General features: G+C 65.7%; 56 protein-coding genes and 1 other RNA gene. 31 read left to right on the top strand and 26 right to left on the bottom strand.

Annotation, left to right across the window (positions count from 1 at the left end; all coding sequences use genetic code 11):
• Positions 1–242 precede the first annotated feature (242 nt).
• From glyQ to AC1DQR_RS31450, 8 genes are all read left to right on the top strand, one after another.
• Positions 243–1,193, top strand: coding sequence for a glycine--tRNA ligase subunit alpha (gene glyQ / locus AC1DQR_RS31485; protein WP_183034467.1), 951 nt, complete (start codon positions 243–245; stop codon positions 1,191–1,193).
• Positions 1,190–1,846 carry a hypothetical protein gene (locus AC1DQR_RS31480; RefSeq protein WP_416047622.1) on the top strand — a complete coding sequence of 219 codons (657 nt, stop codon included), beginning with the start codon at positions 1,190–1,192 and terminating at the stop codon, positions 1,844–1,846. The genes glyQ and AC1DQR_RS31480 overlap by 4 nt, the downstream gene beginning before the upstream one ends.
• A 36-nt stretch (positions 1,847–1,882) precedes the next feature.
• Positions 1,883–4,015 carry a glycine--tRNA ligase subunit beta gene (glyS, locus tag AC1DQR_RS31475; protein WP_477134406.1) on the top strand — a complete coding sequence of 711 codons (2,133 nt, stop codon included), beginning with the start codon at positions 1,883–1,885 and terminating at the stop codon, positions 4,013–4,015.
• 29 nt (positions 4,016–4,044) lie between these two features.
• Complete coding sequence (gene gmhB, locus AC1DQR_RS31470) at positions 4,045–4,623, top strand: D-glycero-beta-D-manno-heptose 1,7-bisphosphate 7-phosphatase (RefSeq protein WP_416047620.1); 579 nt, start codon at positions 4,045–4,047, stop codon at positions 4,621–4,623.
• A gap of 17 nt (positions 4,624–4,640) precedes the next feature.
• Positions 4,641–5,393: a lysophospholipid acyltransferase family protein gene (locus AC1DQR_RS31465; protein WP_043343766.1), complete on the top strand. Its 753-nt coding sequence runs from the start codon at positions 4,641–4,643 to the stop codon at positions 5,391–5,393.
• Positions 5,390–6,274, top strand: coding sequence for a M48 family metallopeptidase (locus tag AC1DQR_RS31460; protein ID WP_416047619.1), 885 nt, complete (start codon positions 5,390–5,392; stop codon positions 6,272–6,274). Before AC1DQR_RS31465 ends, AC1DQR_RS31460 begins: the two co-directional genes overlap by 4 nt.
• A gap of 116 nt (positions 6,275–6,390) precedes the next feature.
• The gene (gene gloA, locus AC1DQR_RS31455; protein ID WP_006162781.1) at positions 6,391–6,798 is read left to right on the top strand and encodes a lactoylglutathione lyase; all 408 of its coding nucleotides are present in this window, start codon (positions 6,391–6,393) and stop codon (positions 6,796–6,798) included.
• A 55-nt stretch (positions 6,799–6,853) separates the two neighbouring features.
• A complete protein-coding gene (locus tag AC1DQR_RS31450) occupies positions 6,854–7,708 on the top strand; it encodes a DMT family transporter (RefSeq protein WP_416050431.1) in 855 nt (284 codons plus the stop codon).
• A 177-nt stretch (positions 7,709–7,885) separates the two neighbouring features.
• Here AC1DQR_RS31450 and trpS read toward each other — a convergent pair whose 3' ends face one another.
• The 5 genes from trpS to AC1DQR_RS31425 all read right to left on the bottom strand — a co-directional run bounded on the left by trpS (position 7,886) and on the right by AC1DQR_RS31425 (position 14,882).
• Complete coding sequence (gene trpS, locus AC1DQR_RS31445; protein WP_416047618.1) at positions 7,886–8,908, bottom strand: tryptophan--tRNA ligase; 1,023 nt, start codon at positions 8,906–8,908, stop codon at positions 7,886–7,888.
• A gap of 155 nt (positions 8,909–9,063) precedes the next feature.
• Positions 9,064–9,885 (bottom strand): 16S rRNA (adenine(1518)-N(6)/adenine(1519)-N(6))-dimethyltransferase RsmA, encoded by an 822-nt coding sequence (gene rsmA / locus AC1DQR_RS31440; protein WP_174427471.1) that lies wholly within the window; start codon positions 9,883–9,885, stop codon positions 9,064–9,066.
• A gap of 20 nt (positions 9,886–9,905) precedes the next feature.
• Entirely contained in the window at positions 9,906–10,955 is a 1,050-nt protein-coding gene (gene pdxA / locus AC1DQR_RS31435) for a 4-hydroxythreonine-4-phosphate dehydrogenase PdxA (protein ID WP_416047617.1), read from the bottom strand.
• 18 nt (positions 10,956–10,973) lie between these two features.
• Positions 10,974–12,464 (bottom strand): peptidylprolyl isomerase, encoded by a 1,491-nt coding sequence (locus AC1DQR_RS31430; protein WP_477134410.1) that lies wholly within the window; start codon positions 12,462–12,464, stop codon positions 10,974–10,976.
• A gap of 9 nt (positions 12,465–12,473) precedes the next feature.
• A complete protein-coding gene (locus tag AC1DQR_RS31425) occupies positions 12,474–14,882 on the bottom strand; it encodes an LPS-assembly protein LptD (RefSeq protein ID WP_477134405.1) in 2,409 nt (802 codons plus the stop codon).
• Between the two features lie 156 nt (positions 14,883–15,038).
• On the opposite strand from AC1DQR_RS31425, the gene AC1DQR_RS31420 reads away from it, so the two are divergent.
• The 16 genes from AC1DQR_RS31420 (at position 15,039) to AC1DQR_RS31345 (ending at position 30,038) form a co-directional block, all read left to right on the top strand.
• The gene (locus AC1DQR_RS31420; protein ID WP_416047616.1) at positions 15,039–16,073 is read left to right on the top strand and encodes an aminoglycoside phosphotransferase family protein; all 1,035 of its coding nucleotides are present in this window, start codon (positions 15,039–15,041) and stop codon (positions 16,071–16,073) included.
• 31 nt (positions 16,074–16,104) lie between these two features.
• Positions 16,105–16,857, top strand: coding sequence for an AzlC family ABC transporter permease (locus AC1DQR_RS31415; protein WP_477134404.1), 753 nt, complete (start codon positions 16,105–16,107; stop codon positions 16,855–16,857).
• The gene (locus AC1DQR_RS31410; RefSeq protein WP_043343742.1) at positions 16,854–17,192 is read left to right on the top strand and encodes an AzlD domain-containing protein; all 339 of its coding nucleotides are present in this window, start codon (positions 16,854–16,856) and stop codon (positions 17,190–17,192) included. Before AC1DQR_RS31415 ends, AC1DQR_RS31410 begins: the two co-directional genes overlap by 4 nt.
• Positions 17,193–17,209: 17 nt before the next feature.
• The gene (murU, locus tag AC1DQR_RS31405) at positions 17,210–17,950 is read left to right on the top strand and encodes an N-acetylmuramate alpha-1-phosphate uridylyltransferase MurU (RefSeq protein ID WP_477134403.1); all 741 of its coding nucleotides are present in this window, start codon (positions 17,210–17,212) and stop codon (positions 17,948–17,950) included.
• Between the two features lie 81 nt (positions 17,951–18,031).
• Entirely contained in the window at positions 18,032–19,414 is a 1,383-nt protein-coding gene (locus tag AC1DQR_RS31400) for an aminopeptidase P N-terminal domain-containing protein (RefSeq protein WP_416047612.1), read from the top strand.
• Complete coding sequence (locus AC1DQR_RS31395; protein ID WP_416047611.1) at positions 19,411–19,920, top strand: hypothetical protein; 510 nt, start codon at positions 19,411–19,413, stop codon at positions 19,918–19,920. The genes AC1DQR_RS31400 and AC1DQR_RS31395 overlap by 4 nt, the downstream gene beginning before the upstream one ends.
• Positions 19,901–21,148, top strand: coding sequence for a UbiH/UbiF/VisC/COQ6 family ubiquinone biosynthesis hydroxylase (locus AC1DQR_RS31390; RefSeq protein WP_416047610.1), 1,248 nt, complete (start codon positions 19,901–19,903; stop codon positions 21,146–21,148). Before AC1DQR_RS31395 ends, AC1DQR_RS31390 begins: the two co-directional genes overlap by 20 nt.
• 228 nt (positions 21,149–21,376) lie before the next feature.
• Positions 21,377–22,471: a tRNA dihydrouridine synthase DusB gene (gene dusB / locus AC1DQR_RS31385; protein ID WP_477134402.1), complete on the top strand. Its 1,095-nt coding sequence runs from the start codon at positions 21,377–21,379 to the stop codon at positions 22,469–22,471.
• The gene (locus AC1DQR_RS31380; protein ID WP_006156396.1) at positions 22,468–22,701 is read left to right on the top strand and encodes a Fis family transcriptional regulator; all 234 of its coding nucleotides are present in this window, start codon (positions 22,468–22,470) and stop codon (positions 22,699–22,701) included. The genes dusB and AC1DQR_RS31380 overlap by 4 nt, the downstream gene beginning before the upstream one ends.
• 17 nt (positions 22,702–22,718) lie before the next feature.
• Positions 22,719–24,293 (top strand): bifunctional phosphoribosylaminoimidazolecarboxamide formyltransferase/IMP cyclohydrolase, encoded by a 1,575-nt coding sequence (gene purH / locus AC1DQR_RS31375; protein ID WP_043343721.1) that lies wholly within the window; start codon positions 22,719–22,721, stop codon positions 24,291–24,293.
• 361 nt (positions 24,294–24,654) lie between these two features.
• On the top strand, positions 24,655–25,200 hold the full coding sequence (gene ruvC / locus AC1DQR_RS31370) for a crossover junction endodeoxyribonuclease RuvC (RefSeq protein ID WP_174427462.1): 546 nt from the start codon (positions 24,655–24,657) through the stop codon (positions 25,198–25,200).
• Between the two features lie 78 nt (positions 25,201–25,278).
• Complete coding sequence (locus AC1DQR_RS31365; RefSeq protein ID WP_416047608.1) at positions 25,279–26,478, top strand: glycerophosphodiester phosphodiesterase; 1,200 nt, start codon at positions 25,279–25,281, stop codon at positions 26,476–26,478.
• A 166-nt stretch (positions 26,479–26,644) separates the two neighbouring features.
• On the top strand, positions 26,645–27,226 hold the full coding sequence (gene ruvA, locus AC1DQR_RS31360; RefSeq protein WP_150988018.1) for a Holliday junction branch migration protein RuvA: 582 nt from the start codon (positions 26,645–26,647) through the stop codon (positions 27,224–27,226).
• 127 nt (positions 27,227–27,353) lie between these two features.
• Positions 27,354–28,409 (top strand): Holliday junction branch migration DNA helicase RuvB, encoded by a 1,056-nt coding sequence (gene ruvB, locus AC1DQR_RS31355; protein WP_416047607.1) that lies wholly within the window; start codon positions 27,354–27,356, stop codon positions 28,407–28,409.
• A gap of 189 nt (positions 28,410–28,598) precedes the next feature.
• On the top strand, positions 28,599–29,183 hold the full coding sequence (locus tag AC1DQR_RS31350; protein ID WP_416047606.1) for a BPSL1445 family SYLF domain-containing lipoprotein: 585 nt from the start codon (positions 28,599–28,601) through the stop codon (positions 29,181–29,183).
• Between the two features lie 129 nt (positions 29,184–29,312).
• Positions 29,313–30,038, top strand: coding sequence for a queuosine precursor transporter (locus AC1DQR_RS31345; RefSeq protein WP_416047605.1), 726 nt, complete (start codon positions 29,313–29,315; stop codon positions 30,036–30,038).
• A 26-nt stretch (positions 30,039–30,064) separates the two neighbouring features.
• Here AC1DQR_RS31345 and AC1DQR_RS31340 read toward each other — a convergent pair whose 3' ends face one another.
• The 4 genes from AC1DQR_RS31340 to tyrS all read right to left on the bottom strand — a co-directional run bounded on the left by AC1DQR_RS31340 (position 30,065) and on the right by tyrS (position 33,421).
• Positions 30,065–30,739, bottom strand: coding sequence for a histidine phosphatase family protein (locus AC1DQR_RS31340; RefSeq protein ID WP_416047604.1), 675 nt, complete (start codon positions 30,737–30,739; stop codon positions 30,065–30,067).
• Positions 30,740–30,828: 89 nt separating this feature from the next.
• A complete protein-coding gene (locus tag AC1DQR_RS31335; RefSeq protein ID WP_174427455.1) occupies positions 30,829–31,488 on the bottom strand; it encodes a YbhB/YbcL family Raf kinase inhibitor-like protein in 660 nt (219 codons plus the stop codon).
• Between the two features lie 171 nt (positions 31,489–31,659).
• Positions 31,660–32,160, bottom strand: a complete 501-nt coding sequence (gene dtd / locus AC1DQR_RS31330) for a D-aminoacyl-tRNA deacylase (protein ID WP_416047603.1) — start codon at positions 32,158–32,160, stop codon at positions 31,660–31,662.
• A gap of 19 nt (positions 32,161–32,179) precedes the next feature.
• Positions 32,180–33,421 (bottom strand): tyrosine--tRNA ligase, encoded by a 1,242-nt coding sequence (gene tyrS / locus AC1DQR_RS31325; protein ID WP_416047602.1) that lies wholly within the window; start codon positions 33,419–33,421, stop codon positions 32,180–32,182.
• A 228-nt stretch (positions 33,422–33,649) separates the two neighbouring features.
• Here tyrS and AC1DQR_RS31320 point away from each other — a divergent pair, with 228 nt between their 5' ends.
• Both AC1DQR_RS31320 and AC1DQR_RS31315 read left to right on the top strand, forming a co-directional pair.
• On the top strand, positions 33,650–35,032 hold the full coding sequence (locus tag AC1DQR_RS31320; RefSeq protein ID WP_416047601.1) for a M23 family metallopeptidase: 1,383 nt from the start codon (positions 33,650–33,652) through the stop codon (positions 35,030–35,032).
• A gap of 19 nt (positions 35,033–35,051) precedes the next feature.
• Positions 35,052–36,194: an anhydro-N-acetylmuramic acid kinase gene (locus AC1DQR_RS31315; protein WP_416047600.1), complete on the top strand. Its 1,143-nt coding sequence runs from the start codon at positions 35,052–35,054 to the stop codon at positions 36,192–36,194.
• A gap of 16 nt (positions 36,195–36,210) precedes the next feature.
• On the opposite strand, the gene AC1DQR_RS31310 is transcribed toward AC1DQR_RS31315, so the two are convergent.
• Entirely contained in the window at positions 36,211–37,125 is a 915-nt protein-coding gene (locus AC1DQR_RS31310) for a LysR substrate-binding domain-containing protein (protein WP_416047599.1), read from the bottom strand.
• A 92-nt stretch (positions 37,126–37,217) separates the two neighbouring features.
• On the opposite strand from AC1DQR_RS31310, the gene AC1DQR_RS31305 reads away from it, so the two are divergent.
• The gene (locus AC1DQR_RS31305) at positions 37,218–38,015 is read left to right on the top strand and encodes a phytanoyl-CoA dioxygenase family protein (protein ID WP_416047598.1); all 798 of its coding nucleotides are present in this window, start codon (positions 37,218–37,220) and stop codon (positions 38,013–38,015) included.
• Between the two features lie 73 nt (positions 38,016–38,088).
• On the opposite strand, the gene erpA is transcribed toward AC1DQR_RS31305, so the two are convergent.
• The 5 genes from erpA to rplM form a co-directional block, all read right to left on the bottom strand.
• Positions 38,089–38,457 (bottom strand): iron-sulfur cluster insertion protein ErpA, encoded by a 369-nt coding sequence (erpA, locus tag AC1DQR_RS31300; protein WP_017225530.1) that lies wholly within the window; start codon positions 38,455–38,457, stop codon positions 38,089–38,091.
• A gap of 110 nt (positions 38,458–38,567) precedes the next feature.
• Complete coding sequence (locus AC1DQR_RS31295; RefSeq protein WP_174427448.1) at positions 38,568–38,981, bottom strand: bactofilin family protein; 414 nt, start codon at positions 38,979–38,981, stop codon at positions 38,568–38,570.
• A 34-nt stretch (positions 38,982–39,015) separates the two neighbouring features.
• Positions 39,016–39,765, bottom strand: coding sequence for a DUF6776 family protein (locus AC1DQR_RS31290; RefSeq protein WP_416047597.1), 750 nt, complete (start codon positions 39,763–39,765; stop codon positions 39,016–39,018).
• 270 nt (positions 39,766–40,035) lie between these two features.
• Complete coding sequence (gene rpsI, locus AC1DQR_RS31285; RefSeq protein ID WP_006156414.1) at positions 40,036–40,428, bottom strand: 30S ribosomal protein S9; 393 nt, start codon at positions 40,426–40,428, stop codon at positions 40,036–40,038.
• 11 nt (positions 40,429–40,439) lie between these two features.
• A complete protein-coding gene (gene rplM, locus AC1DQR_RS31280) occupies positions 40,440–40,868 on the bottom strand; it encodes a 50S ribosomal protein L13 (protein ID WP_006156415.1) in 429 nt (142 codons plus the stop codon).
• Positions 40,869–41,634: 766 nt separating this feature from the next.
• On the opposite strand from rplM, the gene AC1DQR_RS31275 reads away from it, so the two are divergent.
• Entirely contained in the window at positions 41,635–42,057 is a 423-nt protein-coding gene (locus tag AC1DQR_RS31275) for an OsmC family protein (RefSeq protein WP_150987978.1), read from the top strand.
• An 81-nt stretch (positions 42,058–42,138) separates the two neighbouring features.
• Here the strand turns inward: AC1DQR_RS31275 and rnpB are convergent.
• The 5 genes from rnpB to AC1DQR_RS31250 all read right to left on the bottom strand — a co-directional run bounded on the left by rnpB (position 42,139) and on the right by AC1DQR_RS31250 (position 46,911).
• Positions 42,139–42,480: RNase P RNA component class A (rnpB, locus tag AC1DQR_RS31270), an RNA gene on the bottom strand.
• Positions 42,481–42,523: 43 nt separating this feature from the next.
• Positions 42,524–43,384 carry a DUF3025 domain-containing protein gene (locus tag AC1DQR_RS31265; protein ID WP_416047596.1) on the bottom strand — a complete coding sequence of 287 codons (861 nt, stop codon included), beginning with the start codon at positions 43,382–43,384 and terminating at the stop codon, positions 42,524–42,526.
• A gap of 20 nt (positions 43,385–43,404) precedes the next feature.
• Positions 43,405–44,439: a dihydroorotase gene (gene pyrC, locus AC1DQR_RS31260; RefSeq protein WP_477134401.1), complete on the bottom strand. Its 1,035-nt coding sequence runs from the start codon at positions 44,437–44,439 to the stop codon at positions 43,405–43,407.
• A 46-nt stretch (positions 44,440–44,485) separates the two neighbouring features.
• Entirely contained in the window at positions 44,486–45,826 is a 1,341-nt protein-coding gene (locus AC1DQR_RS31255) for a glycerate kinase type-2 family protein (RefSeq protein ID WP_477134400.1), read from the bottom strand.
• Positions 45,823–46,911, bottom strand: coding sequence for a tartrate dehydrogenase (locus AC1DQR_RS31250; RefSeq protein WP_183032604.1), 1,089 nt, complete (start codon positions 46,909–46,911; stop codon positions 45,823–45,825). The genes AC1DQR_RS31255 and AC1DQR_RS31250 overlap by 4 nt, the downstream gene beginning before the upstream one ends.
• 130 nt (positions 46,912–47,041) lie before the next feature.
• Here AC1DQR_RS31250 and AC1DQR_RS31245 point away from each other — a divergent pair, with 130 nt between their 5' ends.
• A complete protein-coding gene (locus AC1DQR_RS31245) occupies positions 47,042–47,872 on the top strand; it encodes a class II glutamine amidotransferase (RefSeq protein ID WP_043343649.1) in 831 nt (276 codons plus the stop codon).
• A gap of 96 nt (positions 47,873–47,968) precedes the next feature.
• On the opposite strand, the gene AC1DQR_RS31240 is transcribed toward AC1DQR_RS31245, so the two are convergent.
• The 6 genes from AC1DQR_RS31240 to AC1DQR_RS31215 all read right to left on the bottom strand — a co-directional run bounded on the left by AC1DQR_RS31240 (position 47,969) and on the right by AC1DQR_RS31215 (position 53,908).
• Complete coding sequence (locus AC1DQR_RS31240) at positions 47,969–48,703, bottom strand: amino acid ABC transporter ATP-binding protein (protein ID WP_174427443.1); 735 nt, start codon at positions 48,701–48,703, stop codon at positions 47,969–47,971.
• The gene (gene gltK / locus AC1DQR_RS31235; RefSeq protein ID WP_416047593.1) at positions 48,700–49,383 is read right to left on the bottom strand and encodes a glutamate/aspartate ABC transporter permease GltK; all 684 of its coding nucleotides are present in this window, start codon (positions 49,381–49,383) and stop codon (positions 48,700–48,702) included. Before gltK ends, AC1DQR_RS31240 begins: the two co-directional genes overlap by 4 nt.
• Before the next feature lie 11 nt (positions 49,384–49,394).
• A complete protein-coding gene (locus AC1DQR_RS31230; RefSeq protein WP_150987960.1) occupies positions 49,395–50,123 on the bottom strand; it encodes an amino acid ABC transporter permease in 729 nt (242 codons plus the stop codon).
• A 63-nt stretch (positions 50,124–50,186) separates the two neighbouring features.
• Positions 50,187–51,086 carry a glutamate/aspartate ABC transporter substrate-binding protein gene (locus AC1DQR_RS31225; protein ID WP_150987958.1) on the bottom strand — a complete coding sequence of 300 codons (900 nt, stop codon included), beginning with the start codon at positions 51,084–51,086 and terminating at the stop codon, positions 50,187–50,189.
• Positions 51,087–51,451: 365 nt separating this feature from the next.
• The gene (locus tag AC1DQR_RS31220) at positions 51,452–52,759 is read right to left on the bottom strand and encodes a Glu/Leu/Phe/Val family dehydrogenase (protein ID WP_043343639.1); all 1,308 of its coding nucleotides are present in this window, start codon (positions 52,757–52,759) and stop codon (positions 51,452–51,454) included.
• Between the two features lie 177 nt (positions 52,760–52,936).
• Positions 52,937–53,908, bottom strand: coding sequence for a LysR family transcriptional regulator (locus tag AC1DQR_RS31215; protein WP_174427441.1), 972 nt, complete (start codon positions 53,906–53,908; stop codon positions 52,937–52,939).
• Positions 53,909–54,082: 174 nt separating this feature from the next.
• On the opposite strand from AC1DQR_RS31215, the gene AC1DQR_RS31210 reads away from it, so the two are divergent.
• Both AC1DQR_RS31210 and AC1DQR_RS31205 read left to right on the top strand, forming a co-directional pair.
• Positions 54,083–54,679: a cysteine dioxygenase family protein gene (locus AC1DQR_RS31210; RefSeq protein ID WP_416047591.1), complete on the top strand. Its 597-nt coding sequence runs from the start codon at positions 54,083–54,085 to the stop codon at positions 54,677–54,679.
• Positions 54,680–54,739: 60 nt separating this feature from the next.
• A complete protein-coding gene (locus tag AC1DQR_RS31205; protein WP_043343633.1) occupies positions 54,740–55,198 on the top strand; it encodes an Lrp/AsnC family transcriptional regulator in 459 nt (152 codons plus the stop codon).
• Positions 55,199–56,044: the final 846 nt, after the last annotated feature.

The following is a 56,044-nucleotide window of genomic DNA, read 5'->3' as shown; positions in this document are numbered from 1 at the left end:
GCCTTTAGCACCCTTCGGTGTTTACCCGATTCGTTGCAAAACGCCGACACCACATGCCAGCCCCGCGGGCGGGATTGGACGCCCTGACGCATGCAAGGGCCGTGCCGATGGCTGGCGGCGGCAAAAAAACCGATAGAATTCAGGGTTTGGCACGATCTTCGTGAGGCGCCGCGGCAACTTTGCCGCCACGCCGTCCGCCCTTGCTTGCTGGCCTGCGTGCAGGCCCTTACTAGTCTTCGCCTATGCTGACCTTCCAACAAATGATCCTCACCCTGCAGGCCTACTGGGACCGGCAGGGTTGTGCACTCTTGCAACCTATCGATCTGGAGGTCGGCGCCGGCACCTCGCACGTGCACACCTTCCTGCGCGCGATCGGCCCGGAACCGTGGCGAGCCGCCTATGTGCAGCCGTCGCGCCGCCCCAAGGACGGGCGCTATGGCGAGAACCCCAACCGCCTGCAGCACTACTACCAGTACCAGGTGGTGCTCAAGCCGGCACCCGAGAACATCCTGGAGCTGTACCTCGGCTCGCTGGAAGCGCTGGGCCTGGACCTGAAGCAAAACGACATCCGCTTCGTCGAAGACGACTGGGAGAACCCCACCCTCGGCGCCTGGGGCCTGGGCTGGGAAGTCTGGCTCAACGGCATGGAAGTCACTCAATTCACCTACTTCCAGCAGGTTGGCGGCATCGACTGCAAGCCCATTACCGGCGAGATCACCTACGGCATCGAGCGCCTGGCGATGTACCTGCAGAAGGTCGAGAACATCTATGACCTGGTGTGGACCGAGTGGGAAGAAAACGGCAAGACGCGCCGCCTGACCTATGGCGACGTCTATCACCAGAACGAAGTGGAGCAATCCACCTACAACTTCGAGCAGAGCAACACCGAGATCCTGTTCCGCCACTTCGCCGAGTACGAGTCCGAGGCCAAGCGCTTGATGGGTGCCGCCGAAGCCACGCAGCAGGACGCACCGGCCGAAGTCGCCAAGCGCCTGGCGCTGCCGGCCTACGAGCAACTGCTCAAGGCCGCACACACATTCAACCTGCTGGATGCGCGCGGCGCGATCTCGGTCACCGAGCGCGCGGCCTACATCGGCCGCATCCGCAACCTGTCGCGGCTGGTGGCCCAGGCCTACTACGACTCGCGCGAGTCGCTCGGCTTCCCGATGTGCGAGCGCGAGGCCACCGCATGACCCGCGCAGCGCGCAGCGCGCTATGCCGAGGCGCTGCCCTGGCACTGCTGGCCTTGGGGGCGCATGGCGCCGCCCAGGCCACCGCGCCGATGCCGAGCCCACAGGTGCTGTACCTGCCGGCCGACCTGTCCAATGTGTGCGAGGCCAATCCGCAGGCCCTGCAGCAGGCGATCGACCGGCACTGGCATGGCGCTTTCGGCCCGAACAACTCGCTGGACCAATGGACCCAGCTGGTGCGCACGTTCTCGTGCGATCTCTCGGGCTCCAAGGACCTGGGCTGGCACCGCGTGCCCCTGCGCGCCTATGAAAGCGCGATCCGCTACCCGCTCTCGTGGATTGAGACCGAGACGGTCAACGGGCGGGTGCGCAGGCAGATCAAGACGTACTACTCGGCCGCGCAGCTGCCGCCCAGGATCGACTTCTGGGTGAGCGGCCGCATCGACGAGATCCGCTACGACAAGCGGCTGCGCCGCCTCGATGCCCGCTTCTTCGCGCCCCGTCCCGCCCCCGGCGGCCGTGGCAGCAGCGCAAGCAGCGGCACCAATGGCACCAGCGCAGACACGCAGTGCGTAGCAACCACGCTGCAATTCCGCCAGCAAAACGGCCTGTGGCTGTTGTCCGGCGTAGAACCTACTATTGCACCGCGCTGCTAAAGCGCAGCGCGTGCCACAACTTGTTGGAAACGATTCATGTCGCAACTCCTGACCGATTCGAACGATACGCTGCTGATCGAACTGCTCACCGAAGAGCTGCCGCCCAAGGCGCTGGCACGCTTGGGCGACGCCTTCGCGCAGGGCCTCTTCGCCGGCCTCTCCGAGCGTGGCCTGGTAGGTGACGGCGCCGCCGTGACCGCGTTCGCCACGCCGCGCCGGCTGGCTGCGCTGGTCACCAAAGTGCGCCGTAACGCGCCCGACCGCGAGCAGCGCGAGAAAGTGCTGCCACTGACCGTGGCGCTGGACGCCACCGGCCAGCCCACCGCCCCGCTGGCCAAGAAACTGGCCGCCCTGGCTAAATCGGTAGGCGTCGAGGCGATCGACTGGCAAACCCTGGAGCGCGCCTCCGACGGCAAGGCCGACGCCCTCTTCTACCGCTACACCGCGCGCGGCGCCGAACTGGGCGCCGGGCTGCAGGCAGCGCTGGACGACACCATCGCCAAGCTGCCCATCCCCAAGGTGATGAGCTACCAGCGCCCGGACGGCAGCACGGTGCATTTCGTGCGCCCCGCGCACGGTTTAATCGCACTGCTTGGCACCGAGGTGGTGCCGCTCAGCGTGCTGGGGCTGCAGGCTGGCCGAACCACGCGCGGCCACCGCTTCCTCTCCAGCGGCGAGATCGAGATCGCGCATGCAGGCGAATACGCCGCCGTGCTGGCGTCGCGAGGCCACGTGCTGGCCAGCTACGCGGATCGCCGCGAACGCATCCGCACCGCGCTGCTCGAGCAGGCGGGCGCCGACCAGGTCGTGATGCCCGATGCGCTGCTCGACGAAGTCAACTCGCTGGTGGAATGGCCGGTGGTCTATCCTTGCCACTTCGAGGAGGTCTTCCTCGAGGTGCCGCAGGAATGCCTGATCCTGACCATGCAGACCAACCAGAAGTACTTCGCGCTGACCGACGCCGCCGGCCACCTGCGCAACCGCTTCCTGGTGGTTTCCAACCTGGCCACCGATACGCCGGAGTCCATCATCAGCGGCAACGAGCGCGTGGTGCGCCCGCGCCTGGCGGACGCCAAGTTCTTCTTCGACCAGGACCGCAAGAAGACCCTTGCCTCGCGCGTGCCCCAACTGGCCAACGTGGTCTATCACAACAAGATCGGCACGCAGCTCGACCGCGTGCAGCGCCTGCAGCAGATCGCCGGCCACATCGCCGACGCGCTGGGCGCAGCCGGCATTGCCGTGGAAAAGGCGGCCGCCATGCGCGGCGCCGAACTCGCCAAGGCCGACCTGCTGACCGACATGGTGGGCGAATTCCCGGAACTGCAAGGCACCATGGGCACGTACTACGCGCGCCACGACGACGAAGCGCAGAGCGTGGCGCTGGCCTGCTCAGAGCACTACCGCCCGCGCTTTGCCGGCGACGCCCTGCCGGGCAGCCCGGTGAGCCTGGCCGTGGCGCTGGCCGACAAGCTGGAAACGCTGGTCGGCATCTGGGGCATCGGCCTGTCGCCCACCGGCGAGAAGGACCCGTTCGCGCTGCGCCGCCACGCGCTGGGCATCCTGCGCATGCTGGTCGAAACCCCGCTGCCGCTGTCGATCGACGCGCTGCTGGAACTCACCCAGCAAGCCTTCGCCGGCATTGCCGCGGTCAAGCCCGCGCAAGCCGCGATTGCCGATTTCCTCTACGACCGACTGCGCGGCTACCTGAAGGACAAGGGCTACACCACCCATGAGGTCGAAGCCGTGGTGAGCCTGCGCCCGCAGCGCCTGGACGATATCCTGGCCCGCCTGGAAGCGGTGCGCACCTTTGCCGCCCTGCCCCAGGCCGAGGCGCTGGCCGCGGCCAACAAGCGCATCATCAACATCCTGCGCAAGAACACCGAGCCCGTGGGGACGGTGCAGCCGGCCCTGCTCCAGGAAGCCGCCGAAAGCGCGCTGCACAAGGCGGTGGAAAGCGTGCGTCCGCAAGTGGATGCCGCCTTCGCCAATGGCGACTTCGCCACCGCGCTGCGCGACCTGGCGCAGCTGCGCGAAGCGGTCGACCAGTTCTTCAACGATGTCATGGTGATGGCCGAAGACCCGCAACTGCGCGCCAACCGGCTCGCGCTGCTGGCCTCGCTGCACGTGCTGGCCAATCGCGTGGCCGACATCTCCAAGCTGGCCGCGTAAGCGGCCCGGCACCACAACGGGAAGCCATCATGCCGCAGACACCGCCCAAGCTTGTCGTGCTCGATCGCGACGGGGTCGTCAACCTCGACAGCGACCAGTTCATCAAGACGCCGGACGAATGGATCCCCATCGATGGCAGCCTGGAAGCGATCGCAGCGCTCAACCAGGCCGGCTATCGCGTGGTGATCGTCAGCAACCAGTCCGGTATCGGCCGCGGCCTGTTCGAGATGAGCGCGCTCAACGCCATGCACGAGAAGATGCACAAGGCGCTGGCCAACCTGGGCGGGCGCGTCGACGCGGTCTTCTTCTGCCCGCATACGGCGGCGGACGGCTGCGATTGCCGCAAACCCAAGCCTGGCATGCTTGAGCAGCTGGCGGAGCGCTTCGGCGTCGAGCTCAAGGGCGTGCCGCTGGTGGGCGACTCCCTGCGCGACCTCGAAGCCGGGCTGGCGGTAGGCTGCACCCCGCACCTGGTGCTGACCGGCAAAGGCCCCAAGACCGAGAAAAAGGGCGGCCTGCCGACCGGCACGCTGATCCACGACGACCTGCGCGCCTTTGCGCGCTGGCTGCTCACCGGCGATGGCGCCCCGCGCCAGGCCGGCTCCTGAACCCAACTCCCGTACCGATGATTTTTCTCCGCTCCTTGCTGTTCGCGTTGTTCCTCCTGGTACTGACGCCGCCCTATGCCTGCGCGTGCTTCATCGTCTTTCCGTTCATGAACGCCGACCGCCGCTACCGCTTCGTGCGCGGCTGGCCGCGGCTGGTGACCGGTGCGGCCGCGCTGATCTGCGGTATCCGCTACCGCTATGAAGGCCGTGAGCATTTCGATGCCATGCTCGACAAGCCGGTGGTGGTGCTGTCCAAGCACCAGTCGGCGTGGGAAACCGTGGCCTACCTGGCCACCATGCCCAAGCCGATGTGCTTCGTGTTCAAGCGCGAACTGCTGATGGTGCCCTTCTTTGGCTGGGCGCTGGGCATGCTCAAGATGGTGCACATCAACCGCAAGGAAGGTACCCGTGCCTTCGCCTCGGCGGTGCGCCAGGGCCGCGAGCGGCTAGCCGAAGGCGCCTGGATCATCATGTTCCCGGAAGGCACGCGCACCCCGTCGGGCCTGGAGAAAACGCGCTACAAGAGCGGCGGCGCCCGCCTTGCGGTGGAGACCGGCGCATGGGTGATCCCGATGGCGGTCAACTCCGGCCGCCTGTGGCCGCGCAACTCGTTCCTCAAGTACCCGGGCCTGATCACGGTCTCCGTCGGCGCGCCGATTTCGTCGGCCAACAAGACGGCCGACCAGGTCAATCAAGAGGTTGAGGCGTGGATCGAACAAGATATGCGTAGAATCGACGCCGAGAGCTACCGGAGCAGAACGCCCGCATGAAATTGCTGCGCCCGACCCCCGACTCCCCCGGTTCCCAGATGGAGCTGCCGCTGTCCGACGCCCTCGCAGGCGAAGACAGGGCGCCCGGCATGGTGCCAGGCGGGTTGGCGCCGGCGCAGCCCAACTCCCCGACGGCGCAGCCCTGGCCCCAGCCGCAGCCCAATGCACGACGGCTGCTGGTGGGCGAGCGCGCCGTGCACTACACGCTCAAGCGCTCGTCGCGCCGTACCATCGGCTTCACCGTGGACGACCGCGGCCTGTCCATCACGGCGCCGCGCTGGGTCACGCTGGCCGACATCGAGTCGGCCATTCTGGAAAAACAGCGCTGGATCTTCAACAAGCTGGGGGAATGGCAGCACCGCGAAGCCCGCCGCGTGCTGCCCACCGTGCAATGGCGCGACGGCGCCAGCCTGCCCTTCCTGGGCAAGCCGATCACGCTGCAGCTGGAGTCTCCGGCCGGCGCGCTGCTGTTCGATGCCCAGACCTGCATCCTTCATCTCGCGCTGCCCGTGCATGCCGACGAGCAGCAGATCAAGGATCGCGTGCAAGGCTGGCTGCAACACCAGGCACGACGCCTGCTGGCACAGCGGCTCGATATCTACGCGGAAAAGCTCGGCGTGCGGCATAGCGCGTTTGCGCTGACCTCCGCCGCCACGCGCTGGGGCAGTTGCACCGCCGACGGCAAGATCCGCCTGAACTGGCGTTTGATGCATTTTCCGCTGTCGATGATCGACTACGTGGCCGCCCATGAGCTGGCGCATCTCAAGGAGATGAACCACAGCCCGAGGTTCTGGGATACGGTGGCATCGATCTTTCCGGAGTTCCGTGATGCCCGCGCGCAATTGCGGGCCCACCCGCCCGAGTTGCTGCCCACGTTCTAGGCTGGGCCTTTGATTTAAAACGGGGAAATGGCACACCTTGGCCAAGGCAAACCTATTGCTTCCATCCCGTTTAAAATATTCGACCTATCCCAAAACAAGATCAGGCCTCTCCCAAAATGCGACTCCTCCACACCATGCTCCGCGTCGGCGACCTGCAACGCTCGATCGACTTCTACACCCGCATCCTCGGCATGCAGCTGCTGCGCGAGAGCGACAACACCGAATACAAATACCGCCTCGCCTTCGTCGGCTACGGCCCGGAATCCGAAACCGCCGTGCTCGAGCTGACCTATAACTACGGCGTGGAAAAGTACGAGATGGGCACCGCCTACGGCCATATCGCGCTGGAAACCGATAACGCGGCAGCCACCTGCGAGCGCATCCGCGCCGCCGGCGGCAACGTCGTGCGCGAGGCCGGCCCGGTCAAGGGCGGCACCACGGTGATCGCTTTCGTCGAAGACCCGGACGGCTACAAGATCGAGCTGATCGAGCGCAATTCCACGCGCGACGCCAGCCGTCCTTGAGGTGAGCGCGTCGCTGCCAAGCCGGCGCCCGCTCGACAGCACAGCCGTCACGCTGATGGTGGTCCTGTGCGTGGCCTGGGGACTGCAGCAAGTGGTCATCAAGGCGACGGCGCCACTGATGGGCGCCGTGCTCCAGGCTGGCGTGCGCTCGGCGGTGGCAGCCGTGCTTGTGTTCGGCTTTGCCGCCTGGCGCCGCACGCCGCTGTGGCAACACGATGGCACGCTGGGCCCCGGGCTGCTGGCTGGCCTGCTGTTCGGCGCCGAGTTCTTCTGCATCTTCGTTGGGCTCGGCCACACCACGGCTTCGCGCATGGCGGTGTTCCTCTACACCGCGCCCATCTTTACCGCACTCGGCCTGCATCTGAGCGTCGCCGGCGAACGCCTGCGGCGCGGGCAATGGCTGGGCGTCGGGCTGGCCTTCTGCGGCATGGCGCTGGCCTTTGCCGATGGCATCGCCACGCCGGCCGCGCATGGCGGCAGCACGTTGCTGGGCGATGCGCTGGGGATCCTGGCCGGCTTCCTCTGGGCCGCTACCACGGTGGTGGTGCGCGCCAGCCGGCTGGCTTCGGCAGCGCCCAGCAAGACGCTGCTCTATCAACTTGCGGTGTCTGCGGTGATGCTGCTGTCCATGGCGCTTGCGGCCGGGCAGCATCTGCATGCGCGCGTCGACGGCTTGGTGGTGGCCAGCCTGTTCTACCAGTCGGTGCTGATTGCGTTCGCCAGCTACCTGACGTGGTTCTGGCTACTGCGGCAGTATCTGGCTTCGCGTTTGTCGGTGTTTTCGTTTTTGACGCCGCTGTTCGGGGTGGCGTTTGGCGTGGTGCTGATGCATGACGCCGTAGGCATGCGGTTTGCGATTGCCGCGGTGCTGGTGTTGGGGGGGATTGTGTTGGTGAATCGGCGGGAGTAAATGGAGATGGTTGGGGCTGCAACTGCAAAATCAATTTCATAATCAAGAACTTAACTGAAAAATCAACTGCAATTTCACCACCCCTGCGGGGAGGTGAAACTGCAGTTGAAGTTGCCCTTGACGTTAAGCCGTTGCAGTTGCAGTTGCCATTAACCTACAACCCCCAACAATTCAACCTCAAAACCTAAAAGTCCCCAACGCCTCGCGCACTTCATCCAACGTAGCCTGCGTCACCAACCGTGCCTGCTCCGTCCCCTGCTTCAAAATATCAAACACAGAGGCCGGATCCTTGGCCAGCTCCTCGCGCCGCTCGCGAATCGGCGCCAGCAGCCCTTGCAGCACGCCATCGAGCCTGCGCTTGAGCACCATGTCACCCAAGCCGCCGCGCCGATAGTGCTCCTTCAACTCGGCCACTTCATCGACCGCCTCGTCGAACGCGTCGAGGTAGGTAAACACCACATTGCCCTCCACCTGACCCGGATCGGACACCTTGAGGTGGTTGGCGTCGGTGTACATGCGCATGACCGCTTCCTTGACCTGCTCAGGCGAGGCCGCCAGCGAGATCGCGTTGCCTTGCGACTTGCTCATCTTGGCCTTGCCGTCGACGCCGGGCAGCCGGCCAAAGCGCGGGATCAGCGCGGCGGCTTCCGGTAGCACTTCGCGGCCAACCTGGTGGTTGATTCGGCGCGCGATCTCGTTGGTCTGCTCGATCAGGGGGGCTTGGTCCTCGCCGACCGGCACCACGGTGGCCTTGAAGCCGGTGATGTCGGCAGCTTGCGAAGCCGGGTAGCACAGGAAGCCCGCCGGGATATCGCGGCCGAAGCCGCGCGCCTGGATCTCTTCCTTGATGGTCGGGTTGCGCTCGAGCCGGGCGACCGTGACAAAGTTCAGGTACATCAGGGTCAGCTCGGCCAGCGCGGGCAGGTGCGACTGCACCGTGATGGTGGTCTTGGCCGGATCGATGCCGACCGCGAGGTAGTCGAGCGCCACTTCCAGCACGTTGCGCCGCACCTTGTCCGGATCGTGCGCGTTGTCAGTCATGGCCTGGGTGTCGGCCAGCAGCAGATATTGCTTGTGGGTATCCTGCAGCGCCACGCGGCTCTTGAGCGAGCCAACATAGTGGCCCAGGTGAAGCTGGCCGGTGGGACGGTCGCCGGTGAGGATGACCTTGCGCTGGGGCGCCTGCGTTTCGCTAGTCATGGCATTTCCTTGGGTAAGAGAAGCGCCGCGGTGCCGGTCAGCGCAGGCAGAGTGCTGCCAACCGGGCTGCGGCGGCTGGAGTCGGGATCAGGGGATGACGACGTGCCGCTGCGTTCAGCAGCGCCACCAATGGGAACGAGAGCCGGTCGCGCGCATCATGTAGCCGGGGTTTCAAGCTGGCGCGCCAGGCCGACGTACTCGGCCACGGGGACTTCCTCGGCGCGCCGCGCCAGGTCGAAGCCAAGCGCTTCAAAATCGACCTGGTCGCGCAGCATCGACAGTGTATTGCGCAGGACCTTGCGCCGCTGCGAGAACGCCGCGGCCACCACGTCGCCCAGCACCGTCAGGTTGCACGCGGGATACGGCGAGCGCAACTGGCCATCGGGCTGGCGCGGCCAGGGGATCATGCGCACCACGGCGGAGTCAACCTTGGGCGGCGGGTTGAACGAGGCCGGCGGCACGTCGAGCACATGCTCCATGTGATAGCGCACCTGCAGCATGATCGACAGCCGCCCGAAGGCTTTGCTGCCTGGCTCGGCCACCATGCGCTCGACCACTTCCTTTTGCAGCATGAAGTGCTGGTCGCGCACCTGGTCGGCAAACTCGGCCAGGTGGAACAGCAGCGGGCTGGAGATGTTGTAGGGCAGGTTGCCGACGATGCGCAGCGGCTTGCCGGCTTCGCACAGCTTGCCGAAATCGAAGGCCAGCGCGTCGCCGGCGTGGATCACCAGCCGTTCGCCGTAGCGGCGGCGCAGGCGCTCCACCAGGTCGCGGTCAAGCTCGACTACCTGCATCTGCGGCAAGCGCTCCAGCAGCGGCTGGGTCAGCGCGCCAAGGCCGGGGCCGATTTCGACCAGGGTGTCGCCGTGCTGCGGGTCGATGGCACTGACGATGCCGTGGATGATGCCGTCATCGACCAGGAAGTTCTGTCCGAATCGTTTGCGGGCCACATGGCCCTGGTGTACGTTGGAACGCATAGTTAGGTCTCGCTCGGGCGTCAGCGTGTTGCCACCAGCGGCGCGGCGCGCGGCCGGCCATTGGCGTGGCCGGCCATGGCGATGGCGTTGCGGATCGCCTCGATCATGCTGCCGTGCTCGGCCTGGCCACTTGCGGCCAGGTCGAGCGCAGTGCCATGGTCGACCGAGGTGCGGATAAAAGGCAGCCCCAGCGTGATGTTCACGCCGTGGCCAAATGTGCCGTACTTGAGCGGGGCCAGGCCCTGGTCGTGGTACATCGCCAGCACGCAGTCAGCCCCATCTAGATGGCGGGGCTGGAACAGCGTGTCGGCCGGGTACGGGCCGCGGGCATCGATGCCCGCGTCCACGGCATGGGCCAGCGCGGGAATGATCACATCGATCTCCTCGCGGCCCATATGGCCGCTTTCGCCGGCATGCGGGTTCAGGCCGGTCACCAGGATACGCGGCCGGGCGATGCCGAAATGCCGGCGCAGGTCGTGGTCGACGATGGCCAGCGTTTCTTCCAGCATGGACACGGTCAGCGCGTCGGGCACCGCGCGCAATGGCAGGTGGGTGGTGGCCAGCGCCACGCGCAGCATGGCGTTGCCATGCGCGGGCTGCGGGCCGGCCAGCATCATCACGACGCGCGGCACGCCGGCGCGCTCGGCCAGGTATTCGGTGTGCCCGGTGAAGGGCACGCCGGCATCGTTGATGGTGCTCTTCTGCACGGGCGCGGTCACCATGCCGGCAAAACGCCGCGTGCCGCTGGTCCCGCCCATGCAGCCATCGATGGCGGCATCGAGCAAGGCGAGCACATAGCCGCCGTTGCGCGCATCCAGCCGGCCAGCATCGCAAGGCACGGCTAGAGGGATGTCGTCGCACACCACGCTGCCATCTGCAAGCCGGTGCGCCCAGGCTTGCGCGACACCCAGCGCGGCGGCGCGCGCCGCCAGCAGGCCCGCGTCGCCAAGCACGTGAAAACGCACCTGCGGATGCTCGCCGGCAAGTTGCAGCAAGGCGCCGACGGTAATGTCGGGGCCAATGCCGGCGGGTTCCCCGGTGGTGATGGCTAGCGCGAGCGGCTCGGACATGGTGGCGATACGTTCTGGTTAGCGCTGGCGGTTGACGCGGTATTCCACGTAGGCGGCCTGGCGCAACTGGCGCTGCCAGTCTTCATACGCCGCGCGCACCTTCTGCTCGCGAAGCTCCGCGCGGGCAAAGTCGCGCTGCTTCTCCGGCGTGATCTCGGTCTCGCGGCGATTGAGCACCTGGATCAGATGCACGCCGAACTGCGTGACGATGGGCTCGGACACCTCGCCCGGGCGCAGGCGGCTCATGGCCTGCTCGAACTCTGGCACCAGCTCGCCCGGCGATACCCAGCCAAGATCGCCGCCGTTCTGCGCCGACCCATCCTGGGAGAAGCGCTTGGCCGCGTCGGCAAAGTCGCCGCCGTGGGTGATCCGGTCGCGCAGCGTGGCCAGCTGGCGGCGTGCCTCGGCCTCCGGCATGTTGGGGCCGGTGCGGATCAGGATATGGCGCACCTGGGTCTGCGTGATGCGATCGCTGGCCGCCGGGTTCGACGCTGCCGGCGGCGCGGTACGCTTGGCCACCAGCTTGAGCACATGGAAACCGTTGGCGCTCTCGATGACCTGGGGCGCCACGCCACCAGGCTGCAGGTCAAGCACGGCATTGGCAAACAGCGCCGGCAGCCGGCCGATTTCACGGAAGCCGAGCGAGCCTCCCTGAGCGGCCTCGGGGCCGTCGGAGCCCTGCGCCAGCTGGGCGAAATCCGCGCCGCCCTGGGCCTGCTTGAGCAGGCCTTCGGCCTTGGCGCGCAAGGTGGCCTTCTGCGCTTCGGAGGCATCCTCAGGCACGCGCACCAGTATCTGGGCCACGTTGTATTCGGTGGGGCCGCTTCCGGCGGCGCCCTGCCCGCCACGGGCGGCGAGATAGTTGTCGATCTCGCCGTCATAGACCTGGATCTTGGAGTCGACTTCGCGCTCGCGCAGGCGGATCACCTGGACCTGCTTGCGCAGCTCGTCACGGTACTTGGTCCAGGTCATGCCGCTGCGCTCGACCTGGCTGCGCAGGTCGGTCGCATTGATGTGGTTTTGCTGCGCGACCGACTCAATGGCGCGATCGACTTCCTGGTCGGTCACCTTGATGCCGGCGTCCTGCGCCGCCTGCGTCTGCACCCGCTCCATCACCAGCCGCTCGAGCACTTCGCCCAGCAGGTCGGCACGCGCCGGCACCGGCCGGTTGGCCTGGCGCAGCTGCGATTCGATCTCGTCGGCGCGGTCCAGCAACTCGCGCCGCGTGATCACGCTGTTGTTGACGATCGCCACCACCTCGTCCACCAGTTGCGAGCGCTGAGCGCTCGTGCCCGGCTGCGTCACGCCCAAGCGCGGCTGGCTGGGCGAGGCGGCAGCGCTGTCGCCGGCCTGGGGCAGGAAGATGCCGGTAGCCTTCTGCCCGGGCGCCTTCAGCTGCGCCGAAGCCGGCAGCGCGAAGGCGGCCAGCAGTGCGGTCAGCAGCAGGCTTTGCCAGCCGGTCAGGCGGGAAGACATCGAGGGGCGCGCGTTGAATTCTTGACGTTTCATCATGGTCCGTCATTCATAGTGGTCGAGCTGGGATGGGATAACAGGCTTGGCGAGGACGGGCTCATAACCCGGCACGTTCAGCCGCAGCACATCCAGCGGATTGGAACCGATCTTGGACAACCCGCGGAACTCCACCTGGAAGAAGATGCGCCCGGTGTAGCCCTGCGTGGTATTGCGGAAGCGCTGGTAGACCACACGGCCAACCCAGCAATCCGCTGCGTATTCGAAACCGGCCAGCGCGTCGACCAGCTGGCTTGCGCTCAGGTCGAACGCGACCCGGCCGATGCCGTAGGTGCGCTGTGTCAGCGGCCACTGGCTCGAAACCTCGAACTGGTCGATAGCGGTATTGTCCGTCACCGAGGTAGGGCGCCGGTAGCGATAGCCGATATTCAGCGTCTTGCGCTGCTCCGGCCGCCACGAGAAGGCGATGTTCGAGTAGATCACCCGATCGCTGTCCGGGTTGTACTGCATCCCGGCGTCGAGGTAGTAGCCCTTGAACATCTGGATGGTCGTTGCCGCCAGCAGGTCGGAATAGCCGGCCTTGCCGACCGGGTCTGTACCGCCGATCTGCACGCGCTGGCCGGTCAGGTCGAAACGCTGGGCAATCGTGCCGCGGAAGCGCTCAATCCCGCTGCTTGCCTCGATCAGGCGCGTGGTCACGCCCGCCGTCACCTTATTGTTGTCAGCGATGCGGTCATAGCCGGTGAACGGGTTCTCACTGAAGATCTGGCCATAGCCAAAGTCGGACTGTACCGTGTCGAACAGCGGAAACTGGCTCTGGTCGCGGAATGGCGTGTAGACGTAGAACAGGCGTGGCTCAAGCGTCTGCACGTAGTTGACGCCAAACAGCCGGCTCACGGTCGGCGCATCACGCTCGAAGGTCATGCCCGAGTCCAGGCTGAGCGTCGGCAGCGTGCGGTTCAGTGTGGTCGGTGTGCCTGTGGCGACCGAGCCAGGTTCCATCTGGTACTGGGTGGCGTTGAACGACACCTTGGGCGTGATGAACCAGCCTGGGCGCACAATCGGATAGCTGACCGAAGACTGGACGAAGAGCCGGTCACCTTCCGGTTGCTGCGTGCCATCCGTGGTCAGCGGGATACGGAAGCGCGTGAAATCGGTCTCGACTTGCACGTCGAAACCGCCCAGATCGTACCGCGTATACTTGCCATTAATCTGCGGCACGCGCTCGTAAGAGGGCTGGCTTGGCGTCAGGGTCTGGAACTTCTGCACGCGTGCGAGAAGGGAAAAATCCTGCCAGGCGTAGGAAACGCCCGCTTCCTGCGTGTATTGCCTCTGAGTCGCCTGCGTCACCGATCTCGTGAGGTCGTCCGGGTACTGGTTGTCCGAGACCTTATTTACGTTAACGTAAGCGGTAAGGCCACGGGCGAGCAGCTGGGTATGCTGGACCGAATAGGCCCAGCGATTGGTCTTGGTCTTTTGATCGTCAGGAAGGAATTCGCCGCGCAGGCGGCCGCTATAGCCATCGCCGACGTAGCGAAAGTCGCTGCCTAGTTGCGGCCCGCGCGAACTCAGATAGCGCGGGAAGATCGTCAGGTCGCGGTTGGGCGCGATATTGAAGTAATACGGGACCGTGAGGTCCATGCCCGAGCGCGAGCTGTAGCCGAACAGCGGCGGTAACACCCCACTGCGGCGCTCGCTGTTCAAGGGGAAGCTGAACACCGGTGCCGCCATGATCGGCACGTCGAAAAAGCGCAGCACGCCGCCATAGGCGGTGCCTACCTGGCGGTCGCTGTCGATATCGAGCTCGCGCGCGCTGAAATACCAGTCCGCGTTGTCCGGCGAACAGGTCGTGTAGGTGGCGCGCTTGATCGTGCTGAGATTCTTGTCGATGAAATCGATGCGCTCGGCCTTGCCGGATCCGCCGGTCTGCTGGAAATAGTAGTCCGGGGACAGCATGTAGCCTTCGTTGGCCTCGACCCGCAGCCGGGCTTCCGGCCCGACCGAGAGCGAGCCGTCGCGGGCAATGCGGGCATTGCCGTGGACAAAAGCCTCGTCGCTGTCCTGGTCGTAGGTGAGCTTGTCGCCCTTGACCACGCCGCCATCGCGGCGCAGCTCGGCGTTGCCCTCGAGCTCCACGCCACGCTGGTTATAGCCGGTCATGCGATCGCCCGAGACAAAGGTGGGCGGGTTGTCGTCCGGCTCGGCTGTCTTGGTCTTGGCCGTGCCCGGCTCGGCCAGACGCGGCACCAGTTCGCCGGCTACCGGCGGGGCCTCGGGTGCCGCCTCGACGGCCGGCTCGGCCACTGGCAGGTCGGGAATGGCGGAGCTCACGGCCTGCGCGTGCGCACCCACCGACCAGCCGGCCATGGCCAACACGAGCGGGCGCAACGCGCTGCCGGGGAGTCGTGCCGGTGTCTTGCTAGCCTTCTGGTTCGGTGATCGTCGTTGTTCGGTCATGCGAGCGGGTCATGAGTCAGAGCGGCGGCGGCGGCCCAGCAACCGCCAGCCACCGCCGAAGCAGGCTGTCGGGCTGTAGGAGGCCCGCCTGGGAGCCGCCCCGGGGCCCGGGTCTGGTCGGGTATTATACGGGGCATCCTATTCTCCCTTTCCGGCATGGCAGCACATCCTCTCGACCCGCGTCTCGACCAGCTCAAAGTCTGGGTGTCCGGACTCGGTCCGGCCTGGTCCGTTAACCCCGACTCCTGTACCCCCGCATCGGCTGACGCCAGCTTCCGGCGGTACTTCCGGGCCAGCACCAGCCACCCCGACCATCCGAGCGTGATCGTGATGGATGCGCCTCCCGCGCAGGAAGACTGCCGCCCCTTCATCCATGTCGCGGAACTGTTCGGCGCCGCCGGCGTGACCGTGCCCAAGGTACTGGCGCAGGACCTCGAGAAAGGCTTCCTGCTGCTGAGCGACCTGGGCAACACCACGTATCTGTCCCGGCTGGACGCGGCCAGCGCGCGCGGCCTCTATGGCGATGCCGCCGCCGCGCTCGTGAAGATCCAGCTCGCGACCCGTCCCGGCACCTTGCCCGCCTACGACCGCGCGCTGCTGCAGCGCGAAGTCGACCTGTTCCCGCAGTGGTACGTGGCCCGGCACCTGGGCGTGACACTGACGCCCGACCAGGAATCCGGACTGGCCGAAGTGATGCAGACGTTGCTGGCCAACAACCTGGCCCAGCCACAGGTGTATGTCCATCGCGACTATCACTCGCGCAACCTGATGGTGCTTGAGGGCGAGGCCAATCCCGGCATCCTGGATTTCCAGGACGCGGTGATCGGCCCCATTACCTACGATGCGGTGTCGCTGTGGCGCGATGCCTATATTGAATGGGACGAGCAAGAGCAGCTCGACTGGCTGATCCGCTACTGGGAGCGCGCGCGCAAGGCCGGGCTGCCGGTGGCGCCCGACTTTGGCGACTTCTACCGGGATTTCGAGTGGATGGGCCTGCAGCGCCACCTCAAGGTACTCGGCATCTTTGCCCGCCTGTACCATCGCGACGGCAAGGAAGGCTACCTGGCCAACCTGCCGCTGGTGCTCAAGTACGCGCGCCAGGTGGCGGGCCGCTACATCGAGCTGCGCAGGCTGGTACGCCTGTTCGACGCCCTCGACGGCGTCGAGCGCCCGGTCGGCTACACGTTCTGATGCCGGCGCAAGCCATGCCGGGCGCACAGCCATGACATCCGGCGGCGATCCCACGGCCACGCTCACCCGCAGCGGCGAGTGGTGGGCAGGCGTGCGGGCGCTGGCGCCGATGCTGCTCGGCGTGGCGCCGTTCGGCCTGATCTATGGCGTGCTGGCGGTCAACGCCGGCATGCCCGCATGGCTGGCCTGCGCCATGAGCGCAATCGTGTTCGGCGGCGCCTCGCAGATGATCCTGACGCAACTGTGGGCGGCGGGCACGCCGGCGGTGCTGATCGCCGTGACGGTCGCCATGGTCAACCTGCGCCATGCGCTGTACTCGGCCACCATGGCCCCGGCGCTGGCGCACCTGCCGGGCCGCTGGAAGGCACTCATCTCCTACCTGCTGACCGACGAGGCCTTCGCCGCCATGACGCGGCGCCTCAGCGACGACGACGAACACAAGCGCTACCGCCACTGGTTCTTCTTTGGCGCCGGCTTCGCGCTGTGGGCCAGCTGGCAGGTCTCGACGCTGGCGGGTGTGCTGGTGGGCGCCCAGATCCCGCGCGACTGGCCGCTCGATTTCTTCCTGCCGCTCACCTTCATCGCCATCATCGTGCCCGGCATCAAGCACCGCTCGCACGCCGCGGCGGCGCTGGTGGCCACGGCGCTGGCGGTGGCCTGCTACGGCATGCCGCACAAGCTTGGCCTGATGGTCGCGGCGCTGGGCGGAATTGCCGCGGGCATGCTGCTGCTTGGCAAGGACCGCAGGCAGCGCAAGCCGGCCGCGACGGAGCCCGCCGCATGAGCCAGCTGACCCTGCTGCTGGTGTTTATCGGCGCCGGCCTCGCCACCTTCCTGATCCGCCTGTCCTTCATTGCCGTGGAAGGCCGGGTACGGCTGCCGTCGTGGTTCCGCACCGCGCTGCAGTTCGTGCCGGCCGCCATGCTGTCGGCGTTGATCGCGCCCGACCTGCTGATGCGTGATGGCCACGTCGACATCGGTCCCGGCAATGCGCGCCTGGTAGCCGGGCTTGTGGCCATTGTCATCGCCGCCAGGACGCGCAGCATTGGCTGGACCATCGCTGGCGGCATGGGCACCCTGATCGCGCTGACATACCTGCTGAACCACGCGCTGAAATAAGCGCCGGAGACCCTGCATTGAAAGCCATGATTTTTGCAGCCGGGCGCGGCGAGCGCATGCGCCCGCTGACCGATGCCCATCCGAAGCCGCTGCTGCCGGTGGGCGGCAAGCCACTGATTGCCTGGAAGATCGAGGCGCTGGCGCGCGCCGGCTTCAAGGACATCGTGATCAACCACGCCTGGCTCGGCGAGCAGATTGAGCAGGCGCTCGGTGATGGCAACCGCTTCGGCGTGCGCCTGGCGTACTCGGCCGAGCCCAGCGCGCTGGAAACCGCCGGCGGCATCGCCCAGGCGCTGCCGCTGCTGTCGGCCGCACCCGAGCGCGGCGAGATCTTCCTGGCGGTATCCGGCGACATCTTCACCGATTACGACTTCCGCGTCCTGCTGCCCCGCGCGCGCGCCATGGCCGGTGCGCCCGAGCCGCGCATGCACCTGGTAATGGTGCCCAATCCGCCGTTCCATCCGGACGGCGATTTTGCGCTCGGCGCCAACGGCCTGTTGTTGCCCACGCCCACGGCGACGGCGCCGAGCCTGACCTTCGGCAATATCGGCCTGTACGACACCCGGCTGTTCACCGCCATCGAGCCCGGCCAGAAAGTTGCCATGACGCCCTACTACCGCGCCGCCGTGGCAGCCGGGCTAGCCAGCGGCGAGCGCTTCGACGGCGCCTGGGAGAACGTCGGCACGCCGGCCCAGCTGGCGGCCCTTGATGCCCTGGTGCTAGCGCGAGCCGGCACCGCTTGCGCCCCCCTGCCCTGAGCGGGTCCGGCCCGTCCAGCCCCGCGCCGGCAATCCGGCGGCGTTAGAATCGCCCTATTCCCCATCCACGTGGCCCAACACATGTCCGCACCCGACTCCGCCCTCCTTCTCGCCTGTCGCGACCGGCGCGCCCGCGTGCTGCAGCAATTGCGCGCCGCCGGCGGCGGCGTGGCGATCCTGCCCACCGCGCCGGAAGCCATGCGCAACCGCGATAGCGACTATCCTTATCGCCACGACAGCTATTTTTATTACCTGACCGGCTTCACCGAGCCGGAGGCCGTGCTGGTCCTGGTGGCACAGGCGGGCGGCGCCGAGCGCAGCATCCTGTTCTGCCGCCCCAAGCACGAGGAGCGCGAGATCTGGGATGGCTTCCGCTATGGCCCGGAAGGCGCGCAGGCGGCCTTCGGCTTCGACGAGGCACATTCGGTCGAGGAAATCGACGCCGTGCTGCCCTCGCTGCTGGCCAACCACGCTGTGGTGGCCTACCCGCTGGCCGCCAACACCCGCACCGACATGCAGGTGCGGCGCTGGCTCGAAACGGTGCGCATGCAAGGCCGCGCCGGCGTGACCGCGCCATCGACAGCGATCGACATCCGCACCATCCTCGACGAGATGCGCTTGTTCAAGGACGCCGGCGAGATCGCTACCATGCGCCGCGCCGCCGAGATCTCGGCCCAGGCCCATGTGCGCGCCATGCGCGCTTCGCGCGAGGGCCTGCGCGAATACCACCTGGAAGCCGAGCTGCTCTACGAATTCCGCCGCCACGGTGCGCAGAGCGTCGCCTACAACTCGATCGTCGCCACCGGCCCCAATGCCTGCGTGCTGCACTACCGCGCAGGCCCCGCCGAGCTGCGCGACGGCGACCTGTGCCTGATCGACGCCGGCTGCGAGCTCGATGGCTACGCGTCCGACATCACCCGCACCTTCCCCGTCTCCGGCCGCTTTTCGCCAGCCCAGCGCGAGCTGTACGACCTGGTGGTGGCCGCGCAGGAAGTCGCCATCGCCGAGACCCGCCCCGGCGTGCCCTACAACGTGCCGCACGACGCCGCCACGCGGGTGCTGGCGCAGGGCATGCTTGATACCGGCCTGCTCGACGCGAACCGTTGCGGCGGCCTGGACGAGGTACTCGCCAGCGGCAGCTACCGCCAGTTCTACATGCACCGCACCGGCCACTGGCTGGGCATGGACGTGCATGACGTGGGCGAATACCGCGTGCCTGGCGCCGCGCCGGCCGAGGGCGAACGCGCCTGGCGTCCCCTCGCGCCCGGCATGGTGCTGACGGTGGAGCCCGGCATCTACGTGCGTCCGGCACCGGAAGTGCCGGAGCGCTTCTGGCATATCGGCATCCGCATCGAGGACGATGCGGTTGTCACCGAGGGCGGCTGCGAGCTGATGACGCGCGGCGTGCCGGTCAAGGCGGACGAAATCGAGGCGCTGATGCGCGACGCGGGAGGTACACGATGATCAGTTGGCTACGCAAGATACTTCCGAGCGGCGAGCGCCCACAGACCAGCCGCGCACGCGCCGTTGATCCCGCGCAACCGTTCGTGGTCAACCTCTATGATGACCGCCTGGTCGTGCATCGCCCCGATGGCCAGCGCGAAGAACTCGAATGGGACGTGATCGAACGCGTGGTGGTGCGGGTCTCGAACCGCGAGCCATGGGCCGGGAAGGCCTGGCTGATCCTGGTGGGAGACCCCAAGGCCGACGGCACGCCCCGGGGCTGCGTGGTACCGCTCGACGCGGCCAACCATGCGGCGCTGGTGGAACGCCTGCAGGCATTTCCCGGCTTCAACCAGCAGAAGCTGGACAACGCCCTGAGCGACGCGGCGGCGGGCAAGCACCGCACCGACGCCAACTGCTGGAAGCGCGGCGCACAGCCGGCGGAATCCGGCGCCATGGGCAATGCGAGCAACGACGGCAACCTCGTCGCCCAGCCAGGCAGCGCGCATGAGCCCGGCAAGCACTGAAGCCTCCGCGGACACGGATATCGCCATCGTCGGTGCAGGGCCGGTAGGCCTCGCGCTGGCCTGCCTGTTGCTGCGCAAGAGCCCGTGGCGCCTGACCTTGATCGACGCCGCCACGCCGGCGCGCGCGTCCCGCGATCCGCGCGCCATCGCGCTGTCGTACGGCAGCCGCCAGCTGCTCGAGCAGATCGGCGCGTGGCCCCGCGCTGTCACCCCGATCGAGCATATCCATGTGTCGCAACGCGGGCGGTTCGGCCACGTCAAGCTCCACAGCCACGACTACGACGTACCCGCGCTGGGTTATGTGGTGCGCTACGGCGAATTGTGCGAGGCACTCGAGCGTGCGCTGGCCCAGGCCGTCCAGGCCAGCCCCGCCCCCGCTGGCGAACGCCTGATACGGGTCTACGAGACACGCATTGATCATCTGGAACAATCTGGTCCCGATACGGCTGCAGCCAGCCTGGTGCGCCTCCGCGGCCATGGGCATGACCAGCAGCCCGCCGCCTTCGGCGCGCGCCTGGTGGTGCAGGCCGAAGGTGGCCTGTTCCACCAGCAGTCCACCCGCGCGGAGCGCGGCGTGCAGGGGCAGAAATACAGGCGCGACTATGGGCAGACCGCCATCGTGGCCCACGTGGCCTGCTCGCGTCCGCAGCCCGGCTGGGCCTGGGAGCGCTTTACCGAGGAAGGGCCGCTGGCGCTGCTGCCGCATGAAGAGCACGGCACGCCCGGCTACGCCCTGGTCTGGTGCTGCCCGCCGGAACAAGCGGCCCGCCGGCTCGCACTGCCCGAAGGGGAGTTCCTTGCTGAACTGGAACAAGCCTTCGGCCCGCGCATGGGCCGCTTCACCGGCATTGGCAAGCGCCATGCCTTCCCGCTTGGGCTGAACGCGGCGCCCGTCACCGTGGAGGGCCGGGTAGTGGCGGTCGGCAATGCGGCGCAGACGCTACATCCGGTAGCCGGCCAGGGCCTCAACCTCGGCCTGCGCGACGCCTTTGCCCTGGCGCTCGCGCTGCGCGCCGACTGCAGCCCGCAGGCCTTGCAGGCGTTTGCGGCGCAACAAAAGCTGGATCGGGCCGTCACCATCGGCGTGACCGACCTGCTGCCGCGCGTGTTTGGCGTTTCCTACCCGCTCGCCGCCCACGCGCGTGGGGCATCCCTGGCGGCGCTCGCTTGCCTGGGACCGCTCAAGGACACACTGGCGCACCAGATGATGTACGGCATGCGCCGCTAAAGGCTGCCAAGGGCCGCCGGCGGCCCTGTTGTCAACATTGTTTGCAATCCGGCCCGGTGCAATATTTGCTCAAATCTTGAGCAACCCGGGTCGTTTGGCGGTAAAATCCTGCCCTCACACATGTCCACTGAATGACGCCGAGCACTGTTTCGGCAGGGCATGCCATTTTCATTTTTGTCTAGTTGCGGGCCGCCTTGCGGCCCCTCGTCAGTCGCTACAGTCGCTATCGTGCAAATCGGACCGCACCAACTCCGCAACAACCTGTTCGTCGCGCCCATGGCCGGTGTGACGGACCGGCCATTCCGCCAGCTGTGCAAACGGCTGGGGGCGGGCTATGCGGTGTCCGAAATGGTCGCCTCCAACGCACAGCTGTGGAAGAGCGAAAAGACCATGCGGCGCGCCAACCACACGGGCGAAGTCGAACCCATCGCGGTGCAGATCGCCGGCGCCGAGCCGGCCATGATGGCGCAGGCCGCACGCCACAACGTGGAGCGCGGCGCGCAGATCATCGACATCAACATGGGCTGCCCGGCCAAAAAGGTGTGCAATGTGGCCGCCGGCTCGGCGCTGCTGCAAAACGAGCCGCTGGTGGTGCGCATCGTCCAGGCGGTGGTCGCTGCCGTGGCCGAGGTCGATCTGCGCGTGCCCGTCACGCTCAAGATCCGTACCGGCTGGGACCGCCAGAACCGCAATGCGCTTCGCATCGCGCGCATGGTGGAAGACGCCGGCATCAGCATGCTCACCGTGCACGGGCGCACGCGCGCCGACCTGTACAAGGGCGAAGCCGAGTACGAGACCATTGCCGCGGTCAAGGCAGCGCTCTCCATCCCCGTGGTCGCCAATGGCGACGTCACCACGCCGCAAAAAGCCAAGCATGTGCTGGCCGTGACCGGCGCCGACGCCATCATGATCGGCCGCGCGGCGCAGGGCCGGCCCTGGCTGTTCCGCGAGATCGAGCACTACCTGGCCACCGGCGAGCTGCTGCCGTCACCGGAAGTGGCCGAGATCCGCGCSATCATGAACSCSCACCTGGMMGACCACTACGACTTCTACGGCGARTTCACCGGCGTGCGCACCGCGCGCAAGCACATTGCCTGGTACACGCGCGGCCTGGCCGGCGCCAACCTGTTCCGCCACCGCATGAACACGCTGGACAGCACCACGGCCCAGCTCGCCGCGGTCAACGAATTCTTCGATGAACAGGCACTGCTGTCCGAGCGCCTGGTCTATGTGGAAGACGGCGCGGACGGCACGGATGACACCGACGACGAGAAACGAAACAAGTCGAACAACAACAATAACGGGGAGTTGCTTGCCGCATGAGCCGCAACGCTATCGACCAGTGCATCCGGGACAGCCTGGGTGCCTACTTTCGCGACCTGGACGGTGAAGAGCCGTCGAATATGTACAACATGGTGCTCGAAGCCGTGGAACGGCCGCTGCTGGAAGCAGTGATGGCGCGCGCCGAGCGCAACCAGTCGCTCGCGGCCGCCTACCTGGGCATCAATCGCAATACGCTGCGCAAGAAGTTGCAGCAGCACGGTTTACTTTGAAGCGTCTCCCCATAGCCATGATCAAGCAAGCCCTCCTCTCCGTATCCGACAAGACCGGCATCGTCGAATTTGCCCGCGAGCTCAACTCGCTCGGCGTCGCGCTGCTCTCCACCGGCGGCACCGCCAAGCTGCTGGCCGATGCCGGCCTGCCCGTCACGGAGGTGGCCGACTACACCGGTTTCCCCGAAATGCTCGATGGCCGCGTCAAGACCCTGCACCCGAAGGTGCACGGCGGCATCCTGGCCCGCCGCGACCTGCCCGAGCACATGGCGGCGCTCGCCGAGCACAACATCCCCACCATCGACCTGCTGGTCGTGAACCTGTACCCGTTCCAGCAAACCGTGGCCAAGGATGACTGCTCCCTGCCGGACGCCATCGAGAACATCGACATCGGCGGCCCCACCATGCTGCGCTCGGCCGCCAAGAACCACCGCGACGTCACCGTCATCGTGGACCCGGCCGACTACGCGCCGGTGCTGGAAGAAATGCGCGCCAACGCCAACAGCGTCGGCTATGACACCAACTTCCGCCTGGCCACCAAGGTATTCGCCCACACCGCGCAGTACGACGGCGCCATCACCAACTACCTGACCAGCCTCGGCGCGGACAAGGCGCACCAGACCCGCAGCGCCTACCCGCAGACGCTGAACCTGGCCTTCGAGAAGGTGCAGGAAATGCGCTATGGCGAGAACCCGCACCAGTCGGCCGCCTTCTACCGCGACCTGAAAGCCTCCGACGGCGCGCTGGCCAACTACACGCAGCTGCAAGGCAAGGAACTGTCGTACAACAACATCGCCGATGCCGACGCGGCATGGGAATGYGTCAAGACCTTCGGCGCTGCCACCGGTGCGGCCTGCGTGATCATCAAGCACGCCAACCCGTGCGGCGTGGCAGTCGGCGCCAACGCGCTGGAAGCCTACGAAAAAGCCCTCAAGACCGACTCGACCTCGGCCTTCGGCGGCATCATCGCCTTCAACGTCGAGCTGGACGAAGCCGCCGCCCAAGCCGTGGCCAAGCAGTTCGTCGAAGTGCTGATCGCCCCGTCGTTCAGCGCCGGCGCGCGCGCCGTGTTTGCTGCCAAGCAGAACGTGCGCCTGCTGGAAATCCCGCTGGGCAACGGCCTCAATCCGTATGACTTCAAGCGCGTCGGCGGCGGCCTGCTGGTGCAAGGCCCCGACGCCAGGAACGTCCAGCGGGACGAACTGCGCGTCGTGACCAAGCGCCAGCCCACGCCCAAGGAAATGGACGACCTGATGTTCGCCTGGCGCGTGGCCAAGTTCGTCAAGTCGAACGCCATCGTGTTCTGTGGCGGCGGCATGACGCTAGGCGTCGGCGCCGGCCAGATGAGCCGCGTGGACTCGGCCCGCATCGCCAGCATCAAGGCGCAGAACGCCGGCCTCACGCTGGCGGGCTCGGCCGTGGCATCGGACGCCTTCTTCCCGTTCCGCGACGGCCTGGATGTAGTGGTGGATGCAGGTGCCACCTGCGTCATCCAGCCGGGCGGCTCGATGCGCGACGACGAAGTGATCGCCGCCGCCGACGAGCGCAATATCGCAATGGTATTGACCGGCGTGCGTCACTTCCGCCATTGAGGTCCGGGCTGGGCATTTGAGCGCATCGCGGCACCGCGAGCGCCCGCCCTCTCCCCCGGCCCCTCTCCCACAAGTGGGAGAGGGGAGCCAACCAGCGGCAAGATCAACCGATTGGTATAGCCGTGTGAAGCGCCCGAAGGGCGGGCCACACCCCAACGCGATGCGAAGCGAGCCGTCAAGGTGTGCCAAGGCCGTATGGGGCGCCTTCTTTGCCTACTTTCTTGGCAAGACAAGAAAGTAGGTCGCCGCCCCGCAGGGGTGGTGAAACTGCAGTTGCTTTTGACAAGAGGCAATTGCAGCCGCCCCTCCCCTCCCAACGTTACAATCCCCCATCACCCATTAAAAGCCGAGCCCGACCCTCATGCGTATCCTCGGCATCGACCCCGGCCTCCGTACCACCGGCTTCGGCGTGCTGGAAAAGCACGGCAACAAGCTAACCTACATCGCCTCCGGCACCATCAAGAGCGACGGCGACAGCGGCCTGCCGGCAAGGCTGAAAACCCTTTTCGACGGCATCAGCGAAGTCACCCGCACCTACGCGCCCGATTGCGCCGCAATCGAGAAGGTATTCGTCAACGTCAACCCGCAATCCACGCTGTTGCTTGGCCAGGCCCGCGGCGCGGCGATCTGCGGGCTGGTCACGCATGGCCTGCCGGTGTTCGAGTACACGGCACTTCAGTTGAAGGTGGCGGTGGTCGGCTACGGCCGCGCCAACAAGGAGCAGGTGCAGGAAATGGTGATGCGCCTGTTGAGCCTGACGGGACGCCCCAGTTCCGACGCGGCGGATGCCCTGGGCATGGCAATCTGCCATGCCAATGGCAGCAACACGCTCACCGCCCTGACCGGGCTGGCCCCGGACCTGGTGCGCAAGGGCATGCGGGTACGGCGTGGGCGCCTGATCGGCTGAGCGAGCCCAGGCGGCCAAGCAGCCGCTGGCACCTTCAAGTCTCTTACAATCGAGCGATCGCCCGTCAAAGGATGCCGCATGCTCCGCTCGCCTCGCGCGTTCCGCGCCTTGAATCCGCCCCGCCCCGCTCGCCTGCCGGCGCTGTTGTCCGCGCTGGCCGCCACGGTTCTCGCCGGCTGCGCCGCGCCGCCGCCCGTGGCCACTATCCCGGCGGCCCCAGCCCCTGGCCCAGCCCCGGCCCCGGCCCCGGCCGTGCCCAAGGCGCTGGTGATCGGGCATCGCGGCGCTAGCGCGCTGCGCCCTGAGCACACGCTGGCGTCCTACCAACGCGCCATCGACGACGGTGCCGACGTGGTGGAACCCGACCTGGTGATGACGCGCGACGGCGTACTGGTGGCCCGGCACGAGAACGAGATCGGCACCACGACCAACGTGGCGGAGCTGCCCCAGTTCGCCAGCCGCAAGCGCATCAAGGTGATCGACGGCGAACGCCTGGATGGCTGGTTCACCGAAGACTTCACGCTGGCCGAGCTCAAGACGCTGCGCGCGCGCGAGCGTATCGCGCAGGTGCGCAAGGCCAATACCCAGTACAACGACAAGTTCGAGATCCCCACCTTCGACGAAATCATCGATCTGGTGGCCAAGGCATCGCAACGCAGCGGGCGCGTGATCGGCCTGTACCCGGAAACCAAGCATCCGAGCTATTTCCGCGGCATCGGCCTGCCGCTGGAGGAGAAGCTGGTGGCCACGCTGCAAGCCCATGCGTACACGCGCAGCGCGCCGGTGTTCGTGCAGTCCTTCGAGACCGGCAACTTGCGCGAGATGCGTCAGCGCCTGGCCCAGGGCATGCCTAATGTGAAGCTGATCCAATTGATGGGCGGCGCGAAGAACCGGCCTGCCGACTGGCGCCTGGCCGGCGACACCCGCACCTACGCTGACATGATGACGCCGATCGGCTTGCGCGAAGTGGCCAGCTACGCCAGCGGCATCGGCCCGGAGAAGTCCAGCGTGATGCCCCGCGACGCCAACGGCAACCTCGGCACGCCGACCGCGCTGGTGCGCAACGCGCATGCGGCAGGCTTGCTGGTCCATCCCTATACCTTCCGTCCTGAGAACACCTTCCTGCCGCGCAACCTGCGCACCGGCGGCGACGATGCCACGCGCAGCCCCAGCGGCATGGTGCGCGAGGTGCAAGCCTTCCTCGCCGCCGGCATCGACGGCTTTTTCACCGATGATCCCGCGCTGGGACGCCAGGCGGTGGACACGCTGGGCCAATAGCAGATAGCCGATAGCCGATAGCCAATGTGGCCCGGCCGCGCCGGTACGCCGTACGCTGGGCTACACTGGCGGCCTTCGCGATGGCGGGCCTTTCCCCGCGCTGGCCGCCGCCGCACTCCCTTCCCATCCCGGCGCGCGCGCCGTAATTCGCTGCAGACACTACACCATGATCGGACGCATCGCCGGCACCCTCATCGAGAAGAATCCCCCGCACCTGCTGGTCGATTGCCACGGCGTCGGCTACGAGATCGACGTGCCGATGAGCACCTTCTACAACCTGCCCGCCGTCGGCCATCCCGTCACCCTGCTGACCCAGCAGATCGTGCGCGAGGACGCGCACCTGCTGTACGGCTTTGGCAGCGCCACCGAGCGCAACACCTTCCGCGAGCTGATCAAGATCACCGGCATCGGCGCGCGCATGGCGCTGGCGGTGCTATCCGGCATGTCGGTCAGCGAACTGGCGCAGGCCATCACGCTGCAGGAAGCCGGACGGCTGACGCGCGTGCCGGGCATCGGCAAGAAGACCGCCGAGCGCCTGCTGCTCGAACTCAAAGGCAAGCTGGGCGCCGAGCTTGGGGCCGCGCCCGGCAGCACGCCGGTGCACGACAACGCCGTCGACATCCTCAACGCGCTGCTTGCGCTCGGCTACTCGGAGAAAGAGGCAGCGCTGGCGATCAAGCAGGTGCCCGCAGGCACCGGCGTGTCCGACGGCATCAAGATGGCGCTGAAATCGCTATCCAAAGGTTGACCCGGCCGGATCACGGGCAGGCCAAGGACGCTCCCGGCGTTGAGCCTGCGCGGCGTGCGCAGGATTCGCGCGGCCGGCGCCACGCCCGGAAGGGCTACAATCCAACCACTTTGCCCGCATCCGTAACATGATCGAAACCGACAAGCTAGCCACCGAGCGGGGCGCCGATCGCGTGATCGCCCCCACCGCCGTCTCCCCCAACGAGGAGGCCTTCGAGCGGGCGCTGCGTCCCAAGCTGCTCGACGAATATGTCGGCCAGGAAAAAGTGCGCGGCCAGCTGGACATCTTCATGCACGCCGCGCGCAACCGGCGCGAAGCGCTCGATCACGTGCTGCTGTTCGGGCCGCCGGGGCTGGGCAAGACCACGCTGGCGCACATCATCGCTCGCGAAATGGGCGTCAACCTGCGCCAGACCTCCGGCCCGGTGCTGGAACGCCCGGGCGACCTGGCGGCGCTGCTGACCAACCTGGAAGCCAACGACGTCCTGTTCATCGACGAAATCCACCGGCTATCCCCGGTCGTCGAGGAAATCCTGTACCCCGCGCTCGAGGATTACCAGATCGACATCATGATCGGCGAAGGCCCGGCCGCACGCTCGGTCAAGCTGGACCTGCAACCTTTCACGCTGGTTGGCGCCACCACCCGCGCTGGCATGCTGACCAACCCGCTGCGCGACCGCTTCGGCATCGTGGCGCGGCTGGAGTTCTACACCGCCGAGGAACTATCGCGCATCGTCACGCGCTCCGCCCAGTTGCTGGGTGCCCGCATCGACCCGCTGGGCGCGCTGGAAATCGCACGCCGCGCGCGCGGCACGCCACGGATCGCCAACCGGCTGCTGCGCCGCGTGCGCGACTTTGCGGAAGTCAAAGGAGATGGAAACATCACTCGCGCCATCGCGGACGCCGCGCTCGCCATGCTCGACGTGGACGCGGTCGGCTTCGACCTGATGGACCGCAAACTGCTGGAAGCGATCCTGCTCAAGTTCAGCGGCGGCCCGGTGGGCGTGGATAACCTGGCCGCAGCCATCGGCGAGGAGCGCGACACCATCGAGGACGTGCTCGAGCCCTTCCTGATCCAGCAGGGCTACCTGCAGCGCACGCCGCGGGGCCGCATGGCCACGGCCGCCGCCTACCGGCACTTCGGGCTGGCGGCGCCCGGCGAGAGCGATTCGGCCCCCGCCTGAGCGGCATCGAAATCCGCACATCGAAACCCGCATTAAGTAGTTTCGAGGCCCGCAGACAATTCTTTTGTCGTGCATTGCTGGCTGCTCCCTCCTTGTCCACAATGACTTAGCTCCGACCGCCAAGGCAAGGCGACAACTGACGGCAGATGCCCGACGGCCGGCTAACTGATCCCTGACAGGAGAGAGCACATGAATCGACGCCACTTTGTCACCCGGCTGGCGGGCTCGGGCCTGGTCGTGGCCACCGCGTTCGCGGCTGGCTGCACCACCACCGGCACCTATGCGCCAACCGATGCGGCGGCCAAGAAGAAAGAAATCGACGCGGGTGCCGACGGGGCGCTCAACCGGCTGTTCACAACCGTCGACAGCTCGCGCGAGCTGGCCTCACGCGCCCAGGGCATCCTCGTGTTCCCGCGCGTGCTGTCGGCAGGGCTGGTGGTCGGCGGCGAATACGGCGAGGGCGTGTTGCGCTCCAAGGGCGCCTCGGTGAGCTATTACCGCACCACCTCGGCCTCGATCGGCGCGACCGCCGGCGGCCAGTCCAAATCCGTGGTGGTGATGTTCATGACGCCCGATGCCTACGACAAGTTCGTCAACAGCAGCGGCTGGACAGTCGGTGCGGATGCCGGCGTGGCGCTCGCCAAGGTCGGTGCCAACGGCAAACTCGATACGATCACCGGCCAGCAGCCGGTGATCGCCTTCGTGCAGACCAATGCCGGGCTGATGTTCGATGTGTCGCTGGACGGCTCCAAGATCAGCAAGCTGAACATCTAGCCGCAGCCCGCGCAGGCAGCCCTTGGCCCGGGGCGACCCGGCCAGGGCGCGCGCGCGTCTACAGTGTGGCGGGGCAAGGTGGCGGCGCCGCTGGCATAATCGCCCAAAAATCGCCCCTGGAACACCCCGATGACCACGTCAAGCGCCACGTCCGCCCACAGCGGGCGCGTCTATCGTTACTACGATCTCGTGATGGTGGCTTTCGTCACGGTCCTGCTGTGCTCCAACCTGATCGGCGCGGCCAAGGCGGCCCAGGTCACGCTGCCGGTGATCGGCCCGGTGACCTTCGGCGCGGGCGTGCTGTTCTTCCCGATTTCGTACATTTTTGGGGACGTGCTGACCGAGGTCTATGGCTACGGGCGCGATCGCCGCGTGGTCTGGGCCGGATTCGCGGCGCTGGCGTTCGCCACCTTCATGAGCCTGGTGGTGCTGAAGATGCCGGTGGCGCCCTTCATGAGCGATTACCAAAAGAGCCTGGAAGACGTCTTCGGCAATACCTGGCGCATCGCGCTGGGCTCGCTGATCGCATTCTGCTGCGGCAGCTTCACCAACAGCTATGTGCTGGCCAAGATGAAGCTGTGGACCAACGGCCGCTGGCTGTGGACCCGCACCATTGGCTCCACGCTGGCCGGCGAGCTGGTCGATTCCTCGCTGTTCTACGTGATCGCCTTCTACGGCATCTGGCCGCTGGAGAAAGTGATCCAGGTCGCCATTGCCCAATACATCCTCAAGACCACATGGGAAGTGGTGATGACGCCGGTCACCTACAAGGTGGTGAACTTCCTCAAGCGCGCCGAGCGCGAAGACTACTACGACCGCAATACCGATTTCACGCCCTTCCGCCTGCGGGTGTAAGAAGCGCCCGGCGCGGCCAGCGCGGCTCAGGGCACCCTGCGGTCGACTTCGTCGAGCGTAAGCGCTTCCAGGTGGCCCACGTCCGCCCACTGCATGACCGTGAGCCGCACGCTGTCACAGCGCAGCCGGTTGATGCTGGCATTGAGCAGCTCGTGCCGGCGCGGCGCCTCCAGTGTCATGTCGTTGGCTTCGCGGTACAGGCAGTCCAGCACGCCGCCGTGCGCCACCAGGGCGATGCGCTCGCCGGGATGGCGGCGCCCGAGCGCCAGCGCGGCTTCCACCGCGCGCTCATGAAACGCCAGCAAGGACTCGCCGCCATCGGGCGCGTAATCGGGAACCCGCGCTTGCCACCTGGCGAAATCCTCGGGCAGCTGCTCGGCGACTTCCGCGTAGGTCATGCCTTCGAGCGAGCCGTAGCAGCGCTCGCGCAAGCGGGGATCGGGTTGCACCGCCAGGCCGAGCGCCTCGGCCAGCGGCGCCGCCGTCTGCATCGCGCGCGACAGGTCGCTGGCGTAGACCGCATCGATCGGCTCGATCGCCAGCGCCTGGGCCAGGGCATCCGCTTGCGCCACGCCGGTAGCGTTGAGCGGAATGTCGAGCTGGCCTTGCAGGCGCCGCTCGCGGTTCCATGCGGTCTCGCCGTGGCGGATCAGGATCAGGTGGGTGAAGGCCAGCGAATGCGGCCCGGGCAATTGCGACATGCCGTTTCCTTTAGGCGATTTAGGCGGCGCTATGCTGTGCTGCCGTAGCGCCCCTGGCGCGCAGCGCTTGCGCGCCGCGCGGCCCGTGCTTACTTCGCCGGCTGGCCGGCGAGTTTCGGATTGAGGGTATAGGTACCGGTGTAGGCCGCCTGCGCCAGCACGTGACCCTGGATGGCCTCGCGCACCATGGCGCCGGTGAAGGTGCCCTCTAGCGGCAGGCGGTCCAGGTCGAGCGCGTAGACGGTGAACACGTAGTGGTGCACCAGGCTGTCGTTCCACGGCGGGCAAGGGCCGTCGTAACCGTAGTAGTCGCCCTTCATGTCCGGGTCGCCGGCGAACCAGCCGGTGTAATCGTTCAGGCCGTGGCGCAGGCCGCCTGCCGCGGCCGTGCCGCCGGTGGCCTCGGGGCCCGGCTTGCCGCGCGCGATCACGCCATCGCTGTGGGTGCCCGCGGAGATGGTGCGCAGCCCCATCGGAATATCCACCAGCACCCAGTGAAAGAAGTCCACGCGCGGCAGCGAGGCRGGCACTTCGCGGCCTTCCTGGTTGACGTCGTCGCCACGGCTGGGCACGTCCGGATCGTGGCAGATCAGGACGAAGGAACGCGTCTCGGCCGGGGCCTCGTCCCAGTGCAGGTCGGGATTGCGGTTGCTCGACAGCGTCACGTGGGTGGCCGGGTCGATCGCACCGAAAGCGAACTCGATCGGAATCGGCCCGTTGTCGCTGAATGCCTTGCTCCAGAGCTTCATGTTTCTCTCCTTGCTGGGTTGCGCCGCGCACTGCGCGGCATGCGGGATCAGGCCAAGGCCGGTCCCGGCGGTGACGTGCGGCGGCGGTAATTGAGCTGCAGCAGGCCGTCGAAGCTGGTGGCGATGTAGAGGGTGACTGTCTGGGTCATGTCCGGTCAGGCCGTCGCCGCATCAGCGGCTGGCCTGCGCTGGCTGGGAGTGGGCGGACGGCGCGGCCGGCGGCACGCGCAGCCAGAAGGTGACCGGACCGTCGTTGACCAGGCTGACCTGCATCATGGCGCCGAACTCGCCGGTCTGCACCTCGCCGTGCGCGGCACGCGCACGCGCCACGAAATGGTTGTACAGGCGCTCGCCATCGGCGGGCGCCGCGGCCGGGGTGAAACTGGGCCGCGTGCCACTGTTGGTATCGGCGGCCAGCGTGAATTGCGACACTACCAGCAGGCCACCGCGCGTGCCGCGGCCATCGATGTCCTGCACGGGCAGGTTCATTTTGCCGGCCTCATCGGAGAACACACGGTAGGCCAGCAGCTTGGCGAGCAGGCGTTCGGCCTGCGCTTCGGCATCGCCGCGCTCGGCGCAGACCAGCGCCAGCAGCCCGGCGCCGATCTCCCCGGCGGTGCGGCCATCGACAGTGACGCGGGCCTGGGCGACCCGCTGGATCAACGCAATCATGAGCCCTTCCTGCCCGGCCTCAAGCCAGCGTCACGCGTGCGAAGCGGCGCTTGCCCACCTGCACGACGTAGCTGCCGGCCTCGACCTTCAGCCCCTTGTCGCTGACGACGGTGCCGTCGATCTTGACGCCGCCCTGCTCGATATTGCGGTTGGCTTCCGACGTGGACGGCACCAGGTTGGCCTGCTTGAGCAACTGGCCGATGCCCAGCGGTGCGCCGGAAAGGCTGACCTCGGGGATTTCGTCGGGCACGCCACCGCGCGCGCGGTGGTTGAAATCCTCGAGCGCGCGGTCGGCGTCGGCCGCGCTGTGGAAGCGCGTGACGATCTCCTGGCCGAGCATCACCTTGCAGTCGCGCGGATTACGGCCCAGCGAGATCTCCTGCTTCATCAGGTCGATCTCGCTCATGGGGCGGAACGACAGCAGCTCGTAGTAYTTCCACATCAAGTCATCCGAGATGCTCATCAGCTTGCCGAACATCTCGCTCGGGGCTTCGGTCACGCCGATGTAGTTGCCCTTGGACTTGGACATCTTCTCCACGCCATCCAGGCCCACCAGCAGCGGCATGGTCAGGATGCACTGCTGCTCCTGGCCGTATTCCTTCTGCAGCTCCCGGCCCACCAGCAGGTTGAACTTCTGGTCGGTGCCGCCCAGTTCCAGGTCGGCCTTGAGCGCGACGGAGTCGTAGCCCTGCATGAGCGGGTAAAGGAACTCATGCACCGAAATCGGAATCCCAGTGCGGAAGCGCTTGGTGAAGTCGTCGCGCTCCATCATCCGCGCCACGGTGTACTTGGCCGCCAGCTGGATCATGCCGCGCGCGCCTAGCGGATCGCACCACTCGCTGTTGTAGCGGATCTCGGTCTTGGCCGGATCGAGCACGAGGCTGGCCTGGCTGTAGTAGGTCTGGGCGTTGGCCTCGATCTGCTCGCGCGTGAGCGGAGGACGCGTGGCGTTGCGCCCGGACGGATCGCCGATGGTGGAGGTGAAATCGCCGATCAGGAAGATGACCTGGTGGCCCAGGTCTTGCAACTGACGCATCTTGTTGAGCACCACCGTGTGGCCGATATGGATATCGGGCGCGGTCGGGTCCAGCCCCAGCTTGATGCGCAGGGGCACGCCGGTGGCCTCGCTGCGCGCGAGCTTGGCCAGCCATTCGGATTCGACCAGCAGTTCGTCGCAACCGCGCTTGGACACCTCCAGGGCGTGCATCACGGTGGGCGTGAGGGGGTAGGAAGTGGCAGCGCCGGAGGAAACTTCAGTCATGACGTAAGTCTTTGAAAAACATGAGAATTCAGACGGCGGCACAAACCGGCTTGCGGCCGGTTTTGGTATAATCCGCGCTTCTTGTGCAAACGGGAATGTTCCCGTGGGCCAACCGCCATTCTAGGCGGCAAACCAATATGGCAGGCGCCGCACCTCCGGGGAGGAAGGCAGACGAAGCAAAAAATCGTCGCGGCAACGCAGCCCGAAACAAAGAGTGAATTTTACGTGATGTGGTCCAGACTCCGCGAAGTTTTCGCGCGGGAGCTGGTGGTTCTGGTCGATCCTACCAATGCCCTGCACGCCCGTCGGCGCAAGCAGTTGACAGCGGCGGTGGGTACGGTGTTCACGCTGGGCATGGCAGCCGCCATGGGCGTGGCCCCCCGTAGTGCCTTCGACGACCCCCAGGCTCCGCGTGTCCGGGAGGCGATACGCCTGCCCGATCTGCGCACGCAACTTGAACAGCTTACCGAAACCGACGCCACCTTTGTGCGCGAAGAGCGCATGCAGCGCGGCGACACCATTGCCAGCCTGCTCAAGCGGCTCGGCGTGGACGACCCCGATGCGCAGGCCTTTATCCGGCGCAACACCACCGCGCGCGGCCTGTTCGACCTCAATCCCGGCCAGACGGTGCAGGCCGAGGTCGACGAGAACAACCTGCTGGTGTCGTTGCAAGCCAACCTCGGCGGTGACGCAAACGCCTCCCGCGAACTGGTAATCGAACGCGCGGGCGACCCTGCCGATCCGGTCTACAAGGCCCGCGTGCAGTCGGTGAAAAACGAGCTGCACTACGAGATGCTGTCCGGCGCCATTGCCTCGGGTGGCTTCTTCAAGGCCATGGACGCAGCCAATGTGCCCGACGAGATCGTCCAGCAAATGCTCTCGATCTTCTCCGGCGTGATCGATTTTCACCATGACATCACCAGCGGAGACCGCTTCCGAATCGTCTACGAAGCGGGCTTCCGCGACGGTGCGTTCGTGCGCAACGGGCGCGTGATGGCGGTCGAGCTGATCAACCACAACCAGTTGCACCAGGCGCTCTGGTACGCACCGGAAGGCAGCAAGCAGGGTGGCGCGTACTACACCTTTGACGGGCGCAGCATGAAGCGGCCGTTCCTGCGCTCGCCGGTGGAGTTCTCGCGCGTGTCGTCGGGCTTCGGCGGGCGTGACCATCCGCTGCACCACCACTGGGCGCAGCACAAGGGCGTGGACTTTGCCGCACCTACGGGCACCAAGGTGATGGCCACCGGCGACGGCGAAGTCGAGTTTGTCGGTCAGCAGAACGGCTACGGCAACATCGTCATCCTCAAGCACCATAGCGGCTACTCCACCTACTACGCGCACCTGTCCGGCTTTGCCACGATGAAGCGCGGGCAGCATGTGTCGCAAGGCGAGGTCATTGGCTACGTCGGCCAGACCGGCTGGGCCACTGGCCCGCACCTGCACTACGAGTTCCGCGTCAACGATGTGCCGCTGAACCCGCTGGCCATCGCCGCGCTCGACACGCCCGCGCTGTCCGGCCCGGCGCGCCAGCAGTTCCTGAGCTATACCAGCGAGATGCTCAGCCGCATCAACGCGCTGCGTACCTACAACGTGGCTTCGGCCAGCAATTGATCCATTGAGCCCGCCCAGCATGCCAACTTCGTCCCCAGACTGCTTTATCGGCGTCATGTCCGGCACCAGCATGGACGGTGCGGACGGCGTGCTGGTCGATTTCTCGGGGCCACGGCCCACGGTGCTGGCGGCAGCCTTCCAGCCCTTCCCGGCCGAGCTGCGCGACGCGTTCAGCGCGCTGCAGCAGCCCGGCGATGATGAAATCCACCGTGAGGCGCTGGCCGCCAATGGGCTGGCGCGCGTCTATGCGGCTTGCGTGGCAACCCTGCTGCGCGATGCCGGGCTGGCGCCGGAGGCCATCGCGGCAATCGGTGCGCACGGCCAGACCGTTCGCCATCGGCCCGGCTTGTACGACGGCATCGGCTATACCCGCCAGAGCCAGCAACCCGCACTGCTGGCAGAGTTGACGGGCATCGACGTGGTGGCGGATTTCCGCAGCCGCGACGTGGCGGCCGGCGGCCAGGGCGCACCCTTGGTACCGGCGGTGCACCAGGCGCTGTTCGGCGACACCGCCCAGACGCGGGTGGCCTGCAATATCGGCGGGATCTCCAATATCAGCGTGCTGCCCGCCGCCAGCGAAGGCGGTGCGGCGCAGCCGGTCACCGGCTTCGACTGCGGGCCGGGCAACGTGCTGCTCGACTATTGGATCGACCGGCATCACGGCCTGGCCTACGACGCCGACGGCGCCTGGGGCGCCAGCGGCAAGGTCGACCAGGCGCTGCTGGCGCGCCTGCTGGCCGAGCCTTATTTCAGCGTGGCCCCGCCCAAGAGCACGGGCCGCGACCTGTTCCATCCCGCCTGGCTGGAAAATCATCTTTCCCAGCACGGCACGGCACTCGATCCCGCCGACGTGCAGGCCACGCTGGCCGCGCTGACCGCCGGCGCCATCGCCCGCGATGTCAGCCAGCACGCGCCCGACACGGCGCGGCTGATCGTGTGCGGCGGCGGCGCCCGCAACCACCTGGTGATGGCGTTGCTGGCGCAGGCGCTGCCCGCTGTCGCGGTGCAAAGCTCGGACGAACTGGGCGTTCCCGTATCGCAGGTGGAGGGCATCGCTTTTGCCTGGCTGGCGCGGCAGATGCTGCGCGGGGCACCGGGCAATGTGCCTACCGTCACCGGCGCGGCCGGCCCGCGTGTCTTGGGCGCGCTCTACCCCCGATAGCAACACCTCGCCACCCTCACGCCGGCTCGGCGTGGCCTGCCTCGCAAACCCACTGGATAAACGCTTGCGCAACGGGCGACGGCCGCATGGCCGGCGAACGCGCCAGCACCACGCGTTGCGGCGTCACGGCCTCGCGCAGCGGCAAGCAAACGATGGGCTGCCCGTCATAGCTGTGGTCGCCTGCCGGACGCGTGCATGAGAGCGCCACGCCATAACCGTGTGCCACCAAGCCGCGCTGCATCTCGAAGGTCTGCGTGTACTGGTGCAACTGCGGGCGCAAGCCGTGCGCCCAGAACAGCGAGAGGAAGTACTCACGTGTTTGCGCAATATCCTCCAGGATCAGCCGTTCGCCGGCCAGGTCTTGCAGGCTCACGCTTGGCTGGATGGCCAGCGCATGGCCGGGGTGCAGCAGCGCGTAGGGCGCAAGCCGGGCAAGTACCCAGCGCGCAATGCGCTGGTCGAAGCCGAGATCGTAGGTCAACGCCAGTTCCGCCTTGCCGGCAGCAAGCGTGCGATGCACCGTGGCCAGGTCGGCCTCGAACAGCGTCACGGCAACATGCGGATGCAGCCGCCGAAAGCCGGCCAGCAGCCGCGGTGCGTAGTAGGCGCCAAGATCCTGGAAGCACGTCAGCGACAGTTGCCCGCTAAGGCCGCGCGCCTGTGCCTGGTCCACGCCATCGGTTGCCAGGCCGGCGGCCAGCGCCAGGATGTCGCGGGCGCGGCCCAGCAGGCGCTGGCCGGCCGGCGTCAGCTCCAGCCCGCGGCTGACCTGGCGGCGAAACAGGATCTCGCCCAGCGTTTCCTCAAGCTGCGCCACGGCCTGCGACACGGAAGGCTGCGATACGTGGCGCGCGCGGGCAGCCGCGCTGATGCTGCCGTGCTCGGCGGCCGCGACAAAGTACTCGAGCTGGCGGAAGGAGAAACCGATCATGATTTCCTATACTACAGCATAGGAAATATATTCTTTTCCTATTATCACCCGGCCCCGATACTCGTCCCAAGCCAGCCATCCACGGGACCCTCATGCACATCACCGCAGCCGATATCGAGACCTACCAGCGCGACGGCGCCCTGGTATTGCGCGGCGCCTTCACCGATTGGGTGACGCCGCTGCGCGAAGGATTCGAGCAGAATCTCGCGAAGCCGGGCCCTTTTGCCATCGAGAACGTCGGCAGCGGTGAGCGCGGCCGCTTTTTCGAGGATTACTGCAACTGGGAGCGCATCCAGCCGTTCGCCGACTTCATCCGGCGCTCACCGGCCGCAGCCATCGCCGGCCACATCATGCAGGCCGAGGCCGTCCAGGTGTTCCACGAGCACATCCTGGTCAAGGAACCAGGCACGGCAAAGCCCACGCCGTGGCACCAGGACCTGCCCTACTACTGCGTGGATGGCCTGCAGACCGCGAGCTACTGGATCCCACTGGACCCTGTCACCACCGCCAATACCTTGCGCGTGGTGCTGGGCTCGCACCGCTGGCCCAAACTGGTCAGGCCCAAGCGCTGGGCCAGCAATGAGAATTTCTATGCTGGTAGCGACCAGTTCATGGAGATGCCGGACGTGGACGACGGCAGCCACGCAATTCTGATACCGGAGCTGGAGCCAGGCGATGCCGTGGTGTTCGACTTCCGCACGGTACATGGTGCCGCGGGCAATACCGGCACAGAACGGCGCCGCGCCTTCTCGGCACGCTTCCTGGGCGATGACGTGCGCTATCTGGAGCGGCCTGGCCGCACCTCGCCGCCCTTCCCCGGAATCGGCCTGGCCAGCGGCGAGCGGATGCGCGAGGACTGGTTCCCGGTGGTCTGGCGCCAGGAGGCATAAAAAAAAAGCGCACCAAAGTGCGCTTTTCTATTGCCGCGAGAACCTGTCGGAAACCGCGGCGCCCTTGCGAGCCTTATACCGAGAACGAAGAGCCGCAACCGCAGGTAGTGCTTGCGTTGGGGTTCTTGATCACGAACTGTGCGCCGTTGATGTCTTCCTTGTAATCGATCTCGGCGCCCACCAGATACTGGTAGCTCATCGAATCGATCAACAGCGTGACGCCATTCTTGTCCAGCGTGGTGTCGTCCTCGTTCACCTCTTCGTCAAAGGTGAAGCCATACTGGAAGCCGGAACAGCCGCCGCCCTGCACGAACACGCGCAGTTTCAGATCGGCATTGCCCTCTTCCTCGATCAACTGCTTGACCTTGTCGGCAGCGCTGTCGGTAAAGACGAACGGGGCGGGCATGTCCTCGGTAACGGGTGCCTCTGCGACTGCGTTCATGGGGTTCTCCTATGTAGATACGCCTGTATTTTAAGCGCTCCGGGAAGATCGTGCCGAAACCCCGTGAATTCAAGGGGTTCTGTTGGTGCAATCAGGCCACGGGTGCCGTATCAGGCAGATTCTTGTGTGCCGGATGCCAGCACCAGGTTGGGTAGCGCCTTGGGTTGCGCATTGCCGAGCGGCACGAGGCGGCCCTCCACCAATGCCCCCTGGTGCATTTCCAGCGCGGCGTAGTGCACCTCGCCCTGCACGCGGGCGTGCGGTTGCAGCTCCAGCAGCTCGGTCGCGTGCACGGGCCCGGTGACCGTGCCGTTGAGAATCAGGTGCCCGACCCGGACTTCGCCCTCGACCACGCCTTTTTCGCTGATGACCAGCATGCTCGCCTGGTCGGCAGCCGCTGTCACGTTGCCGCGTACCCGGCCATCCAGGCGCAGGCCGCCCGAAAACGTCAGGTCGCCCTGGATCACGCTGTGCTGGCCAATCAGGGTATCGATCGACAAGCCTTTCTTCTTGGAAAACAACATAGGTCCCTTTTTTCGTTGCTGGCCCAGCGCACCCTTACGGCATGGCCGTCTGGGTTGCGCGCAACTGACCGTTTTGCAAAATTCGTACCGTGACCGCCCGCACCGTGGCGCCGGCAGGCAGCGCGAAGGCACTTTCGATCCGCTGGTAGTGCGTGACCCGCAGGCCAGGCAACGAACCGGCGCCAGTTTCCGGCAGGCTCAGGGTGACCGGCTTGCCATCCTGCATCAGCGAAACGACCAACTGTAACTCACCGCGGAACTCCGGCAAGGGTGAAAAAGCCTTGGATCCACCCTGCATTATCAGCAATCGATAGTGCATCTTCAGCGGGTCGGCTTCATCAAGACCCACGCGAAAACTCCGCACCTGGATGCCGGACGTATTGCCGCTGGCCGGGAGCAGGCCCTCAAAAAATGCCAGGTCTTCCTTGAGCTGGGCGACCTCGCCTTCCGCCGTCTTCAACTGCCCGGCCAGCGCCTCCTGGGCGCTGCGGGCCATCTGCAACTGCGCCTCGGCGGTGTTGGCCACCGCCTGCAAGCGCTCGTGCTGAGCCGTCATCGCCGCCACCTGCTCGCGCAGCGCCTTGTTCTCCGCCGTCCTATCCGGCGCACCAGCCAGCCGCCGGCCAGCGTCGTACGCCCAACGCGCGGCGACCACCACCACCACGAGCACGACGACGAGCACAGCGGCGGCGCCCAGCACGCGCAGCGGCCACGGCAAATGCGAACGCACCGCCAGACTCCCGGATAGCGAGCCCCGGCGCGGGCGCAGCACGCGATACTTCATGCGCCGCGGACGCGCGGCACCGGCACGCGGGCGCGGGGCGGGTCGGCAGGCCATCGCATCCAATGCATCATGGTCGGGTTCTCCGGGCGACAAGAGCAGGGATTGTATCCGGGGAGATGCAAAGTATTTGTAAAACGTGGCGATAGCCTGCCGTTACGCGCCATTGCACGCACCTTCACGGGCGCTAACGGCGAAAAAAAACCGCACGGCGAACCGTGCGGTTTTTTCTGAACGGCCAGATCCGGTTGAACCGGACCCGCCGAACACACATTAACGCTTCGAGAATTGCTTCCGACGACGCGCCTTGTGGAAACCGACCTTCTTACGTTCCACTTCACGCGCATCGCGCGTGACGAAACCGGCCTTGGACAGCGACGGCTTCAGGGTGGCATCGTAGTCGATCAGTGCACGGGTGATGCCGTGGCGCACTGCGCCGGCTTGACCCGTTTCACCGCCGCCAGTGACGTTGACCTTGATGTCGAAGGTCTGTGCGTTGGCAGTCAGTTCGAGCGGCTGGCGCACGATCATCAGCGAGGTTTCGCGAGCGAAATACTCATTGATGGGCTTGCCATTGACGATGATATCGCCCTTGCCCGACTTGATGAAGACCCGAGCCACTGCGCTCTTGCGGCGGCCAGTACCGTAATTCCAATTTCCGATCATGGATGGCCCCCTTAGATTTCCAGCGCTTTAGGCTGCTGCGCTTCATGCGGATGCTCGGCTTCGGCGTAAACCTTCAGCTTCTTGATCATCGCATAGCCCAGCGGGCCCTTCGGCAACATGCCCTTCACAGCTTTTTCCAGGGCGCGGCCCGGGAAACGTTGCTGCATCTTACCGAACGTCGTTTCGTAAATGCCGCCCGGGTAACCCGAGTGACGATAGTACTTCTTGTCGGTTTCTTTGGTACCCGTGACACGCAGCTTGCCTGCGTTGACGATGATGATGTAATCACCCGTGTCGACGTGCGGAGTAAATTCCGGCTTGTGCTTGCCGCGCAGTCGGCGTGCCACTTCGCTGGCAACACGGCCGAGGACTTTGTCCGTCGCGTCAATCACGTACCAGTCGCGCTTAACCTCTGCAGGCTTTGCGGAAAAGGTCTTCATGATTTTTCCTGAGACTTGTAGAACCTGCCCGAAACATTGACTTTACGTCGTCGGCCGACCCTTAGGATCTGACCTTCCTGCTTGTATGTGCAGGCTCTCCCTGAATTCCTTCCCGCGGGCATGACGGAAAAGCCTACGAGTATACTGCGGACTGAGGCCGGAGCACAAGGAAAGTTAGGAAGGAACGCCAAGATGGTGCCGCTCCGTGTGCTGCTCGCCATCCAGAATGGATGCAAACGGCATAAAAGCAAGCCATGAAGCACTTCGCAGCAGGATGTGCATGCGGCCTGGCGGGCCGCAGAATAAAAAAAACCCAAGCTATTGAGCTTGGGTTTGAATCCACCAAAGGAGGAGGGTGGAGGAGACACCGGGAGACCGACGGGGCTGGATCGTGGTGCGGACCGGCGAATGTGGCTGAAACCATCCGATTCGCTTTCGCACTCTGCGCCGTGTTGTGCGCCGTCGTTCAATGATTCAAATTATACATGAGCGCTCTCCCAGCGCAAGGAAATTTGCAGTGCGAAATGACATTCCGTATTGTGAAAAATCATCAAGAGGCACAGGAAGATTTTTTATATAATAAAATCAATAACTTAGCATTTTGTCGTGTTATCACAGCACCGTCATCTTAGAAGAAAGCTTCAGTTTTCGGGAAAAATGTCGAGTTACGGCGCTTCTAGCCAAGTGGCCTATACTCAAAAAGCAAGCTTTGAAATCGCGTGTTCATGATCGAATACGCACTCACTAGAACGCAGGATCGAACAAAATGGAATGCAAAGTAACTTGGATGGGCACCGACGGCATGAGCTTCGTGGCCGAGACGGGCAGCGGCCATATCGTGGCGATGGACGGTGCACCCGAGGGCGGCGGCCACAACCTGGCCCCGCGTCCGATGGAAATGGTTCTGCTGGGCACCGGCGGCTGCACCGCCTATGACGTGGTGCTGATCCTGAAGAAGAGCCGGCAGGATGTGCGCGGCTGCAGCGTGAAGCTGCAAGCGGAGCGCGCCAGCGAAGACCCGAAGGTTTTCACCAAGATCAACTTCCATTTCACGGTAAGCGGGCGCAACCTGAACCCCGGCGCGGTCGAGCGTGCCATCCACCTGTCGCACGACAAGTATTGCTCGGCCTCGATCATGCTGGCCAAGACGGCGGAAATCACGCACACGATGGAAATTGTAGAGGTGTAGGCGCCTGGCGCCTGCCCAGCCCCGGGGAGCCGGCTGTGGCGCCCCCAATTGGGATGGGTGCGCGCCACACTAAAGAATCAGAAGCAAAGCAGGCCGATAAGCCGGATTCTGTGCGTGCCGGCTTCCTTGCGGTTGCCGGCACGTGACAATCATTCCTCTAGGCCGGTCGTTACCGACCGGCTCAAGCTCCCTACCCGCAGGCTCAGCGGGCCGCCTCAATGCCTGCCTATTTGGGATTGCTCCAGGTGGAGGTTACCGCGTTTCACCCTTCCCATCGGGCGAACCCGATGGCAAGACTCGTCTCTGTGGCCCTATTCCGCACGTTGCCGTGGATGGCTATTAGCCAACACCCTGCCCTATGGAGTCCGGACTTTCCTCCCCTTGCACCACGAGGGTGCAAGCAGCGATTGTCTGGCCTGCTTTGCGGCCCGCAGTCTAACACCGTTTGGCCACGAACCGGCCACCCTCATGCGGCCTGCGCGCGGCGCCCGCGACGAAACACCGTGGTATCCGCGTAGTAGGCCGGATCGCGATTGGCTTCGCACCAGCCGGGAATGCCCAGCACCGGCAACGGCGCAAAGCGGCCGCTGTGCAGCTCGGCCGCTTCGAGCGAGGCGCACACGGAATCGTCGAGCGAGCCGGGAAGCGCGGCGCCCGCAGCCGGCGGGACGGTCAGCGGCCATGCATGCGCGGTCAGGGCCTTATAGGGCCGCACCAGCTTCTCCAGCAAGGCGTGGCCGAAGGGCACCACGCTGCAGCGGGCGGTGCCGTCACGGCTGCCGGCATGCTCGCTACCGCCCCAGACATCCCGCCGCGCCACGAACAGGTGCTCCCAGCCGAAACCGCGCAAAACGGACTCCAGGCCACTGTCTGCACTCAGGAACAGAATGGCGTTCTCGTCGAACAAGGTCGCGGCATCGCGCAGGCTGCCACGGCGCCCCTGCACGCCTGCCACCGCGATAGCGTGGGCCTGCAACCGGTTCAGCACGCGTTTGGAACGGGGAAAATGCAGCCAGATGAGCGCATTGAAGAAATCATGCAGGTTGTCGCGCGTCGGCACGGCGCCGGTGGCATAAATATGTGCCTCGTAGGCCGTGCCGGTGGGCAATTCGGCTTGCGCAACGAAACGCAGCGGCACACCACGGGCATTGCGCAGCGCGCGCTGCGTAGCCACTTCACTGAGGACGGCGCGCAGGTCGGCGCCGCCTCGCAGCGCGCTGTCCAGCGCCGAGCCGATGGTGGCAAATGGCCGGAACCACGGCTGCGCCCAGTCGATCTGCGCCACCGCCGCAACCAGCGCCAGCCGGATCTGGCTTTCTGCTTGCACTTCCACTCCGCCAGCGCGGCTTAGCGGGCCTTCCAATGCAGCGTCTCGCCGCCGCGCAGCGGCACCAGCGTGGTATCGCCATACGGCAGTTCGGCTGGCAGCTCCCACGCCTCGCGGACCAGGGTGAGCGTGCCGCTATTACGCGGCAGGCTGTAGAACGCCGGGCCGTTGAAGCTGGCGAAGGCTTCCAGCTTGTCCAGCGCACCGGCGGCTTCGAAGGCCTCGGCGTAGAGCTCCATGGCGTGCAGCCCGGTATAGCAGCCGGCGCAGCCGCAGGCATGTTCCTTCAGCCCGCGCGCGTGCGGCGCGCTGTCTGTGCCGAGGAAGAAGCGCTCGCTGCCGGACACGGCCGCGGCCACCAGGGCTTCGCGGTGGGTCTCGCGTTTGAGCACCGGCAGGCAGTAATAGTGCGGGCGGATGCCGCCGGTGAAGATGGCGTTGCGGTTGTACAGCAGGTGATGGGCAGTGATGGTGGCGGCGACCKGGCCTTCGGCGTCGCGCACGTACTCGGCCGCATCCTTGGTGGTGATGTGCTCGAACACCACCTTGAGCGCCGGGAAGTCGCGGCGCAGCGGCGTCATGACCTTGTCGATGAAGACGGCTTCGCGGTCGAAGATGTCGATCGCCGGATCGGTCACTTCGCCGTGCACCAGCAGCGGCAGGCCCACGCGCTGCATGGCTTCCAGCGCTGCCGCGCAGTGACGCAGGTCGGTCACGCCGGCATCGCTGTTGGTGGTGGCACCGGCCGGATACAGCTTGACCCCGTGCACGAAGCCGCTGGCCTTGGCAGCGACGATCTCCTCGGCGGTAGTCTTGTCGGTCAGGTACAGCGTCATCAGCGGCTCGAACGCCAAGCCCACCGGCAGCGCGGCCAGGATGCGGTCGCGGTAGGCCGCGGCCTGCGCCACCGTGGTCACGGGCGGCTTCAGGTTGGGCATGATGATGGCGCGGGCGAACTGGCGGGCGGTATCCGGCAGGACGGCGGCCAGGGCCGTGCCGTCGCGCAGGTGCAGGTGCCAGTCGTCCGGGCGGGTAATGGTGAGAGTCTGGGTCATGGCTTTCGGGGGCCGGCCGGCAGTCGCGGCTGGCGCTTATCAGGGATTACAGAATCAGGATGGCGCGGTAGTCATTCACATTGGACCGCGTGGGGCCCGTCACCACGAGGTCGCCGGCGGCTTCGAAGAAGCCCCAGGCATCATGCGCGTCGAGCCGGGCGCGCGCCGATGCACCGGCAGCCTGCGCACGCGCGAACGTGGACGGATCCAGCAACGCGCCGGCATTATCCTCGGAGCCGTCGATGCCGTCGGTGTCTGCCGCGATGGCGTACACATTATCAACGCCATCCAGCTCCAGGGCGAGCGACAGCAGGAACTCCGAGCAACGCCCGCCACGGGGCTTTCCAGCCGCCCCGCTACCGCCCTGCGGCAACGTGACGGTGCATTCGCCACCGGAAATCAGCACCACGGGCACCGCGAATGGCGCATTGTACGCGCGTATCTCACGCACCAGCGCCGCGTAGACCCGGGCAACTTCCTGCGCCTCGCCGGTCACCGTGTCGCCCAGCACCACCGGCTGGATGCCGCGTGAGCGGAAGTGATCCGCTGCCGCCATCAGGCTGCCGTGAGCGGTAGCGATCACACGATTCTCAACCCGCGCGAACAGTGGATCGCCGGGCTTGGGCGTTTCCGCCACTTCGCCGCGCGCACCGCGCTCCAGGTACGCCTGCACCACCGGCGGGACCACCGCACCGTAGCGGCGCAGGACCGCCAGGGCATCGGCGTAGGTACTGGCGTCTGGCACGGTGGGGCCGGAGGCGATGGCGCTGGGGTCGTCCCCGGCCACGTCAGACACGATCAGCGTGGTCACCGGCGCGCGGCAGGCCTGGGCGAGGTGCCCGCCCTGGATGCGCGACAGGTGCTTACGCACGATATTCATGTCCGTGATGGGAGCGCCGCAGCGCAGCAGCGCCTGCGTGGTGGCCTTGAGGTCCGCCATGGCGATGCCCTCGGCTGGCAGCGACAGCAGGCTGGAACCGCCGCCGGACACCAGCACGATCAGCCTGTCTTGCGGCCCGAGCTCGCCCGCCCGCGCCAGGATCTCGGCCGCGGCGCGCTCACCAGCCTCGTCCGGCACCGGGTGTCCGGCCTCTATCACGCGCACGTGTTCGGTCGGCAGGCCGTGGGCGTAGCGCGTCACCACCAGGCCGTCGAGCTGCACCGCGCTGTTCTGGCTGGCATACGCCCGCTCCACGGCCAGCGCCATCGAGGCCGCAGCCTTGCCGGCGCCTACCACCAGGGTACGCCCGCCAGCCTGGGGCGGCGGCAGGTGGTCCGCCACGATGCGCAGCGGATCCGCTGCCGCCACCGCGGCATGGAAGCTATCGAGCAGCAGGGCACGCGCGTCGGCCGCGGTGGCCGGCAGAGGTTGGGCGGTCGTGCTCACAGCGCTTGCGCGATGGCCTGGCCCAGGTCCGCCGTGCCAGCCTTGCCGCCAATGTCGCGGGTCAGCGGGGCATGCTCCGGCCCGGCCGACAGCACCTTCTCGATGGCGCCCAGCACGGCCGCGCCGGCTTCCGGCTGGCCCAGATGCTCCAGCATCATGGCGCCACACCAGATCTGGCCGATCGGGTTGGCCACACCGCGCCCGGCGATGTCCGGCGCGGAGCCATGCACCGGCTCGAACAGGCTGGGGAAGGTGCGGTCCGGGTTGATATTGCCCGAGGGCGCGATGCCGATGGTGCCGGTGCAGGCCGGGCCCAGGTCGGACAGGATGTCGCCGAACAGATTGCTGGCGACCACCACGTCGAACCAGTCTGGATGCTGGACGAAGTGCGCGGTGAGGATGTCGATGTGGTACTTGTCCACCTTCACGCCGGGGTAGTGGGTAGCCATGGCCTCCACCCGCTCGTCCCAGTACGGCATGGTGATGGAGATGCCGTTGGACTTGGTGGCCGAGGTCAGATGCCTGGCCGGACGCTTTTGCGCCAGCTCGAAGGCGAACTTGAGGATGCGGTCCACGCCCGTGCGCGTCATCACCGTTTCCTGGATCACCACCTCGCGGTCGGTGCCGGGGAACATGCGCCCGCCGATGCTGGAGTACTCGCCCTCGGTGTTCTCGCGCACTACGTAGAAATCGATGTCGCCCGGCTTGCGCGCATTGCCGTCGCGGTCCACCAGCGGGCTGCGGATACCCGGCATCAGCCGCACCGGGCGCAGGTTGACGTATTGATCGAAGGAGCGCCGGAACTGCAGCAGCGAGCCCCACAGCGAGACATGGTCGGGCACGGCGTCCGGCCAGCCCACCGCGCCGAAGTAGATGGCGTCGTACTTGACCAGGGTGTCGAACCAGTCGTCCGGCAGCATCTTGCCGTGGCGGGCGTAGTAGTCGCAGCTGGAGAAGTCGAAGTGATCGAATTGCATATCGATGCCGAACCGGCGCGCGGCGGCATCCATCACACGCAGGCCCTCAGGCATCACTTCGGTGCCGATGCCATCGCCGGGGATGACTGCGATCTTGTATTTGCTCATGTCTCGAGGGCCCGCTGAATGGTATTGAAATCGGGGAAAAACGCGCTGCGCTTGGCAGATAGCCCGGGCAGGCCGGATAATGGAACATTCTATTGCAATCCGGCAGCCTGCTGCCGGTCCGGTGCCCGCCATGTGCCAGCTGCTCGGCATGAACTGCGCCACGCCGACCGACGTGACGTTCTCCTTTACCGGCTTCGCCGCCCGCGGCGGCGTCACGGATCACCATGCCGATGGCTTTGGCGTGGCGTTCTTCGAGGACAAGGCCTGCCGCCTGTTCATCGACAACCAGTCCGCCGGCACCTCGCCCGTGGCTGAGCTGGTCAAGCGCTACCCGATCAAGTCCAAGAACGTCATCTCCCATATCCGCAAGGCGACCCAGGGCACGGTACGGCTGGAAAACTGCCATCCCTTCATGCGCGAGCTGTGGGGACGACACTGGATCTTTGCCCACAACGGCGACCTGAAGGACTTCTCGCCTTTCCTGTCGGGGGTCTACCAGCCGGTCGGCGACACCGATAGTGAACTCGCCTTCTGCACGCTGATGCAGGGGCTGCGCAAGCGCTTCCCCGGCTCGCAGCCGCCGCTCAACGAGCTGTGCCACGCGCTGGCGGACATCACGCGCGAGATCACGCAGCACGGCGTGTTCAACTACCTGCTGTCCAATGGCCAGGCGTTGTTCTCCCACTGCTCCACGCGCCTGTACTACATCGTGCGCCAGTGGCCCTTCTCCACCGCCCACCTGATCGATGCCGATCTGTCGATCGATTTTGCCCAGGTCACCACGCCCGACGACCGCGTGGCGGTGATCGCCACCGCGCCACTGACCGACAACGAAACCTGGACCGCCTTTGCACCCGGCGAGCTGATGATGTTCGAGGAAGGCCGCTCGGTGATGACGCTGACCGTGCCGATCCCGCCGGAAGTCCAGGCCAAGAACGCGGCCAACAGCGCCTGCACCTGAACCATTGCGGGCAAGCCATGCAAAAAAGGGACGCCTCGGCGTCCCTTTTTTGCATCCTGCCTGCCACCCATCAGCGCGGCGGGGCGGCGGCCTGCATCAGTGATGCAGGATCTTCGACAGGAACTGCCTGGCCCGCTCGGAGCGCGCGTCGATATTGCCGAAGAACTCTTCCTTGGCGCAGTCCTCGACGATCTTGCCCTGGTCCATGAAGATCACGCGGTTGGCGACCTTGCGCGCGAAACCCATTTCGTGGGTCACGCACATCATGGTCATGCCTTCCTGCGCCAGCTGCACCATCACGTCCAGCACTTCGTTGACCATCTCCGGGTCCAGCGCGGAGGTCGGCTCATCGAACAGCATGCAGATCGGATCCATCGACAGCGCGCGGGCAATTGCCACGCGCTGCTGCTGGCCACCCGACAGCTGGCCCGGGAACTTGGCCGCCTGGGCTTTGAGGCCCACGCGATCCAGGTACTTCAGGCCTTTCGCCGTTGCCTCTTCCTTCGAGCGGCCGAGCACCTTCATCTGCGCGATGGTCAGGTTCTCGGTGATCGACAGGTGGGGGAACAACTCGAAGTTCTGGAACACCATGCCCACGCGCGAACGCAGCTTGGGCAGGTTGGTCTTGGGCGAGCCCACCGAGGTGCCGTCCACCGTGATGTCGCCCTTCTGGAAGGGCTCCAGCGCGTTGACAGTCTTGATCAGCGTCGACTTGCCCGAACCCGAGGGGCCGCACACCACCACAACTTCGCCCTTGGCGACCTTGGTGGTGCAATCGGTCAGCACCTGGAAGGCGCCATACCACTTGGAGACGTTATTGATTTCAATCATACGGCCACCTTTTTCTGGTAACGCTTGACCAGCAGCGATGCGGAGAAACAGATAATGAAATACACCAGCCCGGCGAACAGCAGCATCTCCACGATGCGGCCGTCACGCTCGCCGATACCGTAGGCCTGGCCAAAGAAGTCCGCCAGCGCGCTCACGTAGACCAGCGACGTATCCTGGAACAGGATGATGCCTTGCGTGAGCAGCAGCGGCACCATGTTGCGAAAGGCCTGCGGCAGGATCACCAGCCGCATCGCCTGCCCGTAGGTCATGCCCATGGCCTGCGCGGCGAACATCTGCCCGCGCGACACGCTCTGGATACCCGCGCGGATGATCTCCGAATAGTACGCCGCCTCGAACAAGGCAAAGGCAATCAGCGCCGAGGTCATGCGCAGGTCGGACGCCTGCGACAGGTTGAACGTCTTTTGCAGCAGCTGCGGGATGATCAGGAAGAACCACAACAGCACCATCACCAGCGGAATCGACCGGAAGATGGTGACGTAGCCCTGCGCGAACCAGTTCAGCAGCTTGACGGAGGACAGCCGCATCATCGCCAGGATGGTGCCCCAGACGATGCCGACCACCACCGCGGTGACGGTGATCTTGAGCGAGACCAGCATCCCCTCGCCCAGCACGTCCAGCGTGGTCGCGTTGATCGAGCTGAAATCGAATGTATATGCCATGACGTGTCCTCTTACTTGCCGCCGATGAAGCCGGGCACGCGGGTGCGGCCTTCGACCCAGCGCATGAGCAGCATGACCACGATATTGATCAGCGCGTACATGATGGTCACCGCGATGAAGGACTCATACGGGCGCGCCGTGTAGTCCACCAGTTGGCGCCCCTGCGCCGCCAGCTCCAGCAGCCCGATGGTCGACGCTACAGCGGAGTTCTTGAAGATGTTCAGGAACTCCGAGGTCAGTGGCGGCACGATAACGCGGAACGACATCGGCAATAGCACATAACGGTAAGTCTGGGCCAGCGTGAAACCCATCGCCAGGCCGGCGTTCCGCTGGCCGGGCGGCAGCGAGTTGATCCCGGAGCGCACCTGCTCGCAGACCCGGGCCGCGGTAAAGGTGCCCAGGCACAGCACGGCTGCCAGGAACTGCTGGGCAAACGGGTTCATCTGCTTGAACGACTCGCCGCCGGGCAACAGCTCGGGCATGACGAAATACCAGATGAACAACTGCACCAGCAGCGGAATATTACGGAAGATCTCGACGTAGGTCGCGGCCACGCCGGACAGCCACTTGTTGGGCACCGTGCGCAGCACGCCGAGCACGGAGCCGATGATGAGGGCGATGATCCACGACGAGAGCCCGAGTGCAATGGTGACCTTCAGGCCGGAAATCATCCAGTCCAGGTAGGTCTCGTTCTGGGCCGCTTGTTCGAGGAATACACCCCAATGCCAGCTGTAGTTCATGATGTGTCCTCAAAAAGAAACGGAAGGACATGCCTTCCGTTTCACACAACCGGAATCCCAGTATCAGTCGAGTGCCTTGTCGTTCGGCGTCTTGAACAGTGCCTTCATGTCTTCCGACAGCGGGAAGTCCAGGTTCAGGCCCTTGGGCGGGACCGGCTGCTGGAACCACTTGGTGTACAGCGTGTTGATCGAGCCATCCTTCATCATGCCCGTGATCACTGTGTCCGACAGCTTCTTGAACTGTGCATCGTCCTTGCGGATCATGCAGCCATAAGACTCGCGCGACTGCGGCTTGCCCACCACGATCCAGTCGGCCGGGTTCTTGGCCTTGGCGCGTTCGCCGTACAGCAGCGCATCGTCCATCATGAAGGCGACGGCGCGGCCCGATTCCAGCGTCAGGAACGACTGGCCATGGTCCTTGGTGCTGATGATGTTCATGCCCAGTTTCTGGTCATCGTTCATCTTGCGCAGCAGGCGTTCCGAGGTGGTGCCGGCGGTCGTCACCACGTTCTTGCCCTTGAGGTCAGCCCAGTCCTTGATGCCGCCATCCTTCTTCACCATGATGCGGGTGCCGATGATGAAGATGCTGGTGGTAAACGATGCTTGCTTCTGGCGCTCGAGGTTGTTGGTCGTCGAGCCGCACTCGATGTCGATGGTGCCGTTCTGCAGCAGGGTGATGCGGTTCTGCGAGGTGATCGGGATTTCCTTGACCTGCAGGTTCGGCAGCTTCAGCTGGTCCTTGATCGCTTCCACGATCTTGACATTGATGTCGTAGGAATAGCCGACCTGGCGCACGCCGCCGAGGTTGTAGTTGAACGGAATCGACGACTCACGAACGCCAAGCGTAATCACACCGGTGTCTTTGATCTTCTGCAGCGTGCCCGTCAGTTGCTCGGCAGCTTGCGCGGTACCGCACAGCACGCCAGCAGCAATCATCAGGGAAGCCAACTTGGCAACATTCATAACATCTCCTTGACCATGAAGAGAAAGGCGGGACTCTAACAAAAAACCACCCGCCGACGAAATAGTATTGCGCAGGCAAGCACTCAAGACAACGGGTTTTTCCCCTAACAGCGCCATCTAAGGCATGGTTTGCAAGGCAAACGAGGCATGCCTCCACTGCCGTAAAGCCGTTGCGCCAACGCGTCGGGCCGGCCTTGCGGCAACGCCTCGCCAGCACGGGAGCCCCCTGGCGTGCGCGGGGCAGCGAGCGCATACGACAACGCGGCTGCCGGGAAGCCCGGCAGCCGCGTTACCAATCCTGGATAGGCTTGTTGCGCCGCAGCATCGCCAGGTAGCGACGCTGCGGCGCCAAGCCGCGTCAGGCATCAGGGATAGAGACCGCGCATTTCGCGCGCCTGAAGAATCCGCGTGCACGCCACGATGAAGGCGGCAGTGCGCAGGGTAACCTTGTTGTCCTGAGCGACCTGCCAGATCGCCCGGAATGCCTCTTGCATGATTCGTACCAGGCGCTGGTTGATTTCCTCTTCGGTCCAGAAGAAGCTGGAAAAGTCCTGCACCCATTCGAAATAGGAGACCGTAACGCCGCCGGCATTGGCGATGACGTCGGGCGCCACCAGGATATTGCGCTCGCGCAGGATGTCGTCGGCCTCGGGCGTGGTCGGGCCGTTCGCACCTTCGATGACCATGCGTGCCTTGATGTGGGGCGCGTTCTGGGCTGTGATCTGGCCTTCCAGCGCGGCCGGGATCAGGATTTCGCAATCCACCTGCCAGAATTGCTCGGCGGAGATGGTCTCGCCCTGGAAACCTTCGATGGTGCCGCTGTGCGAGGCATATTCCATCATGGCGGGCACGTCCAGGCCAGCCGGGTTGTACAGCGCGGTGCGGTGGTCCTGCACCGCCACCACCTTGGCGCCAGCCTCATGGAACAGCTTGGCGGCCACGGCGCCGACATTGCCAAAGCCCTGCACGGCAATGCGTGCGCCCTTGATCTCAAGGCCAAGGTTGCGCGCCGCCTCGGAACCCACCACGAACACGCCGCGGCCGGTTGCCTCGCGGCGACCCAGCGAGCCGCCCAGCGAGATCGGCTTGCCGGTCACCACGCCGGTGGCGGTGCTGCCGGAATTCATCGAGTAGGTGTCCATCATCCATGCCATCACCTGTTCATTGGTGTTGACGTCGGGCGCCGGGATGTCCTTGTTGGGTCCGATGATGAAGTTGATTTCGCTGGTATAGCGGCGCGTGACGCGCTCCAGCTCCGAGCGCGAGAGCGTGCGCGGATCGACGCGGATACCGCCCTTGGCGCCGCCGTACGGCACGTTGACCGCAGCGTTCTTGACCGACATCCAGGCCGACAGGGCCATCACTTCCGACAAGGTCACGTCCTGGTGGAAGCGCACGCCGCCCTTGCCGGGGCCGCGCGACATGTTGTGCTGCACGCGATAGCCTTCGAAGTGGGCAATGGTGCCGTTATCCATCTCGATCGGCACGTCCACCACCAGCGCGCGCTTGGGGCGCTTCAGGGTCTCGACCCAGCGGGCCAGCGAGCCCAGGTAAGGCGTGACACGATCGACCTGCTGCAGGTAGATGCCCCAGGGCCCGAGCGCATCGGCGTTCAGGTAGGAAGGCAAGGTGTGGTTCTTGACGGCAGGATTGGACGGCGCTGCGGAAGACATCGTTTGGTTCCGGTGTGAAGGTGCCGCCAGCTTAGGGGAGGCGGCCCCGCCGAAGCCAATGCCGTTTGATTATCCCGTTATGCATGCTTTGCATAACCTTTGACCAAGGGCCTATGGCGCCCCGTACCGACCTTCCCGGCAATGTTGCCATGTACCCGGCGCACCAGCTGCGCGGCTTCAGGGTTTCGGCAGTGCGGGCAACGCCTGCGCTGCCAGCGAAGACCATACGCGCTCCACCAGCTGGCGCTTGTTGCGAACCTGTGCACTGCGCCGCTCGTTGACGTGTTCGCCCGGCTTCTCCCGGTAAAGCCGGATTTCCATGTCGATCGACAACGGCACGCCGCGCGCGGCCTCCGCGCGCACCAGCCGGTGCTGGACCAGTTCCTCGCGCACCGCGCTCTCCGGCAGGAAGGCCATGCCATGCCCGGACAGCGCCATCACCTTGAGCGCCTCGGCCATATCGGTCTCGTAGCATTTGTCGAGCTTGAGCGCGTCGGTGGTCTCTGACAGCAGCATGTCGACCATGCGGCCGAGGAAGGCATTGGGCGTATAGCTGAGGAAGGGCACCGGCTTCTTGTCCGTGCCCGGCAGCCGGTACAGAGGCTTGCCGGTGGCGTCCGGCACGCTGTATGGCGACAGCCGCTCGGTGCCCAGCACCATCATGTCGTAGTGCGCGGGATCGAGCTGGATGGCCTGGCGCGCATGGTGGTAGACCATCACTAAATCGCAGCCGCCATCGACCAGCGCCAGCACGGCGTCATGCACGTTGAGCGCACGCAGCCGGCACGGCAGCGTGCCGATCTCGCGCTCCACCGCCTTGAGCCATTCGGGGAAGAACGTCAGCGACAGCGTGTGCGGCACCGCGAATTCCAGCACCTGGGCATTGGCCGAACGCTGCCCCCGCATCAGCGCGCGGGTCTCGCTGACCTGCGCCAGCATGGCCAGGGCCTGCTCGTAGAACACCTTGCCCGCCGGCGTCAGGCTGGTGGGATAGCTGGAGCGGTCGATCAGCTCCGTGCCCACCCAGGACTCCAGCGACTGGATCCGGCGCGAGAACGCGGGCTGCGTCACATGACGCTGCTCGGCCGAGCGCGAGAAGCTGTGCGTCTCGGCCAGGCTGACGAAGTCTTCAAGCCACTTGATTTCCATGAGGCGGCATTATCCACCGGCTTCCCGCGGTTTCGCCACCGCCAGGAATAATATTCTATACGGTTGAATATTATTAGAATTTGATTACACTTTCATCCAGATTTGCACGACAAGACGCACGTGCTTGCTACGGGACGGACGCTATGATGGTCTCAAACCAACAAGGAGCCCGTCATGGCCACCCAGCAAGCCGCCGTTACCGATATTGCCAGCCACGCACGTAGCGCCGGCGTCCTTGGCACCCTCGACACGGCCGACGGCCAGCCGGATCTCTTTGCCCCGCTGTCCGACGGTATGTCATCTGCCTTTGCCGCCAGCGCGCGCATGGTGGCGCAAGGCATCGAAGCCAGCCTGCCGGACGCCGCCACGCTGCTGGCACTGCTGCCGGAGTCGCTGCGCGAAGGGTCGGCTGAGGGCTATGTGCGCCACCTGGTACACGCCGATCCGCTGGCGCGCTTCTCCGCCATGCTGATCGTCTGGCGGCCGGGGCAGCACAGCCCGGTGCACGGACACCAGACCTGGTGCGCCTACCGGGTGCTGCGCGGCACGCTGCATGAGCGCCACTACCGCTGGGACGCGCAAGAGCGGCAGGCGCATCCGTGCGGCGAGATCACGCGCACAGTGGGCGATACCTTCAGCGTGCCAGCTGGGCTGCGCCATATCCATGCGCTCGGCAACGACAGCGACGCGGTGGCCGTGTCGCTGCATATCTATGGGGTGGACCAGGAACACATCTGCAGCGGTGTGAACCTGCTGGTGGACGCGGCCTGAGTCTTGCGGGCGGTGGGCGGCCAGGCACCCGGACGACGCTGCGCGCCAACAGGATTTGCCATGGACCGATACGACCGCCAGATACTTGCCGCTCTCCAGGAAGACGCCACCGTGCCGGTGGCCGAGCTGGGCGAGCGGGTGGGCCTCACCTCCACGCCGTGCTGGCGGCGCGTGCAGAAGCTCGAGGAAAGCGGCGTGATACGCAAGCGGGTGGCGCTGCTGGACCCCGCGCTGCTGAATGTGGGCGTGACGGTATTCGTCTCGGTCCGCACCAGCCAGCACAGCGTCAAATGGCTCAAGACCTTTCATGACCTGGTCGCATCGATCCCCGAGGTGACTGAGTTCTACCGCATGGCCGGGGATACCGATTACCTGCTGCGCGTGGTGGTGCCGGATATCGCGGCCTATGACCGGGTCTACAAGAAGCTGATTCAGGGGGCTGAGCTGGCGGATGTTAGTTCTAGTTTTGCTATGGAGCAGATCAAGTACACGACGGCTTTGCCTTTGGATTATGCGTGATTGGGGTTGGTTGCTGTTTCTTTGAACGGCGATGGTTTTTGCACCCAAGGTGCCGTACGACATCGCCCTAGCGTGGTTGGTTGCTGTTTATTTGAGCGGTGATGGTTTTTGGACCCAAAAGCCATACGACATCCCCCTGCGGGGGCTGCCGGTCACTCTTCTTTGCGTCGGCAAAGAAGACTAACGAGAAGAAAGCCGACCCTGCTGGGAGCAGAGCAATAAGGCTGTTCGGCCCCGGTGGTTGCGTCGTACGGCCCGGAGTGTTGGCGGGCTTCTGCCGGTACCGGCTGGACCGGCCACGAATCTGCCAGCCTCCGGGATTCGTGGTGAGGCCCCCGGTAGCCGACATCACTTGCTTCAAGCCGTCTGTCGCTCGCGGAGCAACCGGCCACGAAGTTGCAGGTGCACCGGTTCCGTCGTGGGCGCGGTGGCACCGGGTTGATATGCTCGGGGCCTTCACCACCGCGCCCGCCCCACCACGAAACCACTGACGGGCGATGTGTCGTGATGGCGCGCGCTGGTAACGGCAGATTGGCGAATGGGCAAGGATTCCGCTACCGGGGGCCGTACTGCGAATCCCGGAAATCGGCAGCGTCGTGGCCCTTCAAACCGGTACCGGCAGATGCCCGCAGAACTGTGGCCGTACGACGCAACCAGCGCCCCTAGCACCCGCGATTGCTCTGCCCCCGGCAGGGTCGTGTACGAATCAACCACATGGGTAACAAACGAGTTCACTCACATGGGTAACACTTTGATTGTCAGGTAGTGCTGCTTCGCCTGGCGTTCATCAATCAATCCTATGGCAATGGGGCCGAAGTGCACACGCCATATCCCATCGGCAACTGC

The organism is Cupriavidus sp. 05L411 (genome assembly GCF_056398045.1).
The sequence above is the reverse complement of the archived record's forward strand: the minus strand, read 5'-3'. Positions and strand labels throughout refer to the sequence as shown.

Coding starts and splice junctions, on each gene's coding strand:
- AC1DQR_RS31295 (WP_174427448.1), bottom strand. CDS start 38,981: ATGTTGTTTTCCAAGAAGAAAGGCTTGTCGATCGATACCCTGATTGGC.
- AC1DQR_RS31205 (WP_043343633.1), top strand. CDS start 54,740: ATGGACCGATACGACCGCCAGATACTTGCCGCTCTCCAGGAAGACGCC.
- AC1DQR_RS31395 (WP_416047611.1), top strand. CDS start 19,411: ATGATCAGTTGGCTACGCAAGATACTTCCGAGCGGCGAGCGCCCACAG.
- AC1DQR_RS31210 (WP_416047591.1), top strand. CDS start 54,083: ATGGCCACCCAGCAAGCCGCCGTTACCGATATTGCCAGCCACGCACGT.
- AC1DQR_RS31240 (WP_174427443.1), bottom strand. CDS start 48,703: ATGATTGAAATCAATAACGTCTCCAAGTGGTATGGCGCCTTCCAGGTG.
- AC1DQR_RS31340 (WP_416047604.1), bottom strand. CDS start 30,739: ATGTCGCAATTGCCCGGGCCGCATTCGCTGGCCTTCACCCACCTGATC.
- rsmA (WP_174427471.1), bottom strand. CDS start 9,885: ATGCGTTCCAACGTACACCAGGGCCATGTGGCCCGCAAACGATTCGGA.
- trpS (WP_416047618.1), bottom strand. CDS start 8,908: ATGACTAGCGAAACGCAGGCGCCCCAGCGCAAGGTCATCCTCACCGGC.
- AC1DQR_RS31350 (WP_416047606.1), top strand. CDS start 28,599: ATGAATCGACGCCACTTTGTCACCCGGCTGGCGGGCTCGGGCCTGGTC.
- ruvC (WP_174427462.1), top strand. CDS start 24,655: ATGCGTATCCTCGGCATCGACCCCGGCCTCCGTACCACCGGCTTCGGC.
- AC1DQR_RS31480 (WP_416047622.1), top strand. CDS start 1,190: ATGACCCGCGCAGCGCGCAGCGCGCTATGCCGAGGCGCTGCCCTGGCA.
- AC1DQR_RS31305 (WP_416047598.1), top strand. CDS start 37,218: ATGCACATCACCGCAGCCGATATCGAGACCTACCAGCGCGACGGCGCC.
- AC1DQR_RS31225 (WP_150987958.1), bottom strand. CDS start 51,086: ATGAATGTTGCCAAGTTGGCTTCCCTGATGATTGCTGCTGGCGTGCTG.
- AC1DQR_RS31390 (WP_416047610.1), top strand. CDS start 19,901: ATGAGCCCGGCAAGCACTGAAGCCTCCGCGGACACGGATATCGCCATC.
- gmhB (WP_416047620.1), top strand. CDS start 4,045: ATGCCGCAGACACCGCCCAAGCTTGTCGTGCTCGATCGCGACGGGGTC.
- AC1DQR_RS31345 (WP_416047605.1), top strand. CDS start 29,313: ATGACCACGTCAAGCGCCACGTCCGCCCACAGCGGGCGCGTCTATCGT.
- AC1DQR_RS31275 (WP_150987978.1), top strand. CDS start 41,635: ATGGAATGCAAAGTAACTTGGATGGGCACCGACGGCATGAGCTTCGTG.
- gloA (WP_006162781.1), top strand. CDS start 6,391: ATGCGACTCCTCCACACCATGCTCCGCGTCGGCGACCTGCAACGCTCG.
- AC1DQR_RS31460 (WP_416047619.1), top strand. CDS start 5,390: ATGAAATTGCTGCGCCCGACCCCCGACTCCCCCGGTTCCCAGATGGAG.
- pdxA (WP_416047617.1), bottom strand. CDS start 10,955: ATGTCCGAGCCGCTCGCGCTAGCCATCACCACCGGGGAACCCGCCGGC.
- AC1DQR_RS31220 (WP_043343639.1), bottom strand. CDS start 52,759: ATGTCTTCCGCAGCGCCGTCCAATCCTGCCGTCAAGAACCACACCTTG.
- AC1DQR_RS31215 (WP_174427441.1), bottom strand. CDS start 53,908: ATGGAAATCAAGTGGCTTGAAGACTTCGTCAGCCTGGCCGAGACGCAC.
- AC1DQR_RS31290 (WP_416047597.1), bottom strand. CDS start 39,765: ATGAAGTATCGCGTGCTGCGCCCGCGCCGGGGCTCGCTATCCGGGAGT.
- glyS (WP_477134406.1), top strand. CDS start 1,883: ATGTCGCAACTCCTGACCGATTCGAACGATACGCTGCTGATCGAACTG.
- rpsI (WP_006156414.1), bottom strand. CDS start 40,428: ATGATCGGAAATTGGAATTACGGTACTGGCCGCCGCAAGAGCGCAGTG.
- rplM (WP_006156415.1), bottom strand. CDS start 40,868: ATGAAGACCTTTTCCGCAAAGCCTGCAGAGGTTAAGCGCGACTGGTAC.
- AC1DQR_RS31320 (WP_416047601.1), top strand. CDS start 33,650: ATGTGGTCCAGACTCCGCGAAGTTTTCGCGCGGGAGCTGGTGGTTCTG.
- AC1DQR_RS31310 (WP_416047599.1), bottom strand. CDS start 37,125: ATGATCGGTTTCTCCTTCCGCCAGCTCGAGTACTTTGTCGCGGCCGCC.
- AC1DQR_RS31400 (WP_416047612.1), top strand. CDS start 18,032: ATGTCCGCACCCGACTCCGCCCTCCTTCTCGCCTGTCGCGACCGGCGC.
- AC1DQR_RS31365 (WP_416047608.1), top strand. CDS start 25,279: ATGCTCCGCTCGCCTCGCGCGTTCCGCGCCTTGAATCCGCCCCGCCCC.
- AC1DQR_RS31230 (WP_150987960.1), bottom strand. CDS start 50,123: ATGAACTACAGCTGGCATTGGGGTGTATTCCTCGAACAAGCGGCCCAG.
- AC1DQR_RS31420 (WP_416047616.1), top strand. CDS start 15,039: ATGGCAGCACATCCTCTCGACCCGCGTCTCGACCAGCTCAAAGTCTGG.
- ruvB (WP_416047607.1), top strand. CDS start 27,354: ATGATCGAAACCGACAAGCTAGCCACCGAGCGGGGCGCCGATCGCGTG.
- AC1DQR_RS31380 (WP_006156396.1), top strand. CDS start 22,468: ATGAGCCGCAACGCTATCGACCAGTGCATCCGGGACAGCCTGGGTGCC.
- erpA (WP_017225530.1), bottom strand. CDS start 38,457: ATGAACGCAGTCGCAGAGGCACCCGTTACCGAGGACATGCCCGCCCCG.
- glyQ (WP_183034467.1), top strand. CDS start 243: ATGCTGACCTTCCAACAAATGATCCTCACCCTGCAGGCCTACTGGGAC.
- AC1DQR_RS31410 (WP_043343742.1), top strand. CDS start 16,854: ATGAGCCAGCTGACCCTGCTGCTGGTGTTTATCGGCGCCGGCCTCGCC.
- AC1DQR_RS31465 (WP_043343766.1), top strand. CDS start 4,641: ATGATTTTTCTCCGCTCCTTGCTGTTCGCGTTGTTCCTCCTGGTACTG.
- AC1DQR_RS31415 (WP_477134404.1), top strand. CDS start 16,105: ATGACATCCGGCGGCGATCCCACGGCCACGCTCACCCGCAGCGGCGAG.
- dtd (WP_416047603.1), bottom strand. CDS start 32,160: ATGATTGCGTTGATCCAGCGGGTCGCCCAGGCCCGCGTCACTGTCGAT.
- AC1DQR_RS31425 (WP_477134405.1), bottom strand. CDS start 14,882: ATGACCGAACAACGACGATCACCGAACCAGAAGGCTAGCAAGACACCG.
- AC1DQR_RS31245 (WP_043343649.1), top strand. CDS start 47,042: ATGTGCCAGCTGCTCGGCATGAACTGCGCCACGCCGACCGACGTGACG.
- AC1DQR_RS31250 (WP_183032604.1), bottom strand. CDS start 46,911: ATGAGCAAATACAAGATCGCAGTCATCCCCGGCGATGGCATCGGCACC.
- AC1DQR_RS31430 (WP_477134410.1), bottom strand. CDS start 12,464: ATGAAACGTCAAGAATTCAACGCGCGCCCCTCGATGTCTTCCCGCCTG.
- ruvA (WP_150988018.1), top strand. CDS start 26,645: ATGATCGGACGCATCGCCGGCACCCTCATCGAGAAGAATCCCCCGCAC.
- AC1DQR_RS31315 (WP_416047600.1), top strand. CDS start 35,052: ATGCCAACTTCGTCCCCAGACTGCTTTATCGGCGTCATGTCCGGCACC.
- AC1DQR_RS31450 (WP_416050431.1), top strand. CDS start 6,854: ATGGTGGTCCTGTGCGTGGCCTGGGGACTGCAGCAAGTGGTCATCAAG.
- gltK (WP_416047593.1), bottom strand. CDS start 49,383: ATGGCATATACATTCGATTTCAGCTCGATCAACGCGACCACGCTGGAC.